Genomic DNA, 57,671 nt, shown 5'->3' on the forward strand with positions numbered 1-57,671 from the left:
AGCAACACTGAATAATATTAAAATACAACGCGAGATCCTTTCAAACGGCGGTATTGATATTGATATAGCAGGAAGTGCCGAAAACCTAAAAGCATATAATTCAGCATATGATAAAATGGTGAACGGTGAGTTATCTCGAATTGATGCTGCTAAAGCAATAGGAAAAGTGTATGGTAAAGGCGAAATAGCCTCAGGGACTAATCTAAATTATAATGATTACTATGGAGGATTCTATGGAAAGTAGGATGATTAAAGCTACATTCTTCATTGTTCTTCCACTATTCTCAATATTTACCTATGCAGGGCAGGATAAAATGAATCAAGATTCGTTGTGGCAAATCATTAAAGAAATGAAATCAGTGTGGGGTAAACAATTTGAGGATGTCAGTAAACTGTTTAACCAACCGCTGATTAATAATACACAGGAGAAAGAAGACCGTTATACTTCAGCTCCCTTTACGTTAACTGATGGAACACGGATCAGCAATGTGGATGTTCGGTTATGGGGAAATGGCGATAACAGCGTATCTTTGGTTTCTTTCGTAATTAATCAACCATGTATTACTCTTGATCAAGTCAAATCTCATTTTCCGGATCTGAAGTTGTCTAATATCCCCCGTGGAAACACGCCGGGACAATCCGTTGGATATCGCACCCCTACTGATGAACGCGGGCTAGCATGGGCATTTAGCTTTCCAGTTCTGAATCAGGAATGCCTGGGCAGGGTAGTTATGTCACGCTACGAACATTAAGTTGCGAGGCAACTTTACGGGCTGTGAAAAAATAATTATCAAAGGTCAAATAATATCGCTGCCCCTAAAGTTTTTGCGGAAAAAAAGAAAGTGCTAACGTTCGAATGATCCTGTTCCTCTGAATGGCTAAGCAATAATTAATATTGGTTGTATAAATTTTAGCGCTCTTAATTTTATTTTTTCTAATAAATCATCCCGAGTTCACTTATGAAATACACCCTCCAGGAAGGTTCCTTTACCCTTTTTCCTGCCGCCTGGCAGGACAACAGCATGAACATCATTCGTGATGACGAGAGCGGGCTGTCCGTGGTGGTCAGCCGCGGCGTTATCCCGGACGGCAGCGACTACGAACAAGAGTTTCACCGCCAGTGGGATGTGCTGCGTCCTCAGATGGGTGAGATCGCCCAGAGCGAATTCCAGCACGTAAAAGCCGGGCCAGACGGAAACATTAACGGGCTGGAAGTTGAAACCACCTTTGACCGTAACGGCCAGCGCCTGTGGCAAAAACAGCTTGCCGTACAGACGCCAGGCAAGTCGGTACTGATGATTTTTACCCTCTCAGCCTTAAAAGCCTTTACCGAAGAGGACGAGGCGCGCTGGAGCACACTGAAGCAGAGTCTGACGCTAAACGACGACCGGAATGTGTAAGGCATGAGCGATAACAACGCGGCCCGTAAGGGCGACGAGATTATTCACTCCAGCATTTTTGCTGACATCACCAGCATTGTGGCGGAAGGTGCTGCCTATGCGGTGATTGGCGCGGCGGTGGGCGCAGCAGCGACCGTCGCGGCCCCACTGCTGGGAGCCGGGGCCGCCGCAGCAGGCGTGGCGGCGATTGGATCCAGCTGTCTGTTGAGCGGCATTATCGGCGGGGTTCTGGCGAACGTCGCCGGGATCACCGACGATATCAGCAATGCCGCTGAAGGGCTGGGTAACGCGCTTTTCCCGCCGTCGCCTGCGGGCAAAATCACCACCGGTTCGAGTAATGTTCTGACAAATAAACTCCCCGCTGCGCGCGCAGCCGGGACGTTAACGCCTGCCGATACCCCTTCGCCTGAGCCGCAGTCTCCGGGCAGCTTTGCCGACTACGCGGGCATGCTGCTCTCCGCTGCCGGACAGTTCGGCAGCGAGATGTGGCAGCCGAGCGTCGCCTCTGCCGCCGCAGGGACCTCGCCGCTGGAAGAAGACAAGGTGGCGTGTGATAAACACTCCGGGCCACAGTATCTGGCGGAAGGATCTAAAAGCGTCTTTATCAACGGACAGCCTGCGGTACGCGCGAAAGATCGCTCCACCTGCGAAGGCACCGTTTCCGACGATGTCTCCCCGAACGTGATCATTGGCGGGGACACGCTCACGGTCCGCGACATCAAAAGCGGCAAAACGCCGGGTCTGGCGCTGGGGATGATTGCTCTCTCTCTGCTTCGCGGGCGTCCGGGCAAAATTTTGAAAAATATGCCCTGCGCGCTGGCGTCGGCTGGCGGCGGGATGCTGGCTGATATGGCCGTCAACGCCGTGTTCGGCTCCTCGCACCCGGTTCATGCCGCCACCGGCGTAAAGGTGCTGAACGACGACGATGAACTCGATTTCTCGCTGCCGGGGCGCTTCCCGCTGCGCTGGCAGCGCAGCTACAACAGCCTCACCACCCGTGAAGGGCTGTTCGGACTGGGCTGGGCAACCACCTTTGACAGCTATCTGACGCTGGAAAAAAACAACGCCACCTGGTTCGATGAAACCGGGCGCGAGCTGAGCTTTGAACTGCCGCCGGTCGACCGCGCGTTTTACAGCATCAGCGAAGGCATTATCATCCGCCGCAATGAGAGCGGCGACGTGGCGATTGCCGACGATGACGGCGCGGTGTGGCGTTTGTATAAGCCGACTCGCGCTAACCCCTCCATCCTGCGTCTGGCCTCCCTCAGTGATGAATACGGCAACGCGCTGCTGACGGAATGGGACGAGCACGGGCGGCTGATCGGTCTGCACGATGAGCCGCGGGCGATTGATGTCACCCTGCGCTACGAAGATGAACGTTTCCCGCAGCGCGTTACCTCCGCGAGCCATTTTGACGGCAACCAGACATGGCCACTGATGAAGTGGGGTTACGACGCGCGCGGCCAGCTGGCGAGCGCGACGGATGCCTCCGGCGTGGTGACGCGTGAATACCGTTATAACGATGACGACCTGATGGTCTGGCACCGTCTGCCGGGCGGGCTGGAGAGTGAATACCGCTGGCAAAAATTCGACCACTGGCGCGTGGTGGAAAACCGCACCAGCACCGGCGACGGCTGTCGCTTTAGCTACGATTTAGCCGCCGGGCTGACGACCGTCGATCACTACGACGGTCAGACGCGAAAGCATTACTGGAACGCGCAAAACCTGATTGTTCGCTATGTTGACGAGCGCGGTGAGAACTGGCGCTACGAGTGGGATGACAACGAACTCCTCACGCGTCGCATCGATCCGCTGGGTAATGCCGTTACCTTCGTCTATGACGAGATGGGCAACCGGGTGCAGGAGATCGACGCCGATGGCAATACCCGCACCACCACCTGGCTGGAGCACCGTGCGCTTCCGGCGTCCATCATCGAAGCCGACGGTAGCGCCACCCGGTTCCTGTATGACGAACATCACGGGCTGAAACGCGTGGTGGATCCGATGGGGCAGACCTCGCTGCTGCGTCGGGACGAGTTTGGTCAGGTTGTGGAAGAAGTCGATGCCGCCGGGAACAGCCGTTACCAGGAGTACAACGAGGCCGGGCAGATGGTGCGTGCGACGGACTGTTCGGGCCGTGTGACACAATACCGTTATCATCCGCTGGGCTGGCTGGTGGCTGAGATAAGCGCCGACGGCGAAGAGACGCGTTACCGCTACGACGCCGCGGGGCGTCCGGTGCAGCTCGACCGACCAGAAGGCTGGACTGAGTCGCTCAAATGGAACGAACGTGGCCTGCCGGTGAAGCATGCGGGCGCCGACGGGAAAGAGAGCGAGTTCAGATACGACGAGGCAGGGCGCTTAACCGCCACCCGTAATACGCAGGGTGAAGAGGTGCGCCGCCGCTGGGACAGCCGCGGGCGTCTGATTGCCCTGGAAAACGAAAACGGCGAAGCGTATCAGTTCCGCTGGGGCGCAGACTCGCTGCTGCTGGAAGAGGTGGGGCTGGATGGCGTGGCCTCGCAGTATCGCTACGATGCCTGCGGGCGTACGATAGCGCGTACCTTTGCTGCCGGACATCCGGAGGCCATTACCCATGCCTTCGCCTGGAGCGCGAGCGGCCAGCTGGTCGCCCGCACCACGCCGGAGGGGCAGACCCGCTACCACTACACCCCGTCCGGCCTTCTGAGCCGGATTGGGCTGCATCCCGCGCTTTCAGCCGATGCCTGGAGCGCCGAGGCCGAGCAGGAGCTTGTGTTTGATTATGACGCGCTCGGGCGCGTCACGCGCGAAACGGGCGAACACGGGGAGCTGGCGTGGGAGTATGACGCGCTGGGTAACCGCACCTCCGTCACGCTGCCCGATGGCCGGGAGCTGAAACAGTTCTACTACGGCAGCGGGCATCTGCTCAGCATTGCCCTTGATAAGCTCTCGGTCTCCGACTTTACCCGCGACGAACTTCACCGTGAAACCAGCCGTACGCAGGGGCTGCTAACCACACGCAGCGAATATGACCGTCTCGGTCGACTGCATCGCCGGGACGTTTTTACCGGCAATGCCCAGCGCCCGTCGCCGCGCCGCTGGTCCCGCCGCTGGGATTACGACTATCGCAATAACCTGGTGCGGGAAGAACGGGACGATAACCCGTTCAGCTGGTACCGCTGGCAGTATGACAGCGCCGGACGTCTGCTGGTTCAGGACGGCACGCTGCCCGGCCAGGAGCAGTGGCGCTGGGATGCAGCCGGTAACCCGCTCGAAGGCTCGGCTGAGAAGGTCACGCACAACCGCCTGACGCAGCTGAATGGCATTCGCTGGCGCTATGACATCCATGGTCGCACCGTGGAGAAGGATAACGGCCAGACCCGCTGGCACTACCGCTACGACAACGAGCACCGCCTGACGGAGGTCATCAGCCAGCCGCGGGACCGCAACAGGCCGCAGACGCAGGTCAGCTTCCGCTATGACCCACTCGGACGACGCATCAGCAAAACGCGTCGCCAGATGGTGGGCGGACAGCCAACCGGTAACCCAGTCACCACCCGGTTTGTCTGGGAAGGGTTCCGGCTGTTGCAGGAGGTGCACGGGGATGTGCCGCTGACCTACGTCTACAGCGATCAGGACAGCTACGATCCGCTGGCACGTATTGACGGCGTTGATGCCCCGGAAATCTTCTGGTTCCACTGCCAGCCCAACGGCACGCCGGAGCGGATGACGGATATCGAAGGGCAGGTGCGCTGGGAAGGCGTGAACAGCGCCTGGGGCAAACTGCTGCGGGAAAGCGAGACGCAGGTATCAGGATATTCCCAGAACCTGCGTATGCAGGGGCAATACCTGGACCGTGAGACAGGGCTGCACTACAATCTGTTCCGGTATTATGACCCGGACTGCGGAAGGTTTACGCAGCAGGACCCGATAGGGCTGGCGGGGGGGATAAACCTTTACCAGTATGCGCCGAATGCGCTGGGGTGGGTGGATCCGTGGGGGTTGAGTAGGTGTTCATCCTCAGGTAAATATAAGCCTGGAACTATTCTGGGACGTACAGTTTATAAAAATACTGTTGATATACATCCTGGAGTTCCTAAGTCAGTTCATCCGTCAGTTCATCCTTCAATCAAAGCGAAAGTTAAGGATGGTTGGACAAATGTTGATTTGATGAAAAATGGCTATGCTCCGATTGGCACGGATGGGAAACAAGTCAATCTTCATCACGTTCTTGGACAAGAACCTGGACCAATGGTGGAAATTCTTTCATCTACGCATAAGCTGTATCATAAGCAATTGCATGGATTAATCGAGAACGGTGGTAGTTTTAGAAATACTCCTGAACTTGATAGACAGTACAACAGATTCAGAAGTGCGTATTGGAAGTTGAGAGCATTAGATTTTTAATAGGGTGTAAAAATGATGACTATCAAAACTGCAATTGAATATTTGAACAATAATGCGACAGACGAAGTTTTTTGGTTAGGTCAAGTTGATATAGAACAGATTGACTTACTTGAAAATAACCTTGGCATTAAACTCCCTCATGATTTTCGAGAGTTCTTACTTTTGGTTGGGGGCGGAGGGGTGATTGGAGAGGAGATTTCAGGAATAGTGGATAATAATGCTCTTGAAGAGTCAGGAGGTGCTGTTTTTTACGATACAATATATTGCCGCAATGAATTTTCACTCCCTGAAAATTATGCTGTTATATATCTAAAAGATGATGAGGTTTGCTGGTGTATAGATTCTGGTGGTGAGAATTTTGGAAGGGTTGTTAATTATGATCTGTTTTCCAAGAATACGACGAACATTATAAGCCCTTCGTTTTCTGAATTTTTTGATAATTATGTTAAGTTGCGGACGTGATTAGTGGTATGAATGCCAATTGAATTCATAAGCATTTCCCAAGCGGATAAGGTCCAGGAGATAATTTGGACCTTATGGTACGTATTCTATTGTTTCTAAATAGTGGTTGTTAATTATAAGATAAGTAATTAAATATTGAAAATTATGCATGAAATAATACATTTCCAAACAAATACAGCAACAGTAGTCATTTATGATTTAGTTTCACTAAAACATAGAGTTAACGATGATGCAGATTGGTGGAGTCTTCCTGAAGATGAAGTGGTAGAAATAAACAAAGGAAATGTATTATTTCTCAATGTTGGGGATGATGGCACCTACAAAGTTTATATTAAAAATGATGTTGAAGAATATATCGGCGCGCTGTTTTTAAACGTACCTAGTGGAAAGGTTTTCATTGGGGCGGGAGAAGATGTCACGGGCGGGGATCTTGAGTCTGATGACTCAGATGCTATTTCAGGTGAGTTTATTACTTTGGAACCTGGTAGTTACGAAGTTAAATATAAAAAGCAAGGCTCAGATGTTCTAATTTCCTTTACAAAAACAACGATTACAGAAAACTCGTTAGAAGAGGGAGTTTATCTCTGAATGAAATGAAACTCACTGCATGGCGTGGATTTTTTCATCCCAAAAAATGTTAATCAATTTGTTCACTACGTAGCCATTTTTAACAATATTCTTTCTTCCTTCTGCGCGTCTCTTGCTTATTTTATTTTTCACGCCTTATTTACCCTTGCCCTTAATAAACTGTCAATATACACGCAACGAACAACACCACCCTGAGAATAGCTCCCCGTGGCTGCTGACCACCCGCAGCGAATACGACCGCCTTGGCCGACTGCATCGCCGGGACTTCTTTACCGGCAATGCCCAGCGCCCGTCGCCGCGCCGCTGGTCCCGCCGCTGGGATTACGACTATCGCAATAACCTGGTCCGCGAAGAGCGGGACGATAACCCTTTCAGCTGGTACCGCTGGCAGTACGACAGCGCCTGACGTCTGCTGGTTCAGGACGGCACGCTGCCCGGCCAGGAGCAGTGGCGCTGGGATGCAGCCGGTAACCCGCTCGAAGGATCAGCTGAGAAGGTCACGCACAACCGCCTGACGCAGCTGAACGGCATTCGCTGGCGCTATGACATCCACGGCCGCACCGTGGAGAAGGATAACGGCCAGACCCGCTGGCACTACCGCTACGACGGCGAGCACCGCCTGACGGAGGTGAGCAGCCAGCCGCGGGACCGCAACAGGCCGCAGACGCAGGTCAGCTTCCGCTATGACCCGCTCGGGCGACGCATCAGCAAAACGCGACGCCAGATGCTGTTTGGGCAGCCAACCGGTAAGCCAGTCACCACCCGGTTTGTCTGGGAAGGGTTCCGGCTGTTGCAGGAGGTGCACGGGGATGTGCCGCTGACCTACGTCTACAGCGATCAGGACAGCTACGATCCGCTGGCGCGTATTGACGGCGTTGATGCCCCGGAAATCTTCTGGTTCCACTGCCAGCCCAACGGCACGCCGGAGCGGATGACGGATAGCGAAGGGCAGGTGCGCTGGGAAGGGGTGAACAGCGCCTGGGGCAAACTGCTGCGGGAAAGCGAGACGCAGGTATCAGGATATTCCCAGAACCTGCGCATGCAGGGGCAATACCTGGACCGTGAGACAGGGCTGCACTACAATCTGTTCCGGTATTATGACCCGGACTGCGGACGATTTACGCAGCAGGACCCGATAGGGCTGGCGGGAGGGATAAACCTTTACCAGTATGCGCCGAATGCGCTGGGGTGGGTGGATCCGTGGGGGTTGAGTCGTTGTAAAAATGACTGGAATGAGTTTCAGAAAAAATCTAATAAGCGTCAGTTCTCTTCGAGAACACAAGCATCTAAGGCCTACGCGTTATGGAAGAAACAAGACTGGGCGGCATTAGAGAAATTTATGGGCGATGGTGCCTGGCCTCCTAATCGTGGATTTATTACTGCAACGAAAACGACTCTAAAACCTGGTACAAAAGTTGACCGCTACGGTGGTTGGACCGATGCAGATGGTTTCCACGATAGTGGTACGTTTATATCCCCTGCGGGATCATCTTTCGAGGGGAGAGCCCTCCAACAAAATACTTTAAACAAACCATATTCGGTTTATGAAGTTCTAAAGCCGTTGCCGGTAGATAGTGGTCCTGCTATACCATGGTTTGGGCAACCGGGCAGAGGAACCCAATACGAAACATCCGAAGCGATCGAAGCACTAATTGAAAATGGTTTTTTGAGGAAAATATGACTTTAATTAATTTTCAGAAAAGAAAAGAACTTATCCATGATGGGCTTGAAGATGACTTCTTAAGGAACGAAAAAGAAATATCCTGTCCATGTTGTGATGCTGTCGTTCGTTTCGGTTTATATAACTCTAAAAGTTTTGATAAGCTTGAGGACTGCAAAAAAACAAAAATGGTAAGTAAGATGCGAGGCGTAAAGTTATCAGATGGTTTAATCCCGGGCTATAGATACAAAGAAAGCCCACTAAGGATATCAGAAAAAAAATGTTCAAAAGGAATTCATGATATTTTTGTCATCTTTACTTATAAAGAGATACAACCCGCTCGTTATGAATCTTATTTAATAGGTGTTTTTAATAGTAATGATGTTTAGCATTCTGCTATATTAAATGTGATTTAAAATGCCTTTGGGATGAGGCTCCAGATTTTAGGGTTTTCAGTAACAACCTGAGAGTAATCTTTGGACGGGATAAAAATACTCTCACTCCCGTAATGAATTGTTCGATTATATCAAGCATCATTCAACATGGGTCTTATATAATTTATATTTAGAAGGGTTGATAATTTTATGCAGTTAGGACATGTATGATTGCTTACTTAAGATTCATTAGAGAAAACAACGCGCTCGAATGGATTCACTGTTCAAGAAATATAAGTCTAAACATACCTCGCTTAGATATCGCTATGGTCGATCCTACACGCCAGTTAGTCTTTGCATTGAGCGAACAAAAATCATTACCAACCGTTTTGACCATCTTCAATGCTCATGGCGAAAAACTATTTTGGTCTGCACCTCCTGAAGGCGCGACTTTTTATTACTTAACATTCAACCTGTCAAATGAAGTGGTCGTTGTCTGTAGTTATCCAGTAAAACAAAATGGCTGGCATGATTGGTTTTATTCCTATGATATGAAGCGTAACGCATTGTCTCGATCAGGCCCTGCGTATTAATATCAAATGAGCCCAAAAAATGATAACAATAGCCGGTGGCAAAAGAGATACTATATAAATAATTCCAACAAGTGGTTTAAAAAGGTGTGCGTAAAGGGGAATTATCCTGGCCTCCGGAAGACGGATCCCAAGAAACGGCACTGTCATTCTCGCTAAATATGAGACTCTTGACTCTCTTGAAGAGCGCTTAGGCGAGGATCTTTTTCAGACGTTAAAGCTTGTGACTGCCGATATCATTCCTTTTGAACCCAGCATGAAAACAGAACTCTTAAACAATGTGTTTTAGCCACGCAATAAAAAAATCAAACGTTAAACAAGAAGTTCATCACGTCGCCATCTTTAACGATGTAATCTTTCCCTTCCGCACGCATCTTGCCTGCTTCTTTCGCACCTTGCTCACCCTTGTAGGTGATAAAGTCTTCAAACGCGATAGTCTGCGCACGAATGAAGCCTTTCTCGAAGTTGGAGTGGATCTTACCAGCCGCCTGAGGCACAGTCGCACCGACAGGGTTGGTTCACGCGCGCACTTCTTTCCGCCCGCGGTGAAGTAGGTTTGCAGGCTGAACATCTCATGGCCCGCGCGGATCACGCGGTTCAGACCCGGTTCGGCCATGAAATCTTCACGATCGGCGTCGTTCATTTCAGTGATATCAGATTCAACCGCGGCGCAAACCGCCACCACTACAGAATATTCACCGCTCGAAGATTTTGCTGAGAAGATCCCGCACAACCCCCTGACGCAGTCTTTGCTAAATTATTTAAAAATCACACTATTGAAAAATAAAAGATGGAAGTAATATGGATAAAATAATATTTAATAATTATGGAGTGATCCTTATCGAGAGAGAAGGGCGTTTATTTATTAGGTTTTATTCAGGGGGGATGGTTATGAAAGAGTAGGAGGAAGAAGTGAGTATTGATGCGGCTAAAAAAGTTCAAGTGAGTGAAAAAGATGCTTGTGAGGTTTTAATTTCTATCGAAAATAGAAAAAATAAAGTATAGACTTCATTTTTAATGAGCAACTACAGGTCAGCGACAAAGAAGGCGCATCTAATTATATTGGTGATTTTTACATAAAAATAGTAGAGTAATCTAAATGTATTTTTTAGAAAGAAAAGATGCAGAGAAAATGCTCTTTGAATTCTTAAAGAGAACTTTAATAAAAGAATCTGATATCGATGAGTTAATGAGCATGGCAATTAAACATGAGTCCGGCCCTCCTATGAAAGGCATAATGTTTAAATATGATAAAATGGAGAGAAATGAACTCACCGCACAAGATAGAGATGACCTTAGTACATTGATGCATTTTTATGGTCCGTGATGAGATATATCAATTCTTTTCTTTTAAAATACTATAATTACAGAGACAGGAAAGTTATCAATAATCAAACAGATGATATTTTTATTATTTCTCAGATAAAATATTCAATCCAAAACTAAATTCAAGGTTGTTTTCTTAATAAAAAATTCCTCAAACATCAATGGAGTCTCGAGGCCGTTTTAAAAAGTGAAGCAAGCATCAATATCAAAAAATTCAACATCATCCATGTATAAAAAACATTTTTATTGAGAGCGAACATGATCGCTGACTTCAGGTTTTCCAGAGAAAAAACATGCTCGAATGGATCTTCTCTTCAAGAACTATAAGTCTAAACATATCTCGCTTATATGCCGCCATGGTCGATCCTGCACGCCAATTAGTCTTTGCGATAAGCGAACCAGAACTATTACCAACCGTTTTAAAATCTTCAATGCAGAGGGCGGAGAGCTATTATTGTCTGCACCGCCTGAAAAGGCTTATTTCTATTACTTAACATTAAATTTGTCGAAGGAAGTCGTTGTTATCTGTAGTTTCGCAGTTCAACAAAATGGCTGGTATGATTGGTTTTATTCCTTTGATATGGTTCATAACACGTTGTCTCGATCAGGACCTGGGTACTAAATTCGCTATTAATAATAAAAGTTATATTGGCCCACAGGAAAAATCACAATATTTCCAATGAAGGAGCATTGTTCCATGAAAGACCTTGAAAACCCAAAAATTGAATCTGAAATTAACTCCTTTGTTGAACAAGAAAACGAGTTTCACGACAACAAAAAATACGTCGAGGCTTTAGAGCAATACCAAAAAGCCTGGCAAGCTCTTCCTGAGCCAAAGCTCGAATGGGAGCTCGCCAACTGGATCTCTGCCTGCATGTACAGCGCATATTTTGATCTCGCGGATTACGCTGAGGCAAAGAAATGGGGAGAGACGACATTACGGACACGTGGATCGGATATAGACACTGCACCCTTAATCGATCTCGGTATGGTCTGTTATGAGTTGAATCAATTCGAGGAAGCGTATAAATATTTTAACGATGCTTATAACTACGGCAAAGAGCGTGCGTTTCAGGATAGACCTAAAAAATATCTTGAATTCTATCTGCGCAAGAGGGGATAAGTTCGTTACTCTATAAAAAAATCCACGCCAAAGCGTGGATTTTTTTTATTCAAGACGACTCAAACGTTAAACAGGAAGTTCATCACGTCGCCATCTTTAACGATGTAATCTTTCCCTTCCGCACGCATCTTGCCTGCTTCTTTCGCGCCTTGCTCACCCTTATAGGTGATGAAGTCTTCAAACGCGATAGTCTGTGCACGAATAAAGCCTTTCTCGAAGTCGGTGTGGATTTTACCGGCCGCCTGAGGTGCAGTCGCACCGACAGGGATGGTCCACGCACGCACTTCTTTCACGCCAGCGGTGAAGTAGGTTTGCAGGTTCAGCAGTTCATAGCCCGCGCGGATCACGCGGTTCAGGCCCGGCTCTTCGAGACCCAGCTCGGCCATGAACTCTTCACGATCGGCGTCGTCCAGCTCAGCAATATCAGATTCAACGGCAGCGCAAACTGCTACCACGACAGACCCTTCAGCAGCCGCAATTTCACGCACTTTGTCCAGATACGGGTTGTTCTCGAAACCGTCTTCGTTAACGTTGGCGATGTACATGGTTGGCTTCAGGGTCAGGAAGCTCAGGTATTTGATCGCCGCTTTGTCTTCGTCAGTCAGGTTTTTCAGCGCGCGCAGCATGCCCGCGTTTTCCAGCTGTGGCAGACATTTTTCCAGCGCAGCCAGTTCCGCTTTCGCGTCTTTGTCGCCGCCTTTGGCTTTCTTCTGCACGCGGTGAATGGCGCGCTCGCAGGTGTCGAGGTCAGAGAGGGCCAGCTCGGTGTTGATGACGTCGATGTCGTCAGCCGGATCCACTTTGTTGTTTACGTGGATGATGTTGTCGTTCTCAAAGCAGCGCACAACATGGCCGATCGCTTCGGTTTCACGGATGTTGGTCAGGAACTGGTTGCCCAGACCTTCACCCTTGGATGCGCCTTTTACCAGGCCCGCGATGTCCACGAACTCCATGGTGGTTGGCAGAATGCGCTGCGGCTTCACGATTTCCGCGAGCTGATCCAGACGCGGATCGGGCATAGGAACAACACCGGTGTTCGGCTCGATGGTACAGAACGGGAAGTTCGCCGCTTCAATACCTGCTTTGGTGAGCGCGTTGAACAGGGTGGATTTGCCCACGTTTGGCAGACCGACGATACCGCATTTGAATCCCATTTCTAAATCACCTTAATATCTTGATAATCAATCCGTTAACGATAACCGATTGAAGAAAAGTAAATAACTACGCCTATTATACACGTAACCCGCGCGACGCGCGGTAAAAAAGCCCCAGCACGCCGATTATTGCGCTTTGAAAGCGTGCAGTCGATTGGTGGCTTTCGTCAGGCCGTCCTGAAGCCAAATCTCGGTGCAGCGGGCCGCTTCGTCCACCGCTTCGTCAATCAACTTCTGCTCAGAAACCGGCGGTTTACCGAGTACGAAACCGACAACTTTGTTTTTATCGCCCGGATGACCGATTCCCACGCGCAAACGGTGGAAATTCGGGTTATTACCCAGTTTGCTGATGATATCTTTCAGACCATTGTGACCACCATGGCCGCCACCCAGTTTGAACTTCGCCACGCCTGGCGGCAGATCCAGTTCGTCGTGGGCCACCAGGATCTCATCCGGATTGATGCGATAAAACGTTGCCATAGCTGCCACGGCTTTGCCGCTCAGGTTCATAAAGGTGGTTGGCACCAGCAACCGCACGTCGGCACCCGCAAGATTGATGCGTGAGGTATACCCGTAAAACTTGGGTTCTTCACGCAGGGGAGCGCGCAAACGCTCTGCCAGCAGATCAACATACCAGGCACCGGCGTTATGGCGGGTTGCGGCATACTCTGCGCCCGGATTGGCGAGGCCGACAATCAGTTTAATCGTCACGATTTACTTCCTAATGGGTTCCAGATCTGGCGCGTAGTTTACTGTCTGGCGCGCCGCTTGACAAAGTTCTGCCTGCTCTACACCGAAATGCGAATAATTACGTATTTGAACAATTAGAATTTCAAGCTGTTCAATGTCTTATTTGTAAATTTTTGTCTGGGAGTTATCTGTAAATGTGATCATTCACGCAACTCATATAAGAGGCGTTGTCTATACTTTACACACAAGGAGAAGGGGCTTTTCCCCTGACAACCCAAAGTTCCGGAGGTGACATATGAAACGCAAAAACGCTTCGATGCTCGGTAACGTGCTAATGGGGTTGGGACTGTTCGTGATGGTCGCCGGTGTCGGTTATTCAATCTTAAACCAATTACCGCAGCTTGACCTCCCACAATACTTTGCGCATGGCGCGGTGCTGAGCATCTTCCTCGGTGCGGTATTGTGGCTCGCCGGGGCGCGCGTAAGCGGACATGAGGAAGTCTGCGATAAATACTGGTGGGTGCGCCATTACGATAAACGATGCCGCCGCGACCAGCGCAAGCATAGCTAGTGCCCCATAAAGAACACCGAAACGACTTCATCTGAAGTCGTTTTTTTTTGCATGACGCATTGACCCTCACGTAACGTAAGGCTCCAGAGTAACGACACTGGCAGAACAAAAGGAGCCGTTATGTTGATACAGGTGGGTGAACTGGCGAAACGTGCCGGGATCACCGTGCGGACTTTGCATCACTACGAGCAAACAGGGCTGTTGTTACCTTCTGCCAGAAGCGCGGCAGGCTACCGGCTTTATAACCTGGCGGATGTGCAGCGTCTGCATATGATCCAGACGCTGGCAAAAGCCGGGCTGGAGCTTGCCGAAATCAGGGATTTTCTGGAACAGCGTTCGCTGTCATTAGCCGAATTACTCGACGGGCAAATCACTCTGCTGGACAAGCAACTGCGTAGTATCCATACGCTGCGCAACCGGCTGGTGGAGTTGCGTACCGGGCTGACCGACGATGCGACGCCGGATCTGGAATCCTGGCTACAGACTCTGGAGTTAATGAATATGTACGATCGCTGGTTTAGCAAAGAAGAGTTGCAGCAACTGCCGTTTGCGGTAGAGAAAGAGGCGCTGGCGGATATCTGGTCGGGGCTGGTGACGGAGGTTAAACACTTGCTGGAACAGAACGTCAGCGTCACGGACGCGCGGGCGACCGATTTGGCTTCACGGTGGATGGAACGCCTGGAGCAGGATACCGCAGGCAAACCGGAATTTTTGACCCGTCTGAACGAGATGCACAGCGTGGAGCCGCAGATGCAGGAGCAAACCGGCATTACGCCGGAGATAACTGATTACATCACGCGGGCGTTTGCCGAATCAAAGCTCAGCATCTGGGAGAAATATCTCACTGCCGAAGAGATGGCCTTTACCCGGGCGCACTACTTTGACCGGATGATGGAGTGGCCGCCGCTGGTGGCGAAGCTGCATCAGGCGCAGCGGGATAATCTCAGTCCCGCTTCTGACGATGCGCAAAAGCTGGCAGAAAACTGGCTGGTTTTATTCCAGTCCTATGCGGGAACAAACCCGCAGACCCAGCAAAAATTTCGCCTCGCCATGCAGCAGGAGCCGCATCTGATGAAAGGCACGTGGATGACGCCTGCCGTGCTTGAATGGCTCCAGCAGGCGATCGGGGTGAGGATGCAAAGACGCGTCTCTGCATCAGATGACTCACAGATCCGCTAACGCAGCTTCACGGTTAGGGTAGAAGGACAATCGGCCAGGGATCGGCTGCACGCCCGCGCGCGCCATGGTGCGCAGGGGCTGGAATTCGAGGTTACTTATCCGCAGCTCGCAGCCTTCCGGCAGGCGGGCAACAAAGCGCTGGAAGGCATCCAGACCACCGGCGTCCAGCACCGGGACGGCATCCCACTTTAGCACCACAATTCGTTTGCCCGCGATGCAGGATTCCAGATCGCTGAACAGTCCTTCCGCCGCGGCGAAGAACAGGGGGCCGATCACCCGCAGTACCAGCACATCGTCAGGCACCTCAACGTTAACCGGGGAGAGACGCGTCATCTGCGCGATGCGGCGCATAAACAGCAGCGAGGCCAGCACAATGCCGACGCTGATGGCGATAACCATATCGAACAGCACGGTCAGCGACATACAGATCAGCATCACAATAATGTCGTCTTTCGGCGCGCGGCGCAGCAGGTTAACCACTTTATGCGCCTCACTCATGTTCCAGGCCACCATCAGCAGTAGTGCAGCCATGGCAGAAAGCGGAAGCCATGAAAGCAGCGGGGCAAGGATCAGCAGCGCCATGATCACCAGCAGGGAGTGAATGACCGCTGAAACCGGTGATGTCGCGCCTGCGCGCACGTTCGCGGCGGAACGGGCAATTGCAGCCGTAGCCGTAATACCGCCGAAGAACGGTGCAACGATGTTCCCTAAACCCTGGCCGACCAGTTCGCCGTTGGCTTTATGCTTAGTGCCGGTCATACCGTCGAGCACGACGGCGCAGAGCAGGGATTCAATCGCCCCCAGCATGGCCATGGAGAACGCGGCGGGCAGCAGGGCGCGAAGGGAATCCCAGCTCAGGGTGAAGCTGGAGCCCGGCATGTCCCACGGCAGAACCAGCTGCGGCAGCAGCTGCGGAATACCGTTACCCTGTGAGCCGTCCGCCAGAACATAGTGGAACTGGGAGCCAATTGTGGCGACCTGTCCGCCGAGCAGGTTGACGATATTCATCACCGCGCAGCCCAGCAGCAGGGCGGGCAGATGCCCCGGGAGACGAATGCCTAAGCGAGGCCAGACAATGAGTGTGCCGAGGGTAACGATACCTATGGCCGCATCGCCCAGGTTGGCCGTCGGCAACGCCATGAACAGCGCGCCCACTTTCTGTAAATAGTGCTCCGGAACATGGGCCATTTGCAGGCCGAGGAAATCCTTAATCTGCATGGTCCCGATGGTGATCCCAATCCCCGAGGTGAACCCCAGCGTCACGGAAAGGGGGATATATTCAATCAGGCGACCAAAACGGGCCAGACCGAACAGAATTAAAAAGACGCCGGACATCAGGGTGGCAACCAGCAGGCCTGCCAGACCAAACTGTTGGGAAACCGGGTAGAGGATCACCACAAAGGCGGCGGTCGGGCCGGAAACGCTGAAGCGGGACCCGCCCGTCAGTGCAATCACAATCCCGGCGACCGCCGACGTGTAAAGACCGTACTGCGGCGCGACGCCGCTACCAATTGCCAGCGCCATCGCCAGCGGGATGGCAATAATCCCGACGGTGATCCCGGCTATCAGGTCACGAACAAAGCGTGACGACGTGTATTTCTCTTTCCAGCAGGCGTCGATGAGGGCGCGAAAGGGCAGAACATGTGAGGAGGTTACGTTTTTCACAATTATCTATCATCCGTGTGCGCATCATCTGTCATATGAATGGCAGGTGAAGGAGGCATAAGTCATACAAATAAAAACTATAAACAAAAAAACCCGCCGTAGCGGGTTTTTTGGCCGTGTTCGATCAGTGTTCGAACATTGCAGAGATGGATTCTTCGTTGCTGATACGACGAATCGCTTCGGCCAGCATCCCGGACAGGGTCAATGTACGCACGTTTGGCAGCGCTTTGATCTCGTCACTCAGTGGGATGGTATCGCACACCACAACTTCGTCAATGACGGAGTTACGGAGGTTGTTCACCGCATTGCCGGAGAAGATTGGGTGAGTCGCGTAAGCGAATACGCGTTTCGCACCACGCTCTTTCAGCGCTTCAGCGGCTTTACACAGCGTACCGCCGGTATCGATCATGTCGTCCACCAACACGCAGTCGCGGCCAGCCACGTCACCGATGATGTGCATCACCTGAGAAACGTTAGCGCGCGGACGGCGTTTGTCGATGATCGCCATGTCGGTATCGTTCAACAGCTTCGCGATAGCACGAGCACGTACCACGCCGCCGATGTCCGGAGAAACCACAATCGGGTTGTCCAGATTCAGTTGCAGCATGTCTTCCAGCAGGATTGGGCTACCGAATACGTTATCAACCGGCACGTCGAAGAAGCCCTGGATCTGCTCTGCGTGCAGGTCGACCGTCAGTACACGGTCAACGCCGACGCTGGACAGGAAGTCTGCGACAACTTTAGCGGTGATTGGCACACGCGCGGAACGGACGCGACGGTCCTGACGTGCATAGCCAAAGTAAGGAATAACAGCAGTGATACGGCCAGCAGAAGCACGACGCAGCGCGTCGACCATAACAACCAATTCCATCAGGTTGTCATTCGTTGGAGCACAGGTGGACTGGATGATGAAAATATCACCACCGCGTACATTTTCGTTAATTTGTACGCTGACTTCGCCGTCGCTAAAGCGACCTACAGCGGCGTCGCCGAGGGAAGTGTACAGGCGGTTGGCAATACGTTGTGCTAGTTCCGGGGTGGCGTTACCAGCAAAAAGCTTCATATCAGGCACGAGAAGAACCTCAGGCATGCGTCCAGTGGTGGATAGCGTTCGCCGCAAACTGCGGGGCCTAAGCAAACGCTATCCAGGCGGTGTATTAAAGAGCGCGATGCAACGTCTGGAACAGGGTGACGTTGTCACCGAAACTCAGTCTGCGCCAGAATGGCCTGCTGTAGGGGGGAGGTGTTCATCCCGCGTGCTACAAAACCATGCAGCCAAACCGGCGCTTGCTCAAGCACCTGACGGGCGGCGGTTTCGGTGTCAAATTCAGCAAAGACACAGGCCCCTGTACCGGTCAGGCGCGACGGCGCGTATTCTAACAGCCAGGAAAGCACCGCATCAACCTCGCGAAAACGTTTTCTTGCGATATCCTCGCAATCGTTGCTGAATTCACAATTTAATAACGTTTTTATTGACCGTACCGGGGTATTTCTTTTCAGGTCAGGATCTTTGAAGATGACCGGGGTAGGAATGCTCACGCCAGGGTGAACGATCAGATACCATTTTTCCGGTGGGTCGACCGGCGTAAGGATTTCACCCACCCCTTCAGCGAACGCCGCATGACCGCGCACAAACACCGGTACGTCGGCACCCAGCGTCAATCCTAGCGCTGCCAGTTCGTCCGTTGTCAGGCCGCAGCCCCAAAGGTGATTGAGCGCCACCAGTACGGTCGCGGCGTTTGACGAACCGCCGCCCAGCCCGCCGCCCATCGGCAGGCGTTTGTCGATACGGATATCCGCACCGCTTCCCGCTGGCAGACGGCCCGACGCCGACGCCGTTTGCATCAGCAGACGGGCGGCGCGCACGATCAGGTTATCGTCGTGCGCCACGCCGTCGACCGGCGTCAGCAGGCAAATCTGCCCGTCCTGACGCGGTTCGATGGAGATCGTGTCGCCGTAATCGACAAACTGAAACAGCGTTTGCAGGGTGTGATAGCCGTCAGCGCGCTGCCCGGTAATGTAGAGAAACAGGTTCAGTTTTGCGGGAGAGGGCCAGTGGGTCATCATTTAACGATCCAGTTATCCATTTTCAGCTTGATACGCTGGCTACCCTGCGTCAGCTCCATATTGGACGGCAGCGACGGTTGAGTCTTGCTGTCATAGGCGCTGTACACCACTTTCCAGGTTTTACCGCCCTGGGTGTAGTTCACCTGGCTCAGACGGTATTGATCGTCGAGGGTATAGTCGGTCGCTTCACCCGGCAGGCCGAGGATCCACTGGCGCAGGCTGTTCAGCGGAATCGGCATCCCGGTCAGCTTGCCAATCATCTCTTCGGCGTCGGTGGCCGTGTAGTGCTGGCCCTTGTTATCGGTGATCTGCGCTTCGCCAGGCTTCGCGTTAAGCTCCAGTTCGGTGCTACCCAGCGGGTTCAGTAACAGCAGGCGATAGTTGTCCTGACCCGTTTGTTGCCAGAAGAAGCGAGCGTAAACTTTTTGTTCGTCAGAGAGATAAGCAAACGCACCGCGGGTCTGGTACTGGCTGAGTTTCAGCACGTCCTGCTGGTGCTGGCGCCACTGCGGTGAGTCAGGGCTTTTGCCCGGGCCTTTCGGCTGGTTAACGGAACAGGCGGTCAGAACCAGGGCCGCCAGAGGCAGCAGGCGAATCATTCGGGTCATAATGATGACAAATCCTTGAGATACGTTGCAGTTATAACTGTTAATGCTAGCGTTGAAGGATGCCACCGTCTACGTTCAAATTATCTCAAAGCGCTATGTAACCTATTACTCCGAAAGGGTGCAGTCTCTTTTATTGATCTCGCGCATCCTGTATGATGCGTCCTGCTAACCTTATTAACGCTGGTACTACTCCCGCTCAACATGACCCTATTAGCACTCGGTATTAACCACAAAACAGCCCCGGTTTCACTGCGAGAACGCGTTACGTTTTCGCCGGATACGCTCGACCTGGCGCTGGACAGCCTGCTTGCACAGCCGATGGTGCAGGGAGGGGTGGTGCTGTCGACGTGCAACCGTACCGAGCTGTATTTAAGCGTGGAGGAGCAGGACAACCTGCACGAGGCACTGATCCGCTGGTTATGTGACTACCACAACCTCAACGAAGAAGAGCTGCGCAACAGCCTGTACTGGCATCAGGATAACGATGCGGTCAGCCATCTGATGCGCGTGGCCAGCGGTCTGGATTCGCTGGTACTGGGCGAGCCGCAGATCCTCGGCCAGGTAAAAAAAGCCTTCGCGGATTCCCAGAAAGGGCATCTGAAAGCCAGCGAACTGGAACGTATGTTCCAGAAGTCTTTCTCCGTGGCGAAGCGTGTGCGAACCGAAACCGATATTGGTGCCAGTGCGGTTTCGGTTGCTTTCGCGGCCTGTACCCTTGCCCGTCAAATCTTTGAATCGCTGTCGACCGTCACCGTACTGCTGGTGGGGGCGGGCGAAACCATTGAGCTGGTGGCGCGCCATCTTCGCGAACACAAAGTGAAGAAGATGATCATCGCCAACCGCACCCGGGAACGTGCGCAGGTGCTGGCAGATGAAGTCGGCGCTGAGGTGATTGCGCTGAGCGACATCGATGAACGCCTGAAAGAGGCGGACATTATTATCAGTTCTACCGCCAGCCCGCTGCCGATTATCGGCAAAGGGATGGTCGAACGTGCGCTGAAATCCCGCCGCAATCAGCCGATGCTGCTGGTGGATATCGCCGTTCCGCGTGATGTCGAACCGGAAGTGGGCAAACTGGCAAACGCCTATCTGTACAGCGTGGATGACCTGCAAAGCATCATTTCGCACAACCTTGCCCAGCGTAAAGCGGCGGCAGTGCAGGCGGAAACCATCGTTGAGCAGGAAACCAGCGAGTTTATGGCCTGGCTGCGCGCGCAAAGCGTCAGCGAGACCATCCGCGAGTACCGCGGTCAGGCGGAGCAGGTGCGTGATGACCTGACGGCCAAAGCGTTAGCGGCGCTTGAACAGGGCGGCGACGCGCAGGCGATTATGCAGGATCTGGCCTGGAAACTGACCAACCGCCTGATCCATGCCCCAACCAAATCTCTTCAGCAGGCTGCCCGTGACGGGGACGATGAACGCCTGACAATTCTGCGCAACAGCCTCGGGCTGGAATAGCGCCCTATACCCATTTTCTAAGACAAGGTGCATTTACGCCTATGAAGCCTTCTATCGTCGCTAAACTGGAAGCTCTGCACGAGCGCCATGAAGAAGTCCAGGCGCTGCTCGGCGATGCCGGGACCATTGCCGACCAGGAACGTTTTCGCGCGCTGTCGCGTGAATACGCGCAGTTAAGTGATGTTTCAAAATGCTTTACCGACTGGCGTCAGGTCCAGGAAGATATCGAAACCGCGCAGATGATGCTCGACGATCCTGAGATGCGCGAGATGGCCCAGGAAGAGTTGCAGGACGCCAAAGCGCGTTCAGAAGAGATGGAGCAACAGCTCCAGGTGCTTCTGCTGCCGAAAGATCCGGACGATGAGCGTAACGCTTTTGTGGAAGTCCGCGCCGGGACCGGCGGCGACGAAGCGGCGCTGTTCGCCGGGGATCTGTTCCGTATGTACAGCCGTTATGCCGAATCCCGCCGCTGGCGCGTGGAGATCATGAGCGCTAACGAAGGGGAACATGGCGGTTATAAAGAGATTATCGCCAAAATCAGCGGTGACGGCGTATATGGTCGACTGAAATTTGAATCTGGCGGCCACCGCGTGCAGCGCGTCCCGGCGACCGAATCGCAGGGCCGTATTCACACCTCGGCCTGCACGGTAGCGGTCATGCCCGAGCTGCCGGAAGCGGAATTGCCGGATATCAACCCGGCGGATCTGCGTATCGACACTTTCCGCTCCTCCGGTGCGGGTGGTCAGCACGTTAACACCACCGACTCCGCTATCCGTATTACTCACCTGCCCACCGGCATTGTGGTTGAGTGTCAGGATGAACGTTCCCAGCACAAGAACAAAGCTAAAGCACTATCCGTGCTGGGTGCCCGTATCCACGCGGCGGAAATGGCGAAACGCCAGCAGGCGGAAGCCTCTACACGCCGTAACCTGTTGGGCAGCGGCGACCGTAGCGATCGTAACCGCACCTATAACTTCCCGCAGGGTCGCGTAACCGACCACCGCATCAACCTGACGCTCTACCGACTGGATGAGGCGATGGAAGGCAAGCTCGATATGCTGATTGAGCCTATCGTGCAGGAATACCAGGCCGACCAGCTGGCGGCACTGTCCGAGCAGGATTAATGGATTTTCAGCGCTGGTTACGTGAGGCGGTCGGTGAACTTTCAGACAGTGAAAGCCCGAAGCGCGACGCTGAAATTTTGCTTGAGCATGTGACGGGTAAAGCCCGCACGTATCTGCTGGCTTTCGGTGAAACCGAGCTGACCGCTGAGCAGGAAGCACAGCTCGCCTCGCTGCTTGCCCGCCGTAAAACCGGCGAGCCGGTGGCGCATCTGGTGGGCGAACGTGAGTTCTGGTCACTTCCGCTGTACGTCTCAGCGGCCACACTGATCCCGCGCCCGGACACCGAGTGTCTGGTGGAGCAGGCGCTGGCGCGGTTACCGGCGCAGCCGTGTGAGATCCTCGATCTCGGTACTGGCACCGGCGCGATTGCGCTGGCGCTGGCCAGCGAGCGACCGGATTGCACCGTGACGGCGGTAGACGTAATGCCCGATGCGGTCGCCCTTGCGCGGCGCAACGTTGAACGGCTGGGGCTGAACAATGTTGCCGTTCTGCAAAGCAGCTGGTTTGCCGCGCTTGAAAGCCGCATGTTCGACATGATTGTCAGCAATCCGCCCTACATCGACGAAGACGATCCGCATCTCGCCCGGGGCGACGTGCGTTTTGAACCACTGACCGCGCTGGTCGCTGCGAATCAGGGGCTTGCGGATCTCGATCACATTGTGACAACGTCACGACAACATTTGCTTCCCGGCGGCTGGCTGCTGGTGGAACATGGCTGGACGCAGGGGGAGGCGGTGAGAGCGCTGTTCACGCAGGCAGGCTATTCTGCCGTTGAAACCTGCCGCGACTACGGTGGCAACGAGCGCCTGACGCTGGGTCAGTGGTCATGAAAGCAGGCTATCTGCCATTTACTGATAAAGGCGCATGGCTGACTGAAAAGCGGTTTGGCGTTATCATCTACATCGTTTTGGGTTTTATCGCGCCTGGACGTTATCGTCCGCGCAGCCAGCAGGCAGGGTTTATCGCCTTTCTGCTGGGTCTGGTGGTGCTGTACATCATCATTAAACTCGCCACCACAAGAATACCGTTACTGGGGTAAGTCATGAGGTCCTTAGCCGATTTCGAATTTAACAAAGTGCCGCTCTGCGATGGTATGATCCTGATTTCAGAGATGATCCGCGACGATTTCACGTCACAGTACGTTTACGCTGAACTGGAGAATCTGGTCAGCCTGGCGCGCGAAGAGATCAATCAGGCACGTCCGCAGGACTGGCAATTAGAGAAGCTGATTGAGCTTTTCTACGGCGAATGGGGTTTCTGCGACACGCGAGGCGTGTACCGCTTGTCTGACGCACTGTGGCTGGACCAGGTGTTGAAAAATCGTCAGGGCAGCGCCGTCGCGTTGGGCGCCATTTTACTGTGGGTTGCACACGAACTGGATATTCCACTGGTGCCGGTCATTTTCCCAACGCAGATGATTTTGCGGGCGGAGTGGCTGGACGGTGAGATGTGGTTAATCAATCCATTTAACGGCGACACGCTGGATGAGCATACGCTGGACGTCTGGCTGAAGGGCAACATTAGCCCGATAGCTGAGCTGTTCAATGAAGATCTTGATGAAGCCGATAACGCCGAAGTGATCCGCAAACTGTTGGATACGCTGAAGTCTGCGCTGATGGAAGAGCGGCAGATGGAGCTGGCCCTGCGCGCAAGCGAAGTGCTGTTGCAGTTCAATCCGGAAGATCCGTACGAAATCCGCGACCGCGGCCTGATTTATGCGCAGCTCGACTGCGAGCACGTGGCGCTGAATGATTTGAATTATTTCGTCGAGCAATGTCCGGAAGATCCGATCAGCGAAATGATCCGCGCGCAGATCAACGCGATCGCGCATAAACACATTACACTGCATTAATCTTAATTCCGATTCACACCTGAATAAGGCGATCCTATGAAACAAAAAGTGGTTAGCATTGGTGATATCAACGTGGCAAACGACCTGCCGTTCGTGCTGTTTGGCGGTATGAACGTGCTGGAATCCCGCGATCTCGCTATGCGCATCTGCGAACACTACGTGACCGTGACCCAAAAGCTGGGCATCCCGTACGTGTTTAAAGCCTCTTTTGACAAAGCCAACCGCTCCTCCATTCACTCCTACCGTGGCCCGGGCCTGGAAGAGGGGATGAAGATTTTCCAGGAGCTGAAACAGACGTTTGGCGTGAAAGTGATCACCGACGTGCACGAAGCCTCTCAGGCACAGCCCGTGGCAGATGTGGTAGACGTGATCCAGCTTCCGGCGTTCCTGGCTCGCCAGACTGACCTGGTAGAAGCGATGGCGAAAACCGGTGCCGTGATTAACGTGAAAAAACCGCAGTTTGTCAGCCCTGGCCAGATGGGTAACATCGTCGATAAGTTTATCGAAGGCGGTAACGACCAGGTGATCCTGTGCGACCGTGGTTCAAACTTCGGTTATGACAACCTGGTTGTGGATATGCTGGGCTTCAGCGTGATGAAGAACGTCTCTAACCAGTCGCCGGTGATTTTCGACGTGACCCACTCCCTGCAATGCCGCGACCCGTTTGGTGCCGCGTCTGGCGGGCGTCGTGCGCAGGTAACCGAACTGGCGCGCGCCGGGATGGCGACCGGCCTGGCGGGTCTGTTCATTGAAGCGCACCCGGATCCGGCTAACGCGAAATGCGACGGTCCATCCGCGCTGCCGCTGGACAAGCTGGAGCCGTTCCTGAAACAGATCAAGGCGATTGACGATCTGGTGAAGAGCTTCGACGAGCTGGATACCAGCAACTAATAAAAAACCCGCTTCGGCGGGTTTTTTTATGGGGCATATTGCCGGGTGGCGCTGCGCTTACCCGGCCTACAAAACCCGTAGGCCCTGCAAGCGAAGCGCCGCTGGGCAAAAAAGATTATGCAAATATCGTCATCAGATACGCAATAAACAGCGCCATATGCGCCGCGCCGTTCAGCACATTGGTGCGGCCGGTGGAGAAGGATATCTGGCACAGCAGCAATGATGCCATCATCACAATCATCTCTGGCGCACCCAGCGCAAACTGCAAATCATTCCCCGTCATAAAGGCAATCAGCGTCACCACCGGAACGGTGAGGGAGATGGTCGCCAGTACGGAGCCGAAGAATAGATTCATCGCACGCTGCACCTGATTGTTCAGCACCGCTTTCAGCGCCCCCAGACCTTCTGGTGACAGGATCAACAGGGCTACCAGGAAACCGGTAAAGGCGACCGGCGCGTTCAGTTCCGTTAACAGCGCCTCCAGCGGGTTCGCATTCATCTTGGTGACCGCAATAACGGCAATCAGATGCACGATCAGCCAAACCGTGTGCCACGCGCTGCTGTGGGCCGACGGCTTACCGTGATGCGGGTCATCGTCGTCGGCTTCATCTTCATGCTCGTACACAAACAGGCTCTGGTGCGTTTTGGTCTGGATCAGCAGGAACACGCCATACATCGCCGCGGAAATCAGCGCCACCAGCAGCGCCTGGCCGGTGGTGAAGTTTGCACCCGGCAGCGCCATCGGGAAGACCAGCACGATAATCGCCAGCGGGAACAGGGCGATCAGGTACTGTTTAATGCCAAAGAGATTCATGTACTGGGTGGCAAATTTGCGTCCACCCAGTAAAAGCGAAAAACCGACCAGACCGCCGGTGACAATCATAATGATCGAGTAGAGCGTATCGCGCATTAGCGTTGGCGCGGCGTCGCCGGTGGCCATTAATGCGGAAATTAAACTGACTTCAAGAATAACAACCGAAAGGCTTAAAATTAATGAACCATACGGCTCTCCAAGACGGTGGGCTAACACATCCGCATGGCGTACCACGCTAAATGCGCTGGTTAAAATACCCACCAGAGCCAGAATATTGATCCCCACAACCACTGGCAATGACTGACTGCTTCCCCAGAAGAGCAGCACAGCCAGTGCCAGAACCGGGAAAATGAGAGAGGTCTCCTTGTGGCGGGTTTTTACCGCCTCGTGTGTTGCTGTCATGTGCTTCTCCGTCAATGCAGGTGCTTGTAATTATAGATAGATTTTGAGGACGTTAAATTAACATAAATCTGTTAAATACCCTGTATAGTTTACCTTTTTTTACCCTTTTCTATAATTTTCACGGCTGAGTCTTATAATACATTATCTCCACTAAATACTCATTAAATAACAATGTCTTGCTTTTTTGTATCGTTCATTTCTATTGTTCGGGTGGCACCCTGGCGTATCGTCGTCCACACTTATCTTTTAGCCAAAAGAGAGGTTAACGATGCCATACAAATCGAAAAGCGAATTACCGGACAACGTGCAAAACGTATTGCCTGCTCACGCGCAGGATATCTACAAAGAAGCTTTTAACAGCGCCTGGGATCAGTACAAAGATAAAGACGATCGCCGGGACGATGCCAGCCGTGAAGAGACGGCGCATAAAGTGGCCTGGGCCGCCGTAAAAAATGACTATGAGAAGGGGGATGATGATAAATGGCACAAAAAGAAATAGCTGCCGAATAATACGCTGCCTCCATTTTGACATTTCAGGCGGTTGACCTGCCGCTGTATTGCATCTGGCCCGCGAATTGCTTATCGTTGCTCGGCTGCTGTTAAAATGAACAGCACAAAATGCCGGGAAGGCGCATTAAAGATGTCGCAAGGAAGCATGCAGTGGCGGAGGTGGAATGTGTTAACGCGTGATTTCTTGATGAAGGCAGATTGTAAGACGGCATTTGGTGCTATCGAGGAATCGCTTCTGTGGTCGGCTGAACAACGTGCGGCGTCGCTTGCGGCAACGCTGGCCTGCCGCCCGGATGATGGCCCGGTCTGGATTTTTGGTTACGGCTCACTGATGTGGAACCCGGCGCTTGAGTATGTTGAATCGGCAACCGGAACGCTGCCTGGCTGGCACCGCGCCTTCTGTTTGCGCCTGACCGCCGGACGCGGCAGCGCCTGTCAGCCTGGACGCATGCTTGCACTAAAAGAGGGCGGACGCACCACGGGCGTGGCATACCGGCTGCCGGATACCACGCTGGAAGAAGAGCTGACGCTGCTGTGGAAGCGCGAGATGATCACTGGCTGCTATATGCCCAGCTGGTGCAAGCTGGACCTGGATGACGGCCGCACCGTCAACGCGCTGGTGTTCATTATGGATCCGCGCCATCCGCTGTATGAAGCCGACACCCGAACCCAGGTGATCGCCCCGCTGATTGCCGCCGCCAGTGGACCGCTGGGTACTAACGCCCAGTACCTTTTCTCGCTCGATCAGGAGCTGACGCGCCTCGGTATGCAGGACGACTGTCTGAGTGAGCTGGTGGTGAAGGTGAAAGCGCTGCTGGAAGGAAACCCGCTCAGCAATACGCTGCGGCCGGGTTTTGCATAATATAACGCCCGGCTGACCGGGCGTTTACGATTATGCTGCTACGTAACTAACAGAATGTTCGAGCGACTGGCTGTGGCTGTCGATCAGCACATCCCAGGTGCCGGTGTAGGGCACCGTCAGCCATGCCTTATCGTCCTGGACGGTAAGGATATCGGCCTGCGATTGCTTCTGTCCTTTTGTACTCATCAGATGGATGCGGCAACGCTCTGAGCAACGCACCACTACCGTATCCCCGCCAAACAGTTTCAAACTTGTTTTAACCCGTGCCATTTTATACCCCGTCGTTTTTGCCCATCCCGAGCGTGATGTTGTTCACAATTTACTCATTGCATAACACCAAAGGGGAAGGGGTGGGATGCTGATTTCGATCAAAAAATGGCGTAACGATTAAACAAAAATGACAAAATCCCTGAAACCTTTCAGCCGACGCGCGTTTACCCTGCTTAACGCGCGCCGGGGAAAAATTATATGCGGAAATGGCCTGCGGTCTCAGCAAGGTCGCCCGCCTGGCTTTGCAGCGCACTGGCTGCCGCGGCAGACTGTACAACAAGCTCGGCGTTCTGCTGCACCATGCGATCCAGATGAGTCACCGCGTGGTTAATCTCATGGATCCCTTTCATCTGCTCGCTTGTGGCAATGGATATTTCGCGCATGATGCCAGAGACGCTGCCGATGCTTGAGCGGATCTCATCCATGCTTTCCCCGGCCAGATGCACGTAACGCGAGCCGGTGGCCACGCTGTCGGTGGTGGAGTCGATAAGGGTTTTGATCTCTTTCGCCGCCTGAGCGCTGCGGCTGGCCAGATTACGCACTTCCCCCGCAACGACCGCGAACCCACGGCCTTGCTCCCCGGCTCGCGCCGCTTCCACCGAGGCATTCAGCGCCAGAATGTTGGTCTGGAAGGCGATGCCGTCAATGACGCTGGTAATATCGCCGATTTTCGCGGAAGCCAGTTCGATGGACTGCATGGTACTGATGGCCTGAGCGACGACGTCGCCTCCGCGGGATGCTGCGGCAGAGGCCTTGCCCGCCTGTTCGTTCGCTTCTGCTGCCGACTCGTTGGACTGCGTAACGGAGGCCGTGATCTCTTCCACGGCGCTGGCGGTTTCGCGAAGGCTTGATGCCGCCTGCTCGGTACGCCCGGAGAGATCCTGATTACCCGCCGCAATCTCATGCGCGGCGTTTTTTACTGAGGCGCTGGCGTCTCGTAGCTGGACCATGACCACAGAAAGCTTATCGCTGAAGGCATTAAACGCCTGCGCGATTTGCGCCACTTCATCGCCCCCCTTATCCGGCAGGCGCTGTGACAGATCGTTAGTACCGTTGGCAATGTTGTTCATCGCATCGCGGATATCGGACAGCCTTTTCAGCAGGCGGGCGATCAGAACATGCATAAGGGCGCCGCTCAGCAGGGCGAGGATCGCCAGCGACAGTGCTGATGCTTTCAGCAATGACCGCATCCCGGCGGTGGCATCGTCGTTATCAAGCGCCACAACCAGCAGCCAGTGCGTTCCCGGTACGGTGGTCGCCATGAACGTTTTGTCGCGTCCGTTAAACGTTCCGTCAACCAGGTTGCCGCTTTTCAGAGCGGCAAAATCGATACCCTTGATCGTTTCAGTAAAAGGCTTAAGCGTCAGCGCAGGATCGCTGCCGGCAATCACGGTGCCGTTGCTGTCCAGAAGCAGGCCGCTGCTGGCTGGCGTCGGGTGAATACCGCGCACGTTAGCCACCACGCTGTCCATCGCCACATCGCCCGCTACAACCGCTTTCAGCGTGCCGTTCTCTTTTACCGGTACCGCGAAGGTCACCACCAGTTTCCCGGTGCCCGCGTCCACATAAGGTGCCGTCACTACCGGACCATCGGTGCTGACGACCTGCTGATACCACGGGCGAAGGGTGGGATCGTAATCGGCGGGGACCCCGGTTGGGTCGGAAAATTTCGCCGTCTTGCTGGCATAACCCACGTAGACGTTGGTGAATCCACCTGCCAGTGCCAGCTGTTTAAACACCGGAACCGGATCGTCACTGAGCGCGACTGGCTGCGCCGAAGTAATGACGGTCATTTTGCTATTCACCCAGTCGGCAATTGCCATATTGTGGCTGGCACTGGTGCTGGTCAGAATATCGCGCTGCGACTGCTGATTATCCTGGCGCGTGACCTGAAAGTTAATAACGGTATTAAGAAGAAGGGCGACGACCAGACAGCCTGTCGTCGCGGCAATGATGCGGGCGCGAATGGATCTGAACATAAGTGTAATACCTGCTGTGTTGTTTCCATGCCTATCGGCAACGGTGCAGGTAAACTTGATGCTGAAACCGCGTCCATAAGAAAATAATATTTTTAGCGGGTTATTATTAAAAAGTTAATACTTTATCGGCGGAAAGCGTCCATTCAGCCAGCTCGACCAGCGTGCCAATTTCCACGCCCTCAATCAGCGGCAGCCCGGTGATCCCGCGTCCGTCGGTACAGGTTTTGCACAGTTTGACCGGAACATTTTGCGCGGTCAGGATCTCCAGCATTTGTTGAATGTTGTAGCCTTCTGCGGGTTTCTGACCCTTCAGCCCGGCCGTGACGGCATCGGACATCAAAAAGAGACGCAGCTCCAGTTCATTCTCTTTATCGCGCAGCGCGATTGCCAGGCGCAGGCTGTTGAAAAGGGATTCACTGCCGTAGGCCGCACCGTTGGCGACGATCACAATCTTCTGCATGTTGACTCCTGTTCTTTGAAAAGGCACGAATATTGCTTCTCCAACCGAAGTATACGTATCGGGGAGAGAAAGTATGACGATAGAGGCTGGCAGTTCGCCTGGCGCAACCGAATGGTTCCAGCGTGCGAGAAGGTTGCGTGAGGAACAGCTCGGCAGATTAGCGCAGCTGGGCGAGCTGGTGAACGGCATCAGTCGACTGGTGCATATGCTACAGTGCGAGCGCGGTGCGTCAAATGTCTGGCTCTGCTCACAGGGCAAATTGTACGCCCCTGAATGCAAGGCCAGCAGGGCCCTGGTGGATGAAAACCTTGCGGCACTGTACCTTCTGTTTAACCAACCGCTGCCGGGCAGCACCCTCTGTGAACGTATTGCCAGCGCACTGCACTGCCTTGAAACGCTAACGGTACTACGTGATGGCGTTACAGGTCGCAGCGTCACCGCGCCGCAGGCGATGGAACACTACAGCCGCATACTGCGTCATCTGCTCAGTATCGTACCTCAACTCAGCGACAGCATTGACGATCCGCACATTGCAGGCCGATTTGTGGCGCTTTACAGCCTGATGCAGGGCAAAGAGCTTGTGGGACAAGAGCGGGCGCTGGGGGCTATTGGTTTCACCCAGGGATTCTTTGACGATGAAACCCGCCAGCGGCTGGTGGATCGCATCGACGGCCAGCAGGCGTGCTTTGAGGTGTTTATCTCCCATTGCACTCCAGACGTGCAGGAGACGTTTACCTTCAATTGCCTGCCGGATCTGGAAACGGAAAAACTCAGGCGTGAAGCGTGCACCCGCCAGCCCCCGGCAGATAACGGCGATACCGCCCTCAAATGGTTTGCTCTGCAAACCGCGCGCCTTGAACATCTGCGCACGCTGGAGGAGGTGGCAATTGCCGATCTGATGACGGCCGTTGAGGAGCGTCGTGGTAGCGAAAACCTGCACGTAGCCGATGAACACGACGATATCCTGACGCGGTTTCCGGATAAACCGCTTCTGCCGCTGGTGCGTCAGCAGGCGCGTGAAATTGAGCAACTCTCCCGTCAGCTTGCCTCCCTGCGTGACACGCTGGAGGAGCGTAAGACCATCGACAAAGCCAAAAGCGTGCTGATGACGCACCAGAACATGAGCGAGGAGCAGGCGTGGACGGCCCTGCGTAAAATGGCGATGGATAAAAACCAACGCATGGTGGATATCGCCCGTGCGCTGCTTACGGTGAAAAATCTGTGGAACATACCCCCTAGGGAGTAGTTGCACAGTCAGTGGGCATTTTATGCCTGATTGAGGTGCGTAAAACCGCGCTCTCCTGGCGAAAACCCCGTCATGTCGGGGATGAAAAGCTGGCATCACCTTTGCATTAACTCATTAACCATTTTTGACGATGCGCCAACGGCGGTGCATGCGTCTTCGGGATAAAGGCGTCCAGCGGTGCTTCAGCACCGTCGGGCGCTTTTTTTTGCCTTTTTTTCAGGAGCGATTATGGCGGATTTGTCGAGACGACGGTTATTGCAGGCCAGCATGCTGGCGAGTGGTGCGATGCTGTTGCCGGGTGTCATGCAGGCTGCATGGGCGGCGGGATCAGATAAGCCGGAGCAGGATACCGTGCGTATCGGGTTTATTCCCCTGACCGATTGCGCGCCAGTGGTTATCGCGGCCCTGAAAGGGTTCGATAAAAAACATGGCATTACCATCGTGCCGACCAAAGAGGCGAGCTGGGCGGCGGTGCGCGACAAGCTGGTGGCGGGAGAACTGGATGCGGCGCACATTCTGTACGGCCTGCTGTACGGTCTCGAACTCGGGATCGCGGGTAAGCCGCAGCCGATGGCGAACCTGATGACCCTCAACCAGAACGGTCAGGCCATTACGCTCTCCAGCGATCTGGCGGAGAAGGGCGTTCGTGACCTCGACGGGCTGAAAAAGCTGATTGGGCAGCAGGCGCCGGGAACCTATACCTTCGCGCATACCTTCCCGACCGGGACGCACGCCATGTGGCTCTACTACTGGCTGGCCAGCGCGGGTATCAATCCGTTTGACGACGTGCGCACGGTGGTGGTGCCGCCGCCGCAGATGGTGATGAACATGCGTATCGGCAACATGGTGGGCTTCTGCGTCGGCGAGCCGTGGAACGCGCGGGCGATTAACGACCGCATCGGGTTTACCGCTGCCACGTCGCAGTCGATCTGGGCCGATCACCCGGAAAAAATCCTTGGCACCCGACGCGACTGGGTGGCGAAAAATCCGCATACCGCCCGGGCGCTGGTGAGCGCGGTGCTGGAGGCCGCGCGCTGGATCGACGCATCACCGGAAAACAAACGTGAAACCGCGCAGATCCTTTCCCGCCGCGCCTGGCTGAACTGCAAGGAACAGTATCTCACCGGGCGCATGCTCGGCGAGTACGACAACGGGGTCGGTCAGCGCTGGAAGGATGCGCACCCGATCCGTTTCTTCGATGAGGGTGCCGTGAGCTACCCGTATCTCTCCGACGGTATGTGGTTCTTAACCCAGTTCCGCCGCTGGGGGTTGCTCAACGCCGCGCCGGACTACGCGGACATCGCGCAGCGTATTAACCAGACCGCAGTATGGCAGGATGCCGCGACCGCTGTGGGCGGCATGTCCACACCGTCATCACCGTATCGCAGCAGCACCCTGATGGACGGTACCGTCTGGAACGGCACCGATCCGGAAGGGTACGCCAACCGCTTCGCCATTCACCGTAAGGGGGCCTGAGTATGCAGCATTTGCAAAAGACGAAACCACAAGAGACGTCAGAGAGCGGGGAAGTGATTGTCCTGCCTCCGGTACAGGTTCGCCGCCGCACGCCCGCATTTGCGCGCCGGATGAACGATTTTTCACAGCGCGTCATCCCGGCGCTGCTCGGTCTCGGCCTGCTGGTGCTGCTCTGGCAGCTGGCAGCGATAAACAGTAAAGGTTTCCCGACGCCGCTCAGTACGCTCGACTCGGCCATGACCCTGTTCGCCGATCCGTTTTATCGCGACGGGCCAAACGATATGGGCATTGGCTGGAACGTGCTGGCGTCGTTGCAGCGCGTCGCCATCGGCTTTGGTCTGGCGGCGCTGGCGGGGATTCCGCTGGGCTTTTTGATTGGCCGATTCACCTTTTTCTCACGCATGTTCAACCCGCTGATCGCGCTCCTGCGTCCGGTCAGCCCGCTGGCCTGGCTGCCTATCGGCCTGCTGCTGTTCCAGAAAGCGGAGCCTGCATCGAGCTGGACCATTTTCATCTGCTCTATATGGCCGATGGTCATTAACACCGCTGAAGGGGTGCGCCGTATCCCGCAGGACTACCTTAACGTGGCCCGCGTACTGCAACTCTCAGAGTGGACCATCATGCGTCGCATTCTTTTTCCCGCCGTACTGCCTGCGGTGCTGACCGGGGTACGCCTCTCCATTGGCATTGCCTGGCTGGTGATTGTCGCCGCCGAGATGCTCACCGGAGGTTTAGGCATTGGCTTCTGGATCTGGAATGAGTGGAACAACCTCAACGTCGAAAACATTCTCATCGCCATCGTCATCATTGGCGTGGTCGGGTTGCTGCTGGAGCAGGGGCTGATGCTGATCGCCCGTCGCTTTAGCTGGCAGGAAAAATAAGGAGTGAACATGAAACCGTTAATTCAGGTCCAGGCCGTGAGCCAGCGTTTTTCCACCGCCAGCGGCGAGTTTCTGGCGCTGCAAAACGTCTCTTTTGATATCCACGAGGGCGAAACCGTCAGCCTGATTGGTCACTCCGGCTGCGGCAAATCGACGCTGCTGAACCTCATCGCCGGGATCACGCTGCCGACAGAAGGCGGGCTGATTTGTGACAACCGCGAAATCGCCGGGCCGGGGCCAGAGCGCGCGGTGGTGTTCCAGAACCATTCGCTGCTGCCGTGGCTGACCTGCTTCGACAACGTGGCGCTGGCGGTGGATCAGGTTTTCCGTCACACCATGAGCAAGGCCGAGCGCAAAGAGTGGATTGAGCACAACCTCGACCGCGTGCAGATGGGCCACGCGCTGCATAAACGTCCGGGGGAGATCTCCGGTGGCATGAAGCAGCGCGTCGGGATCGCCCGCGCGCTGGCGATGAAGCCGAAAGTGCTGCTGATGGATGAACCCTTCGGCGCGCTCGATGCGCTGACGCGCGCCCATCTTCAGGATTCGGTGATGCAGATCCAGCAGGCGCTGAACACCACCATCGTGCTCATTACCCACGACGTGGACGAGGCGGTGCTGCTTTCTGACCGCGTGCTGATGATGACCAACGGCCCGGCGGCCACCGTCGGCGAGATCCTGCGCGTCGATCTGCCGCGACCGCGCAACCGGGTGCAGCTGGCGGACGACAGCCGCTATCACCATATGCGTCAGCAGATCCTCCATTTCCTCTACGAAAAACAGCCGAAAGCGGCGTAACGAGGGGGCACGATGCGACTGGTCATTATCGGTAATGGCATGGCGGCAACCCGGCTGATAGCGTCGCTCAGCGGGCGTACTTCCGGTCGGTTTGCTATCACCGTCATCGGTGACGAGCCGGAGCATGCCTACAACCGCATCCAGCTTTCGCCGGTGTTGGGCGGTGAAAAGCAGGCGGAGCACATTTATCTGCATGATGAAGACTGGTACACGGCACGGGGCGTGACGGTACTGCGGGGCGAAAAAGCGATTGCCGTTAACGTGAACGCGCGGGAAGTGCAAACCTCCGTTCGTAAACTTGGCTGGGATGTGCTGGTGTTTGCCACCGGTTCAACCCCCTTTGTTCCGCCAGTTCCCGGCGGCGATGCGCCGCATGTATTCACCTTTCGCACTCTGGCAGAGACCCGCGCTATTCAGAACATCTCCGGTCCGGCGGTGGTACTGGGCGGCGGGGTACTCGGCGTGGAGACCGCGGCAGCGCTGGCATGCAAGGGTGACAACGTCACTCTCGTGCATCGTGGTCCCTGGCTGATGGAACAGCAGCTGGACCAGCAGGCGGGACTGTTGCTGGAAGAGGCGCTGGCGGCGCGGGGCGTGCGCTGTGAGCTTACTTCCGGCATCACGGCGATCACGGACGATGCCGTGACGCTGCTCAACGGACGCCGCATCACCGCCACGCGCGTGGTGCTGGCCACGGGCGTACAACCTAACGTTGCGCTGGCGCAGGCCAGCGGCATTCACTGCGCGCGCGGCATTGTGGTGGATAGCCAAATGCAAACCTCCGTGCCGAATATCTACGCCATCGGCGAGTGCTGCGAAATTGACGGCCAGACGTTCGGCCTGGTCGCGCCCTGTCTGGCGCAGGCGGATATTCTTGCCGCGCGGCTGGCCGGAGAATTCACCGCGCCGTTTACCCTGACCGACAACGGCGTGCGCCTCAAGGTGACCGGCGTGGAGTTGTTCAGCCTCGGACGCGCGACGGCGCAGGCGGACGATGTGGTCTGGAGTTCATGGGATCCGCTGACCCGTCACTATCGACGTTTACTGATCCATCAGGGGGCGCTGGCTGGTGTGCTGCTGATGGGCGACTGCCGCAGCGCGGCAACCTTTACCGATTTACTGGCAACGGCTGCGCCCGCACACGCGGACTGGCTGTTCGATCGTTTCACTACGCAACCGCGGGTTGCAGGACAGAACGCTATGACAAAACCTACTCTGGTGGTGGTTGGGCACGGTATGGTCGGCCATCATTTCCTCGAAGACTGCGTTAACCGCAATTTGCATCAGCAGTATCAGATTATTGTCTTTGGCGAAGAGCGCTATGCGGCCTATGACCGCGTGCACCTGTCGGAATATTTTGGCGGCCGCAGCGCGGACTCACTCTCGCTGGTGGAGGGGGATTTCTTTGCCGACAACGGCATTGAGCTACGCCTCTCGCAGCAGATCGTCGCTCTCGATCGTGATGCACACGTAGTGCGTACCGCCAGCGGGCATGAAACCCACTGGGACAAGCTGGTGCTGGCGACCGGCTCATATCCGTTCGTCCCGCCCGTGCCGGGCAACGATCTCCCGGGCTGCTTTGTCTACCGCACCCTTGACGATCTGGACAACATTGCGGCCCATGCGGCAGGCTCTCGCCGCGGCGTGGTGATTGGCGGCGGCCTGCTGGGGCTGGAGGCGGCGAATGCCCTGAAACAGCTCGGGCTGGAAACCCACGTGGTGGAGTTTGCGCCGAATCTGATGGCGGTGCAGCTCGACAATGACGGCGCGGCGATGCTGCGCAGGAAAATTGAGGCGCTGGGCGTAGGGGTACACACCAGTAAATCGACGACGGAGATTGCCAACGCAGACGGCGGGCTGGTGCTGCGCTTTGCCGATGGCGAGCAGCTGGAAACGGATATGGTGGTCTTTTCTGCCGGTATTCGCCCGCAGGACGCGCTGGCGCGCAGCAGCGGGCTGGCTACAGGTGAGCGCGGCGGGATCTGTATTGACGACGGCTGCCGGACCTCCGATCCCGACGTGCTTGCCATCGGTGAATGCGCCCTGTGGGAGGGGAAAATCTTTGGCCTCGTGGCCCCGGGCTACCAGATGGCGCGCGTGGCCGCTGCCGCGCTCGCGGGTGAAGATAAAACCTTCACCGGCGCGGATATGAGTACCAAACTCAAGCTGCTCGGCGTCGACGTGGCCTCGTTCGGAGATGCTCACGGCCGCACGCCGGGGGCGCTGAGCTACCAGTGGACGCACGGCCCGCAGCAAATCTACAAGAAAATTGTGGTCAGCCACGACGGCAAAACCCTGCTGGGCGGCGTGCTGGTGGGGGATGCCAGCGAATACGCCACGCTGGTGCAGATGATGCTCAACGGCATCAGTCTGCCAAAAGAGCCGGAAACGCTGATTTTACCCGCGCTGTCAGGCAGCGCGCCGAAAGCGCTGGGCGTGGCGGCGCTGCCGGAAAGCGCGCAGATCTGTTCATGTCATAACGTCAGCAAAGGGGATATCTGCCGGGCAGTAAGCGCGGGCGCAACGGATATCGGCGCCATTAAACAGTGCACCAAAGCGGCAACCGGATGCGGAGGCTGTAGCGCGCTGGTGAAGCAGGTCATGGAGTGCCAGCTTGCGGAGCAGGGCGTGGAGGTGAAAAAGGATATCTGCGAACACTTCCCTTACTCGCGTCAGGAGATTTACCACCTGGTGCGCGTCAACCATATCCGCACCTTCGACCAGCTTATCAGCCGCTACGGTCAGGGGCACGGGTGCGAGATCTGTAAGCCGCTGGTGGGATCGGTGCTGGCGTCCTGCTGGAACGAGTATCTGCTGAAACCGACGCACCTGCCGTTGCAGGACACCAACGACCGTTATTTCGCCAATATTCAGAAGGACGGAACGTACTCCATTGTGCCGCGGATGCCCGCAGGGGAAGTGACCGCCGACGGGCTGATCGCCATCGGCCAGATTGCGAAACGCTATAGCCTGTACAGCAAAATCACCGGCGGGCAGCGTATTGACCTGTTTGGCGCCACGCTCGAACAGTTGCCGGAGATCTGGCAGGCGCTGGTGGAGGCCGGGTTTGAGACCGGGCACGCCTACGGGAAATCCCTGCGCACGGTGAAATCCTGCGTCGGGTCAACCTGGTGTCGCTACGGCGTGCAGGACTCCACCGGCCTTGCGGTCCGGCTGGAGCACCGCTACAAGGGCCTGCGCGCGCCGCACAAAATCAAAATGGCGGTCTCCGGCTGTACCCGCGAGTGCGCGGAGGCGCAGAGCAAAGACGTGGGGGTGATTGCCACGGACAAAGGCTGGAACCTCTATCTGTGCGGCAACGGCGGGATGAAGCCGCGCCATGCAGATCTCTTCGCCAGCGATCTGGACGACGAAACGCTGATCCGCACCGTTGACCGGTTCCTGATGTTCTACATTCGCACGGCAGATCGTCTGCAACGCACCAGTACCTGGATGGATAATCTGGAAGGCGGGCTAGACTATCTGCGCGAGGTGATCCTGAACGACAGCCTCGGCATCGCCCACGAACTGGAGCAGGAGATGGCCCGGGTGGTGGAGACCTACCAGTGCGAGTGGCAAACCACCCTTAACGATCCCGATCGCCTGGCGCTGTTCCGCACCGCGGTGAATGCCCCTGCCGGGGAGGAGAACAAGCGCTGGCAGGAAATTTGCGCTATCGACGAGATCCCGGAGCAGGCGGGCATCGGCGCGCAACTTGGGCACAAACCGATTGCGCTGTTCCGCTTTGGCAAAACCGTTTATGCCCTCGACGATCGGGAGCCGGGCAGCCGCGCGAACGTGCTCTCGCGCGGCATCCTTGGCGATGCGGCGGGTGAACCGGTGGTGATCTCGCCGCTCTACAAGCAACGTATTCGTCTGCGCGACGGGTGTCAGGCTGAGAGCGGGGCGCCTGCGGTGCGTGCCTGGCCAGTAAAAATTGAAAACGGCAGGGTGTGGGTTGGAAATGAAGAGCTGGTGATGCGTGCGGAGGCCTCATGACGGAAACCCGGACAACGTGCCCATACTGCGGTGTGGGCTGCGGCGTGGTCGCCAGCACAAACGGTGAAAAGGTGAGTATTCGCGGAGATGAAACCCATCCTGCGAATTTCGGTCGCCTGTGCGTAAAAGGCTCTGCCCTCGGGGAAACCACGGGGTTGCAGGGACGCCTGTTGCGCCCGGTTGTCGACGGCCTGGAGGTGGAATGGCCGCAGGCGCTGGGCGAAGCGGGTGAGCGGCTGCGGAACATCATCAACGAATGGGGGCCGCAGGCGGTGGCGTTTTACGCCTCCGGCCAGCTGTTGACCGAGGATTACTATGCCGCCAACAAGCTGATGAAAGGCTTTATCGGGGCGGCGAACATTGATACCAACTCGCGGCTGTGTATGTCGTCGGCGGTGGTGGGCTACAAGCGCGCCTTCGGTGAAGACGTGGTGCCGTGCAGCTACGAGGATGTGGAAAACAGCGATCTGGTGGTACTCGTTGGATCAAACGCGGCCTGGACGCATCCGGTGCTGTATCAGCGGCTGGTGCAGGCAAAACACAACAATCCGCAGATGAAAGTGGTCGTGATCGATCCGCGTAAAACCGCCACCTGCGATATCGCTGACCTGCATCTGGCGCTCAGGCCCGGCAGCGACGCCGGGCTGTTTGTGGGGTTGCTCAATCTGATTCAGGGCACCGATGAGTGGCCGATTGCCCGCGTGGCGGCGTTTTGCGATCTGCATTCAGACGAGACTGGCACCTTCTACGACTGGTTTGTCACCGCGCCTCGCGCCATTACGCTTTACACCATGGGGGTCAACCAGTCCTCCAGCGGCAGCGACAAGTGTAACGCCATCATTAACGTGCATCTTGCCAGCGGGAAGTTCAACCGTCCGGGCTGCGGCCCGTTTTCGCTGACCGGACAGCCAAACGCCATGGGCGGGCGGGAAGTGGGCGGGCTGGCGAACCAGCTGGCAGCGCACATGAACTTCGAGCCGGACGATCTCTCGCGGGTGGCGCGTTTCTGGGGAACGGAACGGCTGGCGCAGACCCCGGGTCTGATGGCGGTGGAACTGTTTGACGCCATCGCCCGCGGCGAGGTGAAGGCGGTGTGGATCATGGGCACCAACCCTGCCGTGTCGCTTCCCGACAGCCACGCGGTGTGCCAGGCCCTGGCGACCTGCCCGCTGGTTATCGTATCTGAGGTGATGCAGGAGACCGACACCAGCCGGTTTGCCCATATTCGTTTTCCCGCCCTGGGCTGGGGCGAGAAAAACGGCACGGTGACCAATTCTGAACGCCGTATCTCCCGCCAGCGCGCCTTTCTGCCAGCGCCGGGCGAGGCTAAACCGGACTGGTGGATCATCGCCCGGATCGCCGAGCAACTCGGCTATGGCGATGCCTTCGCCTGGGCGCATCCTCAGGAGATATTTTGTGAACATGCGGCGCTGACGGCGTTTGAAAATAACGGCGAACGGGCGCTGAATCTGCGCGAACTGGCGTCGCTGACGCGAGAGGCGTGGGACGGGCTGGCGCCGTACCAGTGGTGTGCGGGGGATTTCCCGCAAAGAACGATCGTTCCGGTCAGCCCGTCCTCGCATGGGGCAGGCGTCGACGAATTGTATCCCCTGATACTGAACACCGGGCGGATCCGCGATCAGTGGCACACCATGACGCGCACGGGGTATGTTCCGCGCCTGATGCAGCATATCGACGAGCCTGTTGTTGAGATGAACGCAACCGATGCGGCGCGCGCCGGGCTGACGGACGGCCAGCTGGCGCGGATAAGCTCCCCGCGCGGGGTTATGGTGGCCAGAGTCCATATTTCCCCCTGTCAGCGTGCGGGAGAACTGTTTGCGCCGATGCACTGGAACGCGCAGTTTGCCCGGCAGGGAAAGGTCAATGCGCTGGTGGAAGGGCGGGTGGATGCCTGCTCCGGCCAGCCGGAGAGTAAACAAACCGCGGTGAGGATCATGCCCTGGCTACCTGCCTGGCAGGGAGAACTGTATGCCCGCGAGCTGCCAGCGTTGCCGTCGTCGGTCTGCTGGTGGCGTAAGGCCTCACGTCTGACGGTGGCGGGGGATCGGCCGTTGTTGTCGTGGGTGATGGAGTATGCCAGCGGTCGGGGTTGGCAGCTACAGGTGGCACAGACGGGTGAACGCAGCAGCGTGCTCGCCTGGCATCACGGCGCGCTGATGCTGGGCTACTGGGAGGGCCATACGCTGCCAGCGCTGGCGCATGCGTTTATTGAAGACGCCTTCGCCGCTGCGCCCGTACAGATCGCTGAACGCCATGCGCTGCTGCACGGACAACGGCCAGGCGAAAGTGCCGATCCCGGGCGAATTATCTGTAGCTGCTTTAGCGTGGGTGAAAATACGATACGTAAGGCGATAGCCGAAGGCTGTGATTCTGCCGCAGCGCTGGGAGCGAAGCTGCGCTGCGGCACGAACTGCGGCTCCTGTGTGCCGGAGCTGAAAGGGCTGTTTGGATAAGAGTGTAAGGGCGTCGGGTGGCGGCGTTGCCTTACCCGACCTACGGGCCGCCACCCGACAATTCTGTTCAGGATATTCCTGAAATTTACGTTAAGACTGGTTTTCAGGGCTTATGGCGTTAACATAATACGTGTTTGTTCATAAACACAGGTTCTGATTGACGACGTTGAAGGCTGTATCGTCCCGCATCCGTTTTCTTCTGTTACTCCCCCTTCTTACGGCTGGAGCTGTTCACGGTGCGCCGAAATCCTTCGTGCAGCAGGCGCAAAATCCGTTTGATAACAACGGCGACAGTCTGCCGGATCTGGGTATGGCGCAACCGACCAGCGAAGGTGAAAAGCACCTGGCCGAAATGGCAAAAGCCTTCGGGGAAGCCAGTATGACCGATAACGGCCTGACGGCCGGGCAGCAGGCGCGACAGTTCGCGTTTGGTCAGGTGCGGGATGCCGTCAGCGGGGAGGTTAACGAGCAGATCGAATCCTGGCTTTCACCCTGGGGGAACGCCAACGTCAATGTATTGGTGGATGACGACGGTAACTTCAACGGCAGCAGCGGAAGCTGGTTTATCCCCTGGAACGATAACAGCCGTTATCTGAGCTGGAGCCAGCTTGGCCTGACGCAGCAGACAGACGGGCTGGTGAGCAACATCGGGGCAGGCCAGCGCTGGGTTGCCGGTGACTGGCTGTTGGGCTACAACACTTTTTACGACAATTTGCTTGAAGACAACCTGCAACGTGCCGGATTGGGGGCTGAGGCGTGGGGGGAAAACCTGCGTCTGTCGGCCAATTACTACCAGCCGTTCGCTGGCTGGCAGCCGCGTTCCGACATCCGTGAGCAGCGCATGGCGCGCGGATACGACGTGACGGCCAAAGCCTGGCTTCCCTGGTTTCATCATCTGAACACCAGCGTCAGCTTTGAACAGTATTTTGGCGATAACGTCGATCTGTTTAACAGCGGTACGGGGTACCACAACCCGGTGGCGGTCAACCTGGGGCTGAACTATACCCCCGTTCCGCTGGTCACCCTGACGGCTGCCCATAAGCAGGGGGAGAGCGGCGTTAGCCAGAATAACCTCGGGCTGAAACTCAACTATCGCTTTGGCGTGCCGCTGGCGAAACAGCTTTCCGCCGGTGAAGTGGCAGCGACGCGCTCGCTGCGGGGCAGCCGCTATGATTCACCCGAGCGCGATAATCTCCCGGTCATGGAATTTCGTCAGCGTAAGACCCTTTCTGTATATCTGGCTACGCCGCCGTGGGATCTTAAACCGGGCGAAACTGTCATGCTGAAGCTGCAAATTCGCAGCACGCACGGTATCCGTCAGATCCACTGGCTGGGTGATACCCAGGCCCTGAGCCTGACTTCTCCGACAAACAGCAATAGCAGCGATGGCTGGAGCGTAATCATGCCCGCCTGGAACGATGCGGAAGGGGCAAAAAACGAATGGCGGCTCGCGGCCGTGGTGGAAGATAAGGATGGGCAGCGTGTCTCTTCCAATGAGATCACGCTTTCCGTGGTGCAACCGCTCGTCGCAATGCCTGACGACGATCCACGGTGGAAGTTGCTGCCGGATGAGTAAGTTAAAAAATGCGCTCCTGATGCACCCAGACGGCGGCTTCGACGCGGGATTTTAGCTTCATTTTCTTCAGCATGTGTTTTACATGCACTTTGACCGTACTCTCGGTGATGTCCAGACGTCGGGCGATCATTTTGTTAGGCAGACCCTGGGCAATCAGCTTCAGAATGTCGCGTTCGCGCGGGGTCAACTGGCTGACGTCACGGTCAGACGTGGCGCGGTTCGCACGCAGGCTGGCGGCCAGCACCGGCGTTAACGCTTCACTCAGCACCATCTCGCCTGCGGCAGCCTGTTGCAGCGCCTTGAGCAGATCTTCCGGCTCCATATCTTTCAGCAGATAGCCGTCTGCCCCACGCTTGAGGGCCGTGACCACGTCTTCTTCATGGTTGGAAACGCTAAAGACCACCACCCGGCCAGAGAGGGATTTCTCCCGCAGCTTGTCGAGGGTTTCCAGGCCATTCATGCCCGGCATGTTGAGATCGAGCAAGATCAAATCAGGATCGAGCGATTCGGCAAGTTCAATACCCTGTTCGCCATTGCTGGCTTCCCCGACGACGGTGATATCTGGCGCCATGCTGACAAGCTGTTTAACGCCGGTGCGCAGCATCGGATGATCGTCAATCAACAGGATAGATGCCGGTTCCTGATTAGTCATGGTTTTCTCCTTGAGCAGTTATGAGGGGCTTTTCGGGTATAAAGGTGACCACGACTTCGGTGCCACCTGACTCTCCCCGGCGAACCTGGCAATCACCGCGCAGGCTTTGCGCGCGGTCTCGCATGATAATTAAACCATAGTGGTTCGTTCGTTCGGCATTTTCCGGCACGCCGCGGCCGTTATCCTGAACCCTGAGCTTGACCTGATTGTCCTGGCAACTGACGGTCACCGTGACGGCCGTCGCTTCGGCATGCTTGAGCACGTTGCTCAGGGCTTCACGGGCAATTTGCAGCAAATGGATCGCCTGGTGAGAGGGGACAAAACGCGGTGGAAGCTGGTAATCCAGCTTCACCGGGAAGCCCAGCCGGGCGCTAAATTCCTGACAGCTGGATTCCAGCGCAGGGCGCAGCCCCGGCTCGGTGAGCTGCAAACGGAAGGTGGTCAGCAGCTCGCGAAGCTGTATCCACGAGGTGTTCAGTTCGTTGCGGATTTGGCTGAGCAACGCTTTGTTGCTTTCGGGCATCCCTTCGTCCTGCATTTGCAGGCAGCTCACCTGCATCTTCATGCAGGAGAGAGACTGGGCAATGGAGTCATGCAGCTCGCGGGCGATGGTGGCGCGCTCCTCCATGACGATCAACTGCTGCTGTTTTTCCTGGTGACGGTCGAGCGCCAGCGTGGCCGTGAGCTGCTCAACCAGCGTATCCACCAGCTGCTGCTGGTCGTGGCTGAGATGGCGCCCCGCAGGCAAGGTTGCCAGTAAAATACCGTACTGGGTGTGGGCGTCCATCAGCCGCCACTTCAGGGTTGTGCCGCTGGTGGTGAGCGGAGGCAACCCGCGCGGGCACAGATGACACCCTTTATCGTCGCAGGAGATATCCGACTGGCAGGTAAATTCCTGGTGGTTTTCCTCATCTTCGATGTCGTAAACCCGTAGCTCAAGATCGTGGAGCAGCGTCAGGTTTTGCAGGCCGTTCAGTACCGGTGAGAGACGCTCGCAAAGCGGGACCTGCATATGCAGGCGGCGGTTCGCCTGCCACAGGAAAGAGAGGATCTCGTTTTTCTGCTCAAGCCCGGCGGTTTTCTCCTGGACGCGTTTTTCCAGTACCGCGTAGCTTTCTGATAGCTCCGCCGACATGGTATTGAGCGCCTCGCCGAGCATCGCCATTTCGTTGCGTCCGCTGATGTGCGTGCGTTGGGTAAAATCGCGCTGGGTGACGGCGCGGGCCATTGCCAGCAGTTGTTTCCAGGGATTAAGCAACCGTGCGCGCAGCCAGATCACCGTGAAAATTAGCAGTAAGCCCATAAACAGCGCCATTGCGCGGTGAACCATCACCACACGGTCAATGCGTAACTCTGTGGTGCGATCGAACGAGGAGACAAGATGATCGATACGTGACACAAACCCGGCGACATCCTGGGCGACCGTTTCCCGATCTTTCGCCCGCTTTAACCCGGGCTCCAGCTGGGTATGCCAGTAGCCCTGAAGCGCCTTAAGCTGCAACTGCTGACCGTCACGGATCGCGGCTCTTTCCAGCTCAGGGCTGAATGCGGTACGCTCCATTTCGTCGATAAGCGATTGGTCAGCCTGCGTCAGCGGCACCGACGCCAGCAGCCGGTAACTCTGCATACGTAACGAGCCTGCCTCGTTGATGGCATGCGCATTACCCTGTACACCCTGTACCAGCCAGCCAGAAATAGCCATGCCGGTCACACCAATTGCGGTGGACAGCAGAACAATGAGCGCCAGCTGGTTAACCAGCGTCAGCGGGGATAAACATCTTTTTAACATAGAGTTGCCGGGCTCCTGACGTGACCTGATTGCAGGAATGGCGCTATTCTGGTGCATACCCTGGAGTATACCCATACCAATAAAGGATTACCTCTAAATTGCCAGAGGGGTAACGGTTAGTGGGTGGACGAAGCAGGGATGCCTCAGCACCGTGAAAAACCACACCTTTTTTACGTTTTGCATCTACTCATTAAGAGTGATGGCTTTTTTTTCGCCGCAAAACCTCCCACTTTTCCTTTGATTTATATCAACTTACCGCCGCTCTAAAGCCCTAATGTTTGCAGCATCATTCGAGAATCAGAGGTGTCTATGAGTCACTCTTCCGCTCCCGAAAGGGAAACTGGTGCCGTAATTACAGACTGGCGTCCAGAGGATCCGGCGTTCTGGCAACAGCGCGGCCACCGTGTAGCAAGTCGTAATCTGTGGATTTCCGTTCCATGTCTGTTACTGGCGTTTTGCGTCTGGATGTTGTTCAGTGCGGTTGCGGTTAACCTGCCAAAAGTGGGCTTTACCTTTACCACCGATCAGCTGTTTATGTTGACCGCGTTGCCGTCGCTTTCAGGCGCACTGCTGCGCGTCCCTTATGCCTTTATGGTGCCTGTCTTCGGCGGTCGTCGCTGGACGGCTTTCAGTACCGGGATCATGATCGTGCCGTGCGTGTGGCTCGGTTTTGCGGTGCAGGATACCTCCACGCCGTTTAGCGTATTTGTGATTATCTCTCTGCTGTGCGGTTTTGCCGGGGCGAACTTTGCGTCCAGTATGGCAAACATCAGCTTCTTCTTCCCGAAAGCGAAGCAGGGCGGCGCGCTGGGCATTAACGGTGGTCTGGGTAACATGGGCGTGAGCGTGATGCAGCTGATTGCTCCGCTGGCGATCTCAGTCTCTATCTTTGCAGCCTTTGGTGGCGGCGGTGTGACGCAGCCCGACGGCTCTGTGCTGTTCCTGCAAAATGCCTCCTGGATTTGGGTTCCGTTCCTGGTGGTCTTTACGCTGGCGGCGTGGTTCTTCATGAACGACCTGTCCGCGTCCAAAGCGTCCCTGCGCGAGCAACTGCCGGTTCTGAAACGCGGCCACCTGTGGGTGATGGCGCTGCTGTATCTGGCGACCTTCGGCTCGTTCATTGGTTTCTCCGCAGGCTTTGCCATGCTGTCGAAAACCCAGTTCCCGGACGTGCAGATCCTTCAGTTTGCCTTCTTCGGTCCGTTTATTGGTGCGCTGGCACGTTCGCTGGGCGGCATGATCTCCGACCGTCTGGGTGGGACGCGCGTTACGCTGGTGAACTTTGTTGTAATGGCGATCTTCTGTGCGCTGCTGTTCCTGACGTTGCCTGCGGGTGGTGAGGGCGGTAACTTCTTTGCCTTCTTCGGCGTCTTCATGGTGCTGTTCCTGACGGCTGGGCTGGGCAGTGCGTCTACATTCCAGATGATCTCTGTCATCTTCCGCAAGCTGACCATGGACCGCGTGAAAGCGCAGGGCGGGAGCGACGAGCAGGCGATGCGTGAAGCCGCCACCGATACCGCTGCGGCGCTTGGGTTTATCTCTGCGATTGGCGCAATTGGCGGCTTCTTCATTCCAAAAGCGTTCGGTATCTCACTGGATCTGACCGGCTCTCCGGCGGGTGCAATGAAGGTATTCCTCGTCTTCTATATCGCCTGCGTGGTTATCACGTGGCTGGTATATGGCCGTAATACCAAGAAAAATAAGTAAGCTTGATTATCCGTTTGCGCGGCCTGAGTGCCGCGCTTTTTTTTATTCTCCCAATAGTTACAACATACTAACGATTCTTACAGAGGTTGCACGCAGGTCACGCTGTGATCGCCATCGCTTTACAGGTGTCTCTACCCCTTAATACCTAAGATGTTAAATTTTGCCTCGCTTATTGTACGATAAATAAAATATATCTATATAAATCATAAAGTTAAAAAATATTAACGGCTACCTCTTTGGTGGTATTTGATCTAATACCCCCCCTCAGAGACCCCCTCCGCCTTGATCGTTATCAATTCTCACCATCTTTCATAGCGTTACCTTCGCTGCAAATCAGCAATGTCGATTTAGAGAGCCACAGGCTCCATACAGGAGATACCCGATGAGCAAATTTTTGGACCGGTTTCGCTACTTCAAACAGAAGGGTGAAACTTTTGCCGATGGGCACGGCCAGGTTCTGGATACCAACCGGGACTGGGAAGACGGTTACCGTCAACGCTGGCAGCATGACAAAGTTGTCCGTTCTACCCACGGCGTAAACTGCACTGGCTCATGTAGCTGGAAGATTTTCGTTAAAAACGGTCTGGTGACCTGGGAAATGCAGCAGACCGACTATCCGCGTACCCGTCCGGATATGCCGAACCATGAACCGCGCGGCTGCCCGCGTGGGGCCAGCTACTCCTGGTATCTCTATAGCGCCAACCGTCTGAAATACCCGCTGATGCGTAAACGCCTGATGAAAATGTGGCGCGAAGCGAAGGTACAGCACAGCGATCCGGTTGATGCCTGGGCCTCCATCATTGAAGATGCCGACAAAGCGAAAAGCTTTAAGCAGGCGCGTGGTCGCGGTGGCTTCGTTCGCTCTTCCTGGAAAGAGGTGAACGAGCTGATTGCGGCCTCCAACGTCTACACCGTGAAAACTTACGGTCCTGACCGCGTGGCAGGCTTCTCGCCAATCCCGGCGATGTCGATGGTCTCTTACGCCTCCGGCGCGCGCTATCTTTCGCTTATCGGCGGGACCTGCCTGAGCTTCTACGACTGGTACTGTGACCTGCCGCCTGCGTCGCCACAAACCTGGGGCGAACAGACAGATGTGCCGGAGTCCGCCGACTGGTACAACTCCAGCTACATCATCGCCTGGGGCTCAAACGTTCCGCAGACCCGTACCCCGGACGCGCACTTCTTCACCGAAGTCCGTTACAAAGGGACCAAAACCGTCGCGGTGACCCCGGACTACGCCGAAATCGCCAAACTGTGCGACCTGTGGCTGGCACCGAAACAGGGTACCGATGCCGCAATGGCGCTGGCGATGGGCCACGTCATGCTGCGTGAATTCCATCTCGACAAGCCAAGCCAGTACTTCACCGATTACGTGCGCCGCTACACCGACATGCCAATGCTGGTGATGCTTGAAGAGCGTGACGGCTATTATGCGGCGGGCCGTATGTTGCGTGCCGCGGATCTGGTGGACGCGCTGGGTCAGGAAAATAACCCTGAGTGGAAAACGGTCGCCTGCAACAGCAACGGCGAGCTGGTGGCGCCAAACGGTTCTATCGGTTTCCGCTGGGGCGAAAAAGGCAAATGGAACCTGGAACAGCGTAACGGCACCACCGGTGAAGAGACGGAACTTCGCCTCAGCATGCTGGGCAGCCAGGACGAGATCGCCGATGTCGGCTTCCCGTACTTTGGTGGCGAAGGTTCCGAGCACTTCAACAAGGTTGAGCTGCAAAACGTTCTGATGCACAAACTGCCGGTGAAGCGCCTGCAACTGGCCGATGGTTCTACCGCTCTGGTCACCACGGTCTATGACCTGACCATGGCGAACTACGGCCTGGAGCGCGGTCTGAACGACGAAAACTGCGCGACCAGCTATGACGACGTGAAGGCTTACACCCCGGCCTGGGCGGAGCAGATCACCGGTGTGCCACGCGCCCAGATCACCCGTATCGCCCGCGAATTTGGGGAAAACGCCGACAAAACCCATGGTCGCTCCATGATCATCGTCGGTGCCGGTCTGAACCACTGGTATCACCTCGATATGAACTATCGCGGGCTGATCAACATGCTGATCTTCTGCGGCTGCGTCGGTCAGAGCGGCGGCGGCTGGGCGCACTACGTGGGCCAGGAAAAACTGCGTCCGCAGACCGGCTGGCAGCCGCTGGCGTTTGCCCTCGACTGGCAGCGTCCGGCACGTCACATGAACAGCACCTCCTACTTCTATAACCACTCCAGCCAGTGGCGCTACGAGACGGTCACCGCGCAGGAGCTGCTGTCGCCGATGGCGGATAAATCACGCTACAGCGGCCACCTGATTGACTTCAACGTGCGCGCTGAACGCATGGGCTGGCTGCCGTCTGCGCCGCAGCTGGGCACTAACCCGCTGCGCATTGCGGAAGCGGCGAAGCAAGCGGGCATGTCGCCGGTGGACTACACCGTTAAATCCCTCAAAGACGGCTCCATCCGCTTCGCGGCAGAACAGCCGGAGAACGGTAAAAACCATCCGCGTAACCTGTTCATCTGGCGCTCCAACCTGCTGGGCTCGTCCGGTAAAGGGCACGAGTACATGCTGAAATACCTGCTGGGTACCGAGAACGGTATTCAGGGTAAAGATCTCGGCAAGCAGGGCGGCGTGAAGCCGGAAGAGGTGGAATGGAAAGATAACGGTCTCGACGGCAAGCTGGATCTGGTGGTGACGCTGGACTTCCGTCTGTCCAGTACCTGCCTGTACTCCGACATCGTGCTGCCGACTGCTACCTGGTACGAAAAAGACGACATGAATACCTCGGATATGCATCCGTTTATTCATCCGCTGTCCGCGGCCGTTGACCCGGCGTGGGAATCAAAGAGCGACTGGGAAATCTATAAAGACATCGCGAAGAAATTCTCCGAAGTCTGCGTAGGTCACCTGGGCAAAGAGACCGACGTGGTGACGCTGCCCATCCAGCACGACTCCGCTGCCGAACTGGCGCAGCCGCTGGACGTGAAGGACTGGAAAAAAGGCGAGTGCGACCTGATCCCGGGTGTGACCGCACCGCACATTATTCCGGTTGAACGTGATTACCCGGCAACCTACGAGCGCTTTACCTCTATCGGTCCGCTGATGGAGAAAATCGGTAACGGCGGCAAAGGCATCGCCTGGAACACCCAGAGCGAAATGGACCTGCTGCGCAAGCTCAATTACACCAAAGCAGACGGCCCGGCCAAAGGCCAGCCAATGCTGAACACGGCGATTGATGCCGCAGAGATGATCCTGACCCTGGCCCCGGAAACCAACGGCCACGTGGCGGTGAAAGCCTGGGCGGCGTTGAGTGAATTTACCGGTCGTGACCACACGCATCTGGCGAAGAATAAAGAGGAAGAGAAAATCCGCTTCCGCGATATTCAGGCCCAGCCGCGCAAAATCATCTCCAGCCCGACCTGGTCAGGGCTTGAAGATGAGCATGTGTCTTACAACGCCGGTTATACCAACGTTCACGAGCTGATCCCATGGCGCACCCTTTCTGGCCGTCAGTCTCTGTATCAGGATCACCAGTGGATGCGTGACTTCGGCGAAAGCCTGCTGGTTTACCGTCCGCCAATTGACACCCGCTCCGTGAAAGCGGTGATGGGGGCGAAATCGAACGGTAATCCTGAGAAGGCGCTGAACTTCCTGACGCCGCACCAGAAGTGGGGTATCCACTCCACCTACAGCGACAACCTGCTGATGCTGACCCTGTCGCGCGGCGGTCCGATTGTCTGGATGAGCGAAGCAGATGCGAAAGATCTGGGTATCGAAGATAACGACTGGATCGAAGTGTTCAACAGCAACGGTGCCCTGACGGCCCGTGCGGTGGTGAGCCAGCGTGTCCCGGCCGGAATGACCATGATGTATCACGCGCAGGAACGTATCGTTAACCTGCCGGGGTCAGAGATCACCGAGCAGCGCGGCGGTATTCACAACTCCGTGACCCGTATTACGCCGAAGCCAACCCACATGATCGGTGGCTATGCGCAGCTGGCCTACGGCTTTAACTACTACGGCACCGTAGGATCGAACCGCGATGAGTTCGTGGTGGTACGTAAGATGAAGAATATTAACTGGTTAGATGGCGAAGGTAATGACCAGGTACAGGAGAGCGTAAAATGAAAATTCGTTCACAAGTCGGCATGGTGCTGAATCTGGATAAATGCATCGGCTGTCATACCTGCTCGGTCACCTGTAAAAACGTCTGGACCAGCCGCGAAGGTATGGAGTACGCCTGGTTCAACAACGTCGAAAGCAAGCCGGGCACCGGCTTCCCGACCGACTGGGAAAACCAGGAGAAGTGGAAGGGCGGCTGGATCCGTAAAATCAACGGCAAACTGCAACCGCGCATGGGTAACCGCGCCATGCTGCTCGGTAAAATCTTTGCTAACCCGCATCTGCCGGGCATTGATGATTACTACGAGCCGTTTGATTACGACTACCAGAACCTGCATAACGCGCCGGAAAGCAAACACCAGCCGATCGCCCGTCCTCGTTCGCTGATCACCGGTCAGCGGATGGACAAAATTACCAGCGGTCCAAACTGGGAAGAAATTCTGGGCGGCGAGTTCGAAAAACGCGCCAAAGACAAGAACTTCGAAAACATGCAGAAGGCGATGTACGGCCAGTTCGAAAACACCTTCATGATGTATCTGCCGCGCCTGTGCGAGCACTGCCTCAACCCGGCGTGCGTAGCGACCTGCCCAAGCGGCGCCATCTACAAGCGTGAAGAAGACGGTATCGTCCTGATCGACCAGGATAAGTGCCGCGGCTGGCGTATGTGCATTACCGGCTGCCCGTACAAGAAAATCTACTTCAACTGGAAGAGCGGTAAGTCTGAGAAGTGCATCTTCTGCTACCCGCGTATCGAAGCCGGTATGCCGACCGTCTGCTCGGAAAGCTGCGTAGGCCGTATCCGCTACCTTGGCGTGCTGCTGTACGACGCGGACGCGATTGAAAATGCCGCAAGCACCGAGAACGAGAAAGATCTGTATCAGCGCCAGCTGGACGTCTTCCTCGATCCGAACGATCCGAAGGTGATTGAGCAGGCGCTGAAAGACGGTATTCCGCAGAGCGTGATTGACGCAGCGCAGCAGTCCCCTGTGTACAAAATGGCGATGGACTGGAAGCTGGCCCTGCCGCTGCACCCGGAATACCGCACGCTGCCGATGGTCTGGTACGTGCCGCCGCTGTCTCCAATTCAGTCTGCGGCGGACGCGGGTGAACTGGGCAGCAACGGCATCCTGCCGGACGTTGAAAGCCTGCGTATCCCGGTTCAGTACCTGGCGAACCTGCTCACCGCAGGGGATACCCAGCCGGTGCTGCTGGCACTGAAACGTATGCTGGCGATGCGTCACTTCAAACGTGCAGAAACCGTTGATGGCGTTAACGATACTCGCGCGCTGGAAGAAGTTGGTCTGACCGAAGCGCAGGCGCAGGAGATGTACCGCTATCTGGCGATTGCTAACTATGAAGATCGTTTCGTGGTGCCGAGCAGCCACCGCGAGCTGGCTCGCGAGGCCTTCCCGGAGAAAAGCGGGTGTGGCTTTACCTTTGGCGATGGTTGCCACGGGTCAGACAGTAAATTCAACCTGTTCAACAGCCGCCGCATCGACGCGATGGATGTGACCAGCAAAACGGAGCCGCACCAATGATTGAACTCGTCATTGTTTCGCGTCTGCTCGAGTACCCGGATGCTGCACTTGTGCAGCATCAGCAGGAACTCTTTGATGCACTCGCGTCATCTGAAAATCTGGATAAAGAGGATGCCCAGAAGCTGGGCATTTTCCTCCGCGACCTGCTGGCGCGCGATCTGCTCGATGCACAGGCGGACTACAGCCAGCTGTTTGACCGGGGTCGTGCCACGTCTCTGCTGCTGTTCGAACACGTTCACGGTGAATCCCGCGACCGTGGTCAGGCGATGGTGGATCTGATGGCCCAGTACGAGCAGCACGGTTTGCAGCTCGACAGCCGCGAGCTGCCGGATCACCTGCCGCTGTATCTGGAATATCTGGCACAGTTGCCGAAAGAGGAAGCACTGGGTGGGTTGCAGGACATCGCCCCCATTCTGGCGTTGCTCGGCGCGCGTCTCCAGCAACGTGAGAGCAGCTATGTAGTGCTGTTCGACCTGCTGGTGAAACTGGCTAACGCCTCGGTGGACAGTCAAAAGGTGGCGGAAAAAATCGCGGATGAAGCCCGTGACGATACCCCACAAGCGCTGGATGCGGTCTGGGAAGAGGAGCAGGTGAAATTCTTTGCTGACCAGAACTGTGGCGAATCTGAAATCTCAGCGCATCAGCGTCGTTTTGCCGGCGCGGTGGCTCCGCAATATTTGAATATCTCTAACGGAGGACAGCACTAATGCACTTCCTGAATATGTTCTTCTTTGACATTTACCCGTATATCGCGGGCACCGTGTTCCTGGTGGGAAGCTGGCTGCGTTATGACTATGGCCAGTACACCTGGCGTGCTGCCTCCAGCCAGATGCTGGATCGTAAAGGGATGAACCTGGCGTCTAACCTGTTCCACATCGGGATTTTAGGGATTTTCGCCGGTCACTTCCTGGGGATGCTGACGCCGCACTGGATGTACGAAGCGTGGCTGCCGATTGAAGTGAAGCAGAAGATGGCGATGATCGCCGGTGGTGCCTGCGGTGTGATGACCCTGGTGGGTGGTCTGCTGCTGCTGAAACGCCGTCTGTTCAGCCCACGCGTGCGGGCGACCACTACGGGCGCGGACATCCTGATCCTCTCCCTGCTGATGGTGCAGTGCGCGCTGGGCCTGCTGACCATTCCGTTCTCTGCACAGCATATGGACGGCAGTGAAATGATGAAGCTGGTGGGATGGGCGCAGTCCGTGGTGACCTTCCACGGCGGAGCGTCTGAGCATCTGGACGGCGTGGCGTTTATCTTCCGCGTTCACCTGGTGCTGGGGATGACGCTGTTTGTGCTGTTCCCGTTCTCCCGCCTGGTGCACATCTGGAGCGCGCCGGTGGAGTACCTGACGCGCAAATATCAGATTGTGCGCGCGCGTCGCTGATTCGATGTTGTGATACAACCCCGCATTTGCGGGGTTTTTTTTGTCCTGGAGCCAGGGATTCGTGCGGATGTCGCTGTGGATGCCGGGTGGCGGCTGCGCCTTACCCGGCCTACGGAATACTTCGCTCGAATCGAACCTTCTCATCCTTCCCCGCATCGGGAAAACATAAGGCATTGTGCTTTTGGATAGTGCCAGAGAATCTGGAAGTGATGGTGGTGGGGGAAGGATTACTCAGCGCTTCGCGCTTCGCCCTTCGGGTCGTTGCCTGCGGCAACGCTTTCTCGCTACGCTCGAATCGAACCTTGGTCGAAGCTTCTCATCCTTCCCCGCATCGGGAAAACATAAGGCATTGTGCTTTTGGATAGTGCTAGAGAATCTGGAAGTGATGGTGGTGGGGGAAGGATTCGAACCTTCGAAGTCGATGACGGCAGATTTACAGTCTGCTCCCTTTGGCCGCTCGGGAACCCCACCAGGGGTAATTCAAATTTTGAGGTCTTGCTGAGAGATGGTGGTGGGGGAAGGATTCGAACCTTCGAAGTCGATGACGGCAGATTTACAGTCTGCTCCCTTTGGCCGCTCGGGAACCCCACCACGGGGTAATGCTTTTAACTGGCCTGCTTCCTGTTGGAAGCGGGGCGCATCATATCAAATGAGACGCCCCTGTAAAGCATTCCTTTAGGGAAATGAAGTTGTTTGCCTGCTTTTTATCCGTAAAGGCGTAAAGCTAATCAATTCATTTTCCGAAGGATTAAAGAATAATCGTTCTGTTGCCGTAAACAAAGACTCGCTGGGCCAGCACCTGATAGAGCGCCCGACTTAACACGTTCTTCTCAACGTCACGGCCTGCACGCATCATATCTTCCGCCGTGTAGGTGTGATCCACGTGAATCACGTCCTGCATAATGATTGGACCTTCGTCCAGATTGTCATTCACGTAGTGCGCGGTTGCGCCGATAATCTTTACGCCGCGCTCGTATGCCTGGTGATACGGACGCGCGCCAATAAAGGCTGGCAGGAAGGAGTGGTGGATGTTGATAATCTTGTTAGGGAAACGCGCCACGAATGACGGCGTCAGCACGCGCATGTATTTTGCCAGCACCACATAGTCCGGGTTATGCGCTTCAATGGCAGCAGCCATCAGGTTGTCGTGCTCTTCACGGGTATGACCCTCGTGGCTGACCAGCTCAAACGGAATATCGAAACGCTCAACCAGCGTACGCAGGGTTTCGTGGTTGCCAATGACGGCGGCAATTTCGACGTCCAGGCCACCGTAGTTAGCTTTCATCAACAGATCGCCCAGGCAGTGTGCCTCTTTGGTGACCAGAATGACAATGCGGCGACGGCCCGCCGGGTTAAGCTCACGCACCGAGCCTTCCGGCAGGGCGCTGTCCAGATCGGCAAGCAGGGTTGTGTCGTTGAAAATCCCTTCCAGTTCAGTACGCATAAAGAAGCGACCGGTACGGTGGTCAACGAACTCGTTGTTCTGCACGATATTCAGTTCATGCTTGTAGCAAATGTTGGTGATTCGTGCGATCAGCCCTTTTTGATCGGGACAGATAGTGCGCAGAACTTTACGTTGTAATGATTGCATCGCCGGGAAATCCTGTTTATGTATTTGCGAAGTCTGAGTTGTCAGGCATTACTGCCGCAACACTTTTTGAATTTTTTTCCTGAACCACAGGGGCAGGGATCGTTACGACCGAATTGCGGACGTGTGCCGTCAATATAATACCATTGCCCGCTCTCCTTTAAGAACCGTGAGCGTTCAATGATGGCGCCGGGTTTGTTTTGTTCGCTAAAGCGGGCGACAAAACTGACATAGCCTTCGTTGGCATCGCGGCCTGGAGCCGCTTCAAAGACGGTGAGGCCCAGCCAGACGGTGTTGGCAAATCCGGCTTCAATCTCTTGCCGAAAATCGGCAGCATGGCAGGACGGATGCCAGGTTTTAATCAGGTAGTCTGCGTTTTTGATCACAAAAGCAGTATACCGCGAGCGCATAAGGTGTGACGGGTCTGGTGCAACCTGCTCGCCAGAAAGATATCGCTGGCAACATAGGCTATACTCCAGAGCGCTACCACAGGGGCAGAGTTGAGACACGATTCTCTTCCTGGAACAAAAAATAAGGCGTTAAACGCTTAAGGTAGCAATATGTTAACTGAGCAGGTGCGTTGACGCTATGTCGGGAATCCAGGGGAAGTAAAACAGGGCTAATGAGAAAGGTAAAAATTGGACTGGCGTTGGGCTCAGGTGCAGCCCGGGGTTGGTCCCATATTGGCGTTATCAATACCCTAAACCAGATGGGGATTGACGTTGATATTGTCGCAGGATGTTCTATCGGGTCGCTGGTCGGATCCGCGTACGCATGCGGTAAGCTCCCGGAGCTTGAAAGCTGGGTGCGCTCCTTCAGTTACTGGGATGTGCTGCGCCTGATGGATCTCTCCTGGCAGCGTGGCGGCCTGCTGCGCGGTGAACGCGTGTTCAATCAGTTTCGTAAGATAATGCCGCTCGCAGACTTCAGCCACTGCCAAATGCCTTTCGGTGCCGTTGCAACCAACCTCAGTACGGGCAGGGAATTATGGCTCACCGAAGGGGATATTCATCTCGCCGTCCGAGCCTCCTGTAGCATGCCTGGGTTAATGGCGCCTGTCCCTCACAACGGCTACTGGCTCGTTGATGGTGGCGTAGTGAATCCTGTGCCCATCTCCCTGACCCGCGCTATGGGGGCGGATATCGTCATTGCCGTGGATTTACAGCACGACGCTCACCTTATGCAGCAAGATTTGATGCCGGTTAATCTTCAGAGCGATGACGCTGAAAAAGAGAAACTTGCCTGGCATGCGCGTTTACGCGGCAGAATAGGGCGCCTGACTGCCCGTCGCGCGGTAACCGCGCCGAACGCCATTGAAATCATGACGACCTCTATTCAAATTCTTGAGAATCGCCTGAAGCGAAACCGTATGGCTGGCGATCCTCCGGATATTCTTATTCAACCTTATTGTCCACAAATCTCTACCCTTGATTTCCACCGGGCTGAGGCCGCCATAGCAGCGGGCTCGTTAGCCGTCGAAAAGAAAATAGATGAACTGTTGCCTTTTGTGCGTACAGCACGTTGAGCACTTTTTTGATTACTTCAGCAAAATCTGACAGGCGATAGTACCAATAGCATGCCACTATTGAGTAACTGTCAGCCAGGGGAGGAACCATGACACAGCCATTGGCCGGAAAACATATTTTGATAGTTGAAGACGAGCCCGTTTTCCGATCGCTACTGGATTCGTGGTTATCCTCACTGGGTGCAACCACGTCCCTTGCCGAAGATGGCGTCGAGGCACTGGAAAAGATGGCCAGCATGGCGCCGGATCTGATGATCTGCGATCTCGAGATGCCGCGTATGGACGGATTAATGCTGGTGGAAAACCTGCGTAATGAAGGTTATCAGACACCGATACTCGTGATCTCGGCCACCGAAAATATGGCGGATATTGCTAAGGCGTTGCGTTTAGGTGTGCAGGATATTTTGCTTAAACCGGTCAAAGATTTGAACCGACTGCGTGAAACGGTAT

General features: G+C 55.6%; 47 protein-coding genes, 2 tRNA genes, 1 other RNA gene and 3 pseudogenes (2 of these 53 cut by a window edge). 35 read left to right on the forward strand and 18 right to left on the reverse strand.

The features are described from left to right. From BH712_RS00920 to BH712_RS00965, 9 genes and pseudogenes are all read left to right on the forward strand, one after another. Positions 1-244 carry the end of a type VI secretion system Vgr family protein gene (locus tag BH712_RS00920; protein ID WP_006810934.1) on the forward strand. Its footprint begins 2,339 nt before the window's first position, so 244 of the gene's 2,583 nt are visible here — the last part of the coding sequence; its start codon lies beyond the left edge, outside the window; its stop codon occupies positions 242-244. A gap of 1 nt (position 245) precedes the next feature. After that, the gene (locus tag BH712_RS00925) at positions 246-752 is read left to right on the forward strand and encodes a hypothetical protein (RefSeq protein WP_242431992.1); all 507 of its coding nucleotides are present in this window, start codon (positions 246-248) and stop codon (positions 750-752) included. A 207-nt stretch (positions 753-959) separates the two neighbouring features. Continuing rightward, positions 960-1,400 (forward strand): DcrB-related protein, encoded by a 441-nt coding sequence (locus BH712_RS00930; RefSeq protein WP_006810932.1) that lies wholly within the window; start codon positions 960-962, stop codon positions 1,398-1,400. A gap of 3 nt (positions 1,401-1,403) precedes the next feature. Beyond that, entirely contained in the window at positions 1,404-5,789 is a 4,386-nt protein-coding gene (locus BH712_RS00935; RefSeq protein ID WP_080320290.1) for an HNH/ENDO VII family nuclease, read from the forward strand. 12 nt (positions 5,790-5,801) lie between these two features. Then, a complete protein-coding gene (locus BH712_RS00945; RefSeq protein WP_006810929.1) occupies positions 5,802-6,251 on the forward strand; it encodes an SMI1/KNR4 family protein in 450 nt (149 codons plus the stop codon). A gap of 144 nt (positions 6,252-6,395) precedes the next feature. After that, positions 6,396-6,839 carry a DUF6386 family protein gene (locus tag BH712_RS00950; RefSeq protein WP_006810928.1) on the forward strand — a complete coding sequence of 148 codons (444 nt, stop codon included), beginning with the start codon at positions 6,396-6,398 and terminating at the stop codon, positions 6,837-6,839. 208 nt (positions 6,840-7,047) lie between these two features. Then, positions 7,048-8,520, forward strand: a pseudogene (locus tag BH712_RS00955) (glycohydrolase toxin TNT-related protein); the annotation flags it as partial. Then, a complete protein-coding gene (locus tag BH712_RS00960) occupies positions 8,517-8,888 on the forward strand; it encodes a hypothetical protein (RefSeq protein ID WP_006810924.1) in 372 nt (123 codons plus the stop codon). The pseudogene BH712_RS00955 and the gene BH712_RS00960, both read left to right, overlap by 4 nt. A 212-nt stretch (positions 8,889-9,100) precedes the next feature. Next, positions 9,101-9,466 (forward strand): hypothetical protein, encoded by a 366-nt coding sequence (locus tag BH712_RS00965; protein ID WP_071850020.1) that lies wholly within the window; start codon positions 9,101-9,103, stop codon positions 9,464-9,466. A gap of 302 nt (positions 9,467-9,768) precedes the next feature. On the opposite strand, the pseudogene BH712_RS00975 reads toward BH712_RS00965, so the two are convergent. Then, positions 9,769-10,160, reverse strand: a pseudogene (locus BH712_RS00975) (DUF933 domain-containing protein); the annotation flags it as partial. Between the two features lie 402 nt (positions 10,161-10,562). On the opposite strand from BH712_RS00975, the gene BH712_RS00980 reads away from it, so the two are divergent. Beyond that, on the forward strand, positions 10,563-10,790 hold the full coding sequence (locus BH712_RS00980; RefSeq protein ID WP_006812592.1) for a hypothetical protein: 228 nt from the start codon (positions 10,563-10,565) through the stop codon (positions 10,788-10,790). A gap of 696 nt (positions 10,791-11,486) precedes the next feature. Then, positions 11,487-11,912, forward strand: coding sequence for a hypothetical protein (locus BH712_RS00990; protein ID WP_032674187.1), 426 nt, complete (start codon positions 11,487-11,489; stop codon positions 11,910-11,912). 59 nt (positions 11,913-11,971) lie between these two features. Here BH712_RS00990 and ychF read toward each other — a convergent pair whose 3' ends face one another. Both ychF and pth read right to left on the reverse strand, forming a co-directional pair. Then, entirely contained in the window at positions 11,972-13,066 is a 1,095-nt protein-coding gene (ychF, locus tag BH712_RS00995; RefSeq protein ID WP_003856650.1) for a redox-regulated ATPase YchF, read from the reverse strand. 126 nt (positions 13,067-13,192) lie between these two features. Then, complete coding sequence (gene pth, locus BH712_RS01000; RefSeq protein ID WP_006810922.1) at positions 13,193-13,777, reverse strand: aminoacyl-tRNA hydrolase; 585 nt, start codon at positions 13,775-13,777, stop codon at positions 13,193-13,195. A gap of 274 nt (positions 13,778-14,051) precedes the next feature. Here pth and ychH point away from each other — a divergent pair, with 274 nt between their 5' ends. Both ychH and BH712_RS01010 read left to right on the forward strand, forming a co-directional pair. Beyond that, positions 14,052-14,327, forward strand: a complete 276-nt coding sequence (ychH, locus tag BH712_RS01005) for a stress-induced protein YchH (protein ID WP_003856655.1) — start codon at positions 14,052-14,054, stop codon at positions 14,325-14,327. Positions 14,328-14,447: 120 nt separating this feature from the next. Continuing rightward, positions 14,448-15,506 (forward strand): MerR family transcriptional regulator, encoded by a 1,059-nt coding sequence (locus tag BH712_RS01010; protein WP_006810921.1) that lies wholly within the window; start codon positions 14,448-14,450, stop codon positions 15,504-15,506. Here BH712_RS01010 and dauA read toward each other — a convergent pair. The 4 genes from dauA to lolB all read right to left on the reverse strand — a co-directional run bounded on the left by dauA (position 15,492) and on the right by lolB (position 19,846). After that, positions 15,492-17,171 carry a C4-dicarboxylic acid transporter DauA gene (gene dauA / locus BH712_RS01015; RefSeq protein ID WP_006810920.1) on the reverse strand — a complete coding sequence of 560 codons (1,680 nt, stop codon included), beginning with the start codon at positions 17,169-17,171 and terminating at the stop codon, positions 15,492-15,494. The two genes, BH712_RS01010 and dauA, sit on opposite strands and share 15 nt — an antisense overlap. A 124-nt stretch (positions 17,172-17,295) precedes the next feature. Next, complete coding sequence (gene prs, locus BH712_RS01020; RefSeq protein ID WP_003856663.1) at positions 17,296-18,243, reverse strand: ribose-phosphate diphosphokinase; 948 nt, start codon at positions 18,241-18,243, stop codon at positions 17,296-17,298. A gap of 125 nt (positions 18,244-18,368) precedes the next feature. Then, positions 18,369-19,238, reverse strand: a complete 870-nt coding sequence (gene ispE / locus BH712_RS01030; RefSeq protein WP_006810918.1) for a 4-(cytidine 5'-diphospho)-2-C-methyl-D-erythritol kinase — start codon at positions 19,236-19,238, stop codon at positions 18,369-18,371. After that, entirely contained in the window at positions 19,235-19,846 is a 612-nt protein-coding gene (lolB, locus tag BH712_RS01035; RefSeq protein WP_006810917.1) for a lipoprotein insertase outer membrane protein LolB, read from the reverse strand. The genes ispE and lolB overlap by 4 nt, the downstream gene beginning before the upstream one ends. Before the next feature lie 201 nt (positions 19,847-20,047). On the opposite strand from lolB, the gene hemA reads away from it, so the two are divergent. The 6 genes and pseudogenes from hemA to kdsA all read left to right on the forward strand — a co-directional run bounded on the left by hemA (position 20,048) and on the right by kdsA (position 25,171). Next, positions 20,048-21,304, forward strand: a complete 1,257-nt coding sequence (gene hemA / locus BH712_RS01040; protein ID WP_003856666.1) for a glutamyl-tRNA reductase — start codon at positions 20,048-20,050, stop codon at positions 21,302-21,304. Positions 21,305-21,345: 41 nt separating this feature from the next. After that, positions 21,346-22,428, forward strand: a complete 1,083-nt coding sequence (gene prfA, locus BH712_RS01045; RefSeq protein WP_006810916.1) for a peptide chain release factor 1 — start codon at positions 21,346-21,348, stop codon at positions 22,426-22,428. Then, complete coding sequence (gene prmC, locus BH712_RS01050) at positions 22,428-23,258, forward strand: peptide chain release factor N(5)-glutamine methyltransferase (RefSeq protein WP_006810915.1); 831 nt, start codon at positions 22,428-22,430, stop codon at positions 23,256-23,258. Before prfA ends, prmC begins: the two co-directional genes overlap by 1 nt. An 8-nt stretch (positions 23,259-23,266) precedes the next feature. Next, positions 23,267-23,467: pseudogene (locus BH712_RS01055) on the forward strand (SirB2 family protein); the annotation flags it as partial. A 3-nt stretch (positions 23,468-23,470) separates the two neighbouring features. Continuing rightward, a complete protein-coding gene (gene sirB1, locus BH712_RS01060; protein ID WP_006810913.1) occupies positions 23,471-24,280 on the forward strand; it encodes an invasion regulator SirB1 in 810 nt (269 codons plus the stop codon). Positions 24,281-24,316: 36 nt separating this feature from the next. Next, positions 24,317-25,171, forward strand: a complete 855-nt coding sequence (kdsA, locus tag BH712_RS01065) for a 3-deoxy-8-phosphooctulonate synthase (protein ID WP_003856671.1) — start codon at positions 24,317-24,319, stop codon at positions 25,169-25,171. A gap of 115 nt (positions 25,172-25,286) precedes the next feature. Here kdsA and chaA read toward each other — a convergent pair whose 3' ends face one another. Continuing rightward, positions 25,287-26,387 carry a sodium-potassium/proton antiporter ChaA gene (chaA, locus tag BH712_RS01070; protein WP_006810912.1) on the reverse strand — a complete coding sequence of 367 codons (1,101 nt, stop codon included), beginning with the start codon at positions 26,385-26,387 and terminating at the stop codon, positions 25,287-25,289. A 268-nt stretch (positions 26,388-26,655) separates the two neighbouring features. Here chaA and chaB point away from each other — a divergent pair, with 268 nt between their 5' ends. Beyond that, positions 26,656-26,886, forward strand: coding sequence for a putative cation transport regulator ChaB (gene chaB, locus BH712_RS01075; RefSeq protein WP_006810911.1), 231 nt, complete (start codon positions 26,656-26,658; stop codon positions 26,884-26,886). Positions 26,887-27,063: 177 nt separating this feature from the next. Beyond that, positions 27,064-27,759, forward strand: a complete 696-nt coding sequence (locus tag BH712_RS01080; RefSeq protein ID WP_032673877.1) for a gamma-glutamylcyclotransferase — start codon at positions 27,064-27,066, stop codon at positions 27,757-27,759. A 30-nt stretch (positions 27,760-27,789) separates the two neighbouring features. Here the strand turns inward: BH712_RS01080 and BH712_RS01085 are convergent, their stop codons facing one another. The 3 genes from BH712_RS01085 to BH712_RS01095 form a co-directional block, all read right to left on the reverse strand. Next, positions 27,790-28,029: a hypothetical protein gene (locus BH712_RS01085; RefSeq protein WP_015570352.1), complete on the reverse strand. Its 240-nt coding sequence runs from the start codon at positions 28,027-28,029 to the stop codon at positions 27,790-27,792. 194 nt (positions 28,030-28,223) lie between these two features. Beyond that, positions 28,224-30,008, reverse strand: a complete 1,785-nt coding sequence (locus BH712_RS01090; RefSeq protein ID WP_006810908.1) for a methyl-accepting chemotaxis protein — start codon at positions 30,006-30,008, stop codon at positions 28,224-28,226. A gap of 106 nt (positions 30,009-30,114) precedes the next feature. Next, entirely contained in the window at positions 30,115-30,468 is a 354-nt protein-coding gene (locus BH712_RS01095; RefSeq protein ID WP_006810907.1) for a DsrE/DsrF/TusD sulfur relay family protein, read from the reverse strand. 73 nt (positions 30,469-30,541) lie between these two features. Here BH712_RS01095 and nasR point away from each other — a divergent pair, with 73 nt between their 5' ends. The 7 genes from nasR to BH712_RS01140 all read left to right on the forward strand — a co-directional run bounded on the left by nasR (position 30,542) and on the right by BH712_RS01140 (position 42,918). After that, positions 30,542-31,714: a nitrate regulatory protein NasR gene (nasR, locus tag BH712_RS01100; RefSeq protein ID WP_006810906.1), complete on the forward strand. Its 1,173-nt coding sequence runs from the start codon at positions 30,542-30,544 to the stop codon at positions 31,712-31,714. A 228-nt stretch (positions 31,715-31,942) separates the two neighbouring features. Further along, complete coding sequence (locus BH712_RS01110) at positions 31,943-33,190, forward strand: CmpA/NrtA family ABC transporter substrate-binding protein (protein ID WP_032673876.1); 1,248 nt, start codon at positions 31,943-31,945, stop codon at positions 33,188-33,190. A 2-nt stretch (positions 33,191-33,192) separates the two neighbouring features. Then, complete coding sequence (ntrB, locus tag BH712_RS01115) at positions 33,193-34,071, forward strand: nitrate ABC transporter permease (RefSeq protein WP_006810904.1); 879 nt, start codon at positions 33,193-33,195, stop codon at positions 34,069-34,071. A gap of 9 nt (positions 34,072-34,080) precedes the next feature. Further along, on the forward strand, positions 34,081-34,869 hold the full coding sequence (locus BH712_RS01120; RefSeq protein WP_006810903.1) for an ABC transporter ATP-binding protein: 789 nt from the start codon (positions 34,081-34,083) through the stop codon (positions 34,867-34,869). 12 nt (positions 34,870-34,881) lie between these two features. Continuing rightward, positions 34,882-38,868 carry a nitrite reductase large subunit NirB gene (nirB, locus tag BH712_RS01130; RefSeq protein ID WP_006810902.1) on the forward strand — a complete coding sequence of 1,329 codons (3,987 nt, stop codon included), beginning with the start codon at positions 34,882-34,884 and terminating at the stop codon, positions 38,866-38,868. Continuing rightward, the gene (locus BH712_RS01135) at positions 38,865-41,342 is read left to right on the forward strand and encodes a nitrate reductase (protein ID WP_006810901.1); all 2,478 of its coding nucleotides are present in this window, start codon (positions 38,865-38,867) and stop codon (positions 41,340-41,342) included. Before nirB ends, BH712_RS01135 begins: the two co-directional genes overlap by 4 nt. A gap of 157 nt (positions 41,343-41,499) precedes the next feature. Further along, a complete protein-coding gene (locus tag BH712_RS01140) occupies positions 41,500-42,918 on the forward strand; it encodes a YchO/YchP family invasin (protein ID WP_006810900.1) in 1,419 nt (472 codons plus the stop codon). Position 42,919: 1 nt separating this feature from the next. Here BH712_RS01140 and narL read toward each other — a convergent pair whose 3' ends face one another. Continuing rightward, entirely contained in the window at positions 42,920-43,570 is a 651-nt protein-coding gene (narL, locus tag BH712_RS01145; protein WP_003856701.1) for a two-component system response regulator NarL, read from the reverse strand. Continuing rightward, complete coding sequence (gene narX / locus BH712_RS01150) at positions 43,563-45,359, reverse strand: nitrate/nitrite two-component system sensor histidine kinase NarX (RefSeq protein ID WP_032673874.1); 1,797 nt, start codon at positions 45,357-45,359, stop codon at positions 43,563-43,565. Before narX ends, narL begins: the two co-directional genes overlap by 8 nt. Before the next feature lie 309 nt (positions 45,360-45,668). Here narX and BH712_RS01155 point away from each other — a divergent pair, with 309 nt between their 5' ends. The 5 genes from BH712_RS01155 to narI all read left to right on the forward strand — a co-directional run bounded on the left by BH712_RS01155 (position 45,669) and on the right by narI (position 54,108). Next, the gene (locus tag BH712_RS01155) at positions 45,669-47,066 is read left to right on the forward strand and encodes a NarK family nitrate/nitrite MFS transporter (RefSeq protein ID WP_032673873.1); all 1,398 of its coding nucleotides are present in this window, start codon (positions 45,669-45,671) and stop codon (positions 47,064-47,066) included. Positions 47,067-47,448: 382 nt separating this feature from the next. Beyond that, the gene (locus tag BH712_RS01160; protein WP_006810897.1) at positions 47,449-51,192 is read left to right on the forward strand and encodes a nitrate reductase subunit alpha; all 3,744 of its coding nucleotides are present in this window, start codon (positions 47,449-47,451) and stop codon (positions 51,190-51,192) included. Beyond that, a complete protein-coding gene (gene narH, locus BH712_RS01165) occupies positions 51,189-52,724 on the forward strand; it encodes a nitrate reductase subunit beta (RefSeq protein ID WP_006810896.1) in 1,536 nt (511 codons plus the stop codon). Before BH712_RS01160 ends, narH begins: the two co-directional genes overlap by 4 nt. Further along, positions 52,721-53,431, forward strand: a complete 711-nt coding sequence (gene narJ, locus BH712_RS01170) for a nitrate reductase molybdenum cofactor assembly chaperone (protein WP_006810895.1) — start codon at positions 52,721-52,723, stop codon at positions 53,429-53,431. Before narH ends, narJ begins: the two co-directional genes overlap by 4 nt. Beyond that, on the forward strand, positions 53,431-54,108 hold the full coding sequence (gene narI, locus BH712_RS01175) for a respiratory nitrate reductase subunit gamma (RefSeq protein WP_006810894.1): 678 nt from the start codon (positions 53,431-53,433) through the stop codon (positions 54,106-54,108). The genes narJ and narI overlap by 1 nt, the downstream gene beginning before the upstream one ends. A 210-nt stretch (positions 54,109-54,318) precedes the next feature. On the opposite strand, the gene BH712_RS01180 is transcribed toward narI, so the two are convergent. The 5 genes from BH712_RS01180 to BH712_RS01200 form a co-directional block, all read right to left on the reverse strand. Continuing rightward, a non-coding RNA gene (locus BH712_RS01180) (RtT sRNA) lies at positions 54,319-54,449 on the reverse strand. A 45-nt stretch (positions 54,450-54,494) separates the two neighbouring features. After that, positions 54,495-54,579, reverse strand: a tRNA-Tyr gene (locus BH712_RS01185). Between the two features lie 35 nt (positions 54,580-54,614). Continuing rightward, positions 54,615-54,699 (reverse strand) — tRNA-Tyr (locus BH712_RS01190). Between the two features lie 157 nt (positions 54,700-54,856). Next, the gene (gene purU, locus BH712_RS01195) at positions 54,857-55,699 is read right to left on the reverse strand and encodes a formyltetrahydrofolate deformylase (protein ID WP_003856715.1); all 843 of its coding nucleotides are present in this window, start codon (positions 55,697-55,699) and stop codon (positions 54,857-54,859) included. Between the two features lie 41 nt (positions 55,700-55,740). Further along, positions 55,741-56,205: a YchJ family protein gene (locus BH712_RS01200; protein ID WP_032673872.1), complete on the reverse strand. Its 465-nt coding sequence runs from the start codon at positions 56,203-56,205 to the stop codon at positions 55,741-55,743. Between the two features lie 113 nt (positions 56,206-56,318). Between BH712_RS01200 and rssA the strand changes: the two genes are divergently transcribed. Beyond that, a complete protein-coding gene (gene rssA / locus BH712_RS01205) occupies positions 56,319-57,221 on the forward strand; it encodes a patatin-like phospholipase RssA (protein WP_006810892.1) in 903 nt (300 codons plus the stop codon). 89 nt (positions 57,222-57,310) lie between these two features. Next, positions 57,311-57,671, forward strand: partial view of a two-component system response regulator RssB gene (gene rssB, locus BH712_RS01210; protein ID WP_003856721.1) — the beginning only. Its footprint extends 653 nt past the window's final position; the window shows 361 of its 1,014 coding nt (coding positions 1-361); its start codon is at positions 57,311-57,313; its stop codon lies beyond the right edge, outside the window.

This window comes from Enterobacter hormaechei ATCC 49162 (assembly GCF_001875655.1).
GTDB lineage: Bacteria > Pseudomonadota > Gammaproteobacteria > Enterobacterales > Enterobacteriaceae > Enterobacter > Enterobacter hormaechei.

Coding starts and splice junctions, on each gene's coding strand:
- BH712_RS00925 (WP_242431992.1), top strand. CDS start 246: ATGATTAAAGCTACATTCTTCATTGTTCTTCCACTATTCTCAATATTT.
- BH712_RS00930 (WP_006810932.1), top strand. CDS start 960: ATGAAATACACCCTCCAGGAAGGTTCCTTTACCCTTTTTCCTGCCGCC.
- BH712_RS00935 (WP_080320290.1), top strand. CDS start 1,404: ATGAGCGATAACAACGCGGCCCGTAAGGGCGACGAGATTATTCACTCC.
- BH712_RS00945 (WP_006810929.1), top strand. CDS start 5,802: ATGATGACTATCAAAACTGCAATTGAATATTTGAACAATAATGCGACA.
- BH712_RS00950 (WP_006810928.1), top strand. CDS start 6,396: ATGCATGAAATAATACATTTCCAAACAAATACAGCAACAGTAGTCATT.
- BH712_RS00960 (WP_006810924.1), top strand. CDS start 8,517: ATGACTTTAATTAATTTTCAGAAAAGAAAAGAACTTATCCATGATGGG.
- BH712_RS00965 (WP_071850020.1), top strand. CDS start 9,101: ATGATTGCTTACTTAAGATTCATTAGAGAAAACAACGCGCTCGAATGG.
- BH712_RS00980 (WP_006812592.1), top strand. CDS start 10,563: ATGTATTTTTTAGAAAGAAAAGATGCAGAGAAAATGCTCTTTGAATTC.
- BH712_RS00990 (WP_032674187.1), top strand. CDS start 11,487: ATGAAAGACCTTGAAAACCCAAAAATTGAATCTGAAATTAACTCCTTT.
- ychF (WP_003856650.1), bottom strand. CDS start 13,066: ATGGGATTCAAATGCGGTATCGTCGGTCTGCCAAACGTGGGCAAATCC.
- ychH (WP_003856655.1), top strand. CDS start 14,052: ATGAAACGCAAAAACGCTTCGATGCTCGGTAACGTGCTAATGGGGTTG.
- BH712_RS01010 (WP_006810921.1), top strand. CDS start 14,448: ATGTTGATACAGGTGGGTGAACTGGCGAAACGTGCCGGGATCACCGTG.
- ispE (WP_006810918.1), bottom strand. CDS start 19,238: ATGATGACCCACTGGCCCTCTCCCGCAAAACTGAACCTGTTTCTCTAC.
- lolB (WP_006810917.1), bottom strand. CDS start 19,846: ATGACCCGAATGATTCGCCTGCTGCCTCTGGCGGCCCTGGTTCTGACC.
- hemA (WP_003856666.1), top strand. CDS start 20,048: ATGACCCTATTAGCACTCGGTATTAACCACAAAACAGCCCCGGTTTCA.
- prfA (WP_006810916.1), top strand. CDS start 21,346: ATGAAGCCTTCTATCGTCGCTAAACTGGAAGCTCTGCACGAGCGCCAT.
- prmC (WP_006810915.1), top strand. CDS start 22,428: ATGGATTTTCAGCGCTGGTTACGTGAGGCGGTCGGTGAACTTTCAGAC.
- sirB1 (WP_006810913.1), top strand. CDS start 23,471: ATGAGGTCCTTAGCCGATTTCGAATTTAACAAAGTGCCGCTCTGCGAT.
- kdsA (WP_003856671.1), top strand. CDS start 24,317: ATGAAACAAAAAGTGGTTAGCATTGGTGATATCAACGTGGCAAACGAC.
- chaA (WP_006810912.1), bottom strand. CDS start 26,387: ATGACAGCAACACACGAGGCGGTAAAAACCCGCCACAAGGAGACCTCT.
- chaB (WP_006810911.1), top strand. CDS start 26,656: ATGCCATACAAATCGAAAAGCGAATTACCGGACAACGTGCAAAACGTA.
- BH712_RS01085 (WP_015570352.1), bottom strand. CDS start 28,029: ATGGCACGGGTTAAAACAAGTTTGAAACTGTTTGGCGGGGATACGGTA.
- BH712_RS01090 (WP_006810908.1), bottom strand. CDS start 30,008: ATGTTCAGATCCATTCGCGCCCGCATCATTGCCGCGACGACAGGCTGT.
- BH712_RS01095 (WP_006810907.1), bottom strand. CDS start 30,468: ATGCAGAAGATTGTGATCGTCGCCAACGGTGCGGCCTACGGCAGTGAA.
- nasR (WP_006810906.1), top strand. CDS start 30,542: ATGACGATAGAGGCTGGCAGTTCGCCTGGCGCAACCGAATGGTTCCAG.
- BH712_RS01110 (WP_032673876.1), top strand. CDS start 31,943: ATGGCGGATTTGTCGAGACGACGGTTATTGCAGGCCAGCATGCTGGCG.
- ntrB (WP_006810904.1), top strand. CDS start 33,193: ATGCAGCATTTGCAAAAGACGAAACCACAAGAGACGTCAGAGAGCGGG.
- BH712_RS01120 (WP_006810903.1), top strand. CDS start 34,081: ATGAAACCGTTAATTCAGGTCCAGGCCGTGAGCCAGCGTTTTTCCACC.
- nirB (WP_006810902.1), top strand. CDS start 34,882: ATGCGACTGGTCATTATCGGTAATGGCATGGCGGCAACCCGGCTGATA.
- BH712_RS01135 (WP_006810901.1), top strand. CDS start 38,865: ATGACGGAAACCCGGACAACGTGCCCATACTGCGGTGTGGGCTGCGGC.
- narL (WP_003856701.1), bottom strand. CDS start 43,570: ATGACTAATCAGGAACCGGCATCTATCCTGTTGATTGACGATCATCCG.
- narX (WP_032673874.1), bottom strand. CDS start 45,359: ATGTTAAAAAGATGTTTATCCCCGCTGACGCTGGTTAACCAGCTGGCG.
- BH712_RS01155 (WP_032673873.1), top strand. CDS start 45,669: ATGAGTCACTCTTCCGCTCCCGAAAGGGAAACTGGTGCCGTAATTACA.
- BH712_RS01160 (WP_006810897.1), top strand. CDS start 47,449: ATGAGCAAATTTTTGGACCGGTTTCGCTACTTCAAACAGAAGGGTGAA.
- narH (WP_006810896.1), top strand. CDS start 51,189: ATGAAAATTCGTTCACAAGTCGGCATGGTGCTGAATCTGGATAAATGC.
- narJ (WP_006810895.1), top strand. CDS start 52,721: ATGATTGAACTCGTCATTGTTTCGCGTCTGCTCGAGTACCCGGATGCT.
- narI (WP_006810894.1), top strand. CDS start 53,431: ATGCACTTCCTGAATATGTTCTTCTTTGACATTTACCCGTATATCGCG.
- purU (WP_003856715.1), bottom strand. CDS start 55,699: ATGCAATCATTACAACGTAAAGTTCTGCGCACTATCTGTCCCGATCAA.
- rssA (WP_006810892.1), top strand. CDS start 56,319: ATGAGAAAGGTAAAAATTGGACTGGCGTTGGGCTCAGGTGCAGCCCGG.